Origin of the sequence: Rhizobium oryzihabitans (assembly GCF_010669145.1) — a bacterium.
Lineage (GTDB): Bacteria > Pseudomonadota > Alphaproteobacteria > Rhizobiales > Rhizobiaceae > Agrobacterium > Agrobacterium oryzihabitans.
Genome location: NZ_CP048632.1, coordinates 2,409,800 through 2,465,427, shown reverse-complemented (window position 1 = coordinate 2,465,427; position 55,628 = coordinate 2,409,800). Strand labels below are relative to the sequence as shown.

Annotated in this window: 54 protein-coding genes and 4 pseudogenes (2 of these 58 running past the window's edge); 19 read left to right on the top strand and 39 right to left on the bottom strand. The window is 59.3% G+C overall.

Annotated elements, in window-relative coordinates:
• Positions 1 to 1,027, top strand: partial view of a TraB/GumN family protein gene (locus G3A56_RS12630; RefSeq protein WP_082183036.1) — the 3' portion only. 68 nt of this gene lie to the left of the window's left edge; the window shows 1,027 of its 1,095 coding nt (coding positions 69–1,095); its start codon lies beyond the left edge, outside the window; it ends in the stop codon at positions 1,025 to 1,027.
• A 9-nt stretch (positions 1,028 to 1,036) separates the two neighbouring features.
• Here the strand turns inward: G3A56_RS12630 and G3A56_RS12625 are convergent, their stop codons facing one another.
• The 16 genes and pseudogenes from G3A56_RS12625 to sdhC form a co-directional block, all read right to left on the bottom strand.
• The gene (locus G3A56_RS12625) at positions 1,037 to 1,516 is read right to left on the bottom strand and encodes a DUF2867 domain-containing protein (RefSeq protein WP_082183038.1); all 480 of its coding nucleotides are present in this window, start codon (positions 1,514 to 1,516) and stop codon (positions 1,037 to 1,039) included.
• A gap of 81 nt (positions 1,517 to 1,597) precedes the next feature.
• Positions 1,598 to 2,098 carry a cytochrome b gene (locus tag G3A56_RS12620; RefSeq protein WP_082183041.1) on the bottom strand — a complete coding sequence of 167 codons (501 nt, stop codon included), beginning with the start codon at positions 2,096 to 2,098 and terminating at the stop codon, positions 1,598 to 1,600.
• Between the two features lie 158 nt (positions 2,099 to 2,256).
• Positions 2,257 to 3,663 (bottom strand): dihydrolipoyl dehydrogenase, encoded by a 1,407-nt coding sequence (lpdA, locus tag G3A56_RS12615; protein ID WP_082183043.1) that lies wholly within the window; start codon positions 3,661 to 3,663, stop codon positions 2,257 to 2,259.
• Between the two features lie 64 nt (positions 3,664 to 3,727).
• A pseudogene (locus G3A56_RS12610) lies at positions 3,728 to 4,371 on the bottom strand (LysE family translocator).
• Positions 4,372 to 4,385: 14 nt separating this feature from the next.
• Positions 4,386 to 4,799: an MAPEG family protein gene (locus G3A56_RS12605; RefSeq protein ID WP_082183046.1), complete on the bottom strand. Its 414-nt coding sequence runs from the start codon at positions 4,797 to 4,799 to the stop codon at positions 4,386 to 4,388.
• A 69-nt stretch (positions 4,800 to 4,868) separates the two neighbouring features.
• The gene (odhB, locus tag G3A56_RS12600; RefSeq protein WP_082183049.1) at positions 4,869 to 6,104 is read right to left on the bottom strand and encodes a 2-oxoglutarate dehydrogenase complex dihydrolipoyllysine-residue succinyltransferase; all 1,236 of its coding nucleotides are present in this window, start codon (positions 6,102 to 6,104) and stop codon (positions 4,869 to 4,871) included.
• A gap of 53 nt (positions 6,105 to 6,157) precedes the next feature.
• Positions 6,158 to 9,154 (bottom strand): 2-oxoglutarate dehydrogenase E1 component, encoded by a 2,997-nt coding sequence (locus G3A56_RS12595; RefSeq protein ID WP_082183051.1) that lies wholly within the window; start codon positions 9,152 to 9,154, stop codon positions 6,158 to 6,160.
• A 176-nt stretch (positions 9,155 to 9,330) separates the two neighbouring features.
• The gene (sucD, locus tag G3A56_RS12590) at positions 9,331 to 10,233 is read right to left on the bottom strand and encodes a succinate--CoA ligase subunit alpha (protein ID WP_003492390.1); all 903 of its coding nucleotides are present in this window, start codon (positions 10,231 to 10,233) and stop codon (positions 9,331 to 9,333) included.
• A gap of 17 nt (positions 10,234 to 10,250) precedes the next feature.
• The gene (gene sucC / locus G3A56_RS12585) at positions 10,251 to 11,444 is read right to left on the bottom strand and encodes an ADP-forming succinate--CoA ligase subunit beta (protein ID WP_003492393.1); all 1,194 of its coding nucleotides are present in this window, start codon (positions 11,442 to 11,444) and stop codon (positions 10,251 to 10,253) included.
• Between the two features lie 33 nt (positions 11,445 to 11,477).
• A complete protein-coding gene (gene mdh / locus G3A56_RS12580) occupies positions 11,478 to 12,440 on the bottom strand; it encodes a malate dehydrogenase (RefSeq protein ID WP_035241918.1) in 963 nt (320 codons plus the stop codon).
• Positions 12,441 to 12,618: 178 nt separating this feature from the next.
• Complete coding sequence (zapE, locus tag G3A56_RS12575) at positions 12,619 to 13,782, bottom strand: cell division protein ZapE (RefSeq protein ID WP_082183054.1); 1,164 nt, start codon at positions 13,780 to 13,782, stop codon at positions 12,619 to 12,621.
• 93 nt (positions 13,783 to 13,875) lie between these two features.
• A complete protein-coding gene (locus tag G3A56_RS12570) occupies positions 13,876 to 14,418 on the bottom strand; it encodes a protease inhibitor Inh/omp19 family protein (RefSeq protein ID WP_082183056.1) in 543 nt (180 codons plus the stop codon).
• A gap of 205 nt (positions 14,419 to 14,623) precedes the next feature.
• A complete protein-coding gene (locus G3A56_RS12565) occupies positions 14,624 to 15,403 on the bottom strand; it encodes a succinate dehydrogenase iron-sulfur subunit (protein WP_010972458.1) in 780 nt (259 codons plus the stop codon).
• A 15-nt stretch (positions 15,404 to 15,418) separates the two neighbouring features.
• Positions 15,419 to 17,260: a succinate dehydrogenase flavoprotein subunit gene (gene sdhA / locus G3A56_RS12560; RefSeq protein WP_082183059.1), complete on the bottom strand. Its 1,842-nt coding sequence runs from the start codon at positions 17,258 to 17,260 to the stop codon at positions 15,419 to 15,421.
• 7 nt (positions 17,261 to 17,267) lie between these two features.
• Positions 17,268 to 17,648, bottom strand: coding sequence for a succinate dehydrogenase, hydrophobic membrane anchor protein (gene sdhD / locus G3A56_RS12555; RefSeq protein WP_035221653.1), 381 nt, complete (start codon positions 17,646 to 17,648; stop codon positions 17,268 to 17,270).
• A gap of 11 nt (positions 17,649 to 17,659) precedes the next feature.
• Positions 17,660 to 18,052 carry a succinate dehydrogenase, cytochrome b556 subunit gene (gene sdhC, locus G3A56_RS12550; RefSeq protein WP_046799544.1) on the bottom strand — a complete coding sequence of 131 codons (393 nt, stop codon included), beginning with the start codon at positions 18,050 to 18,052 and terminating at the stop codon, positions 17,660 to 17,662.
• 304 nt (positions 18,053 to 18,356) lie between these two features.
• Between sdhC and G3A56_RS12545 the strand changes: the two genes are divergently transcribed.
• On the top strand, positions 18,357 to 18,725 hold the full coding sequence (locus G3A56_RS12545; protein WP_082183062.1) for a hypothetical protein: 369 nt from the start codon (positions 18,357 to 18,359) through the stop codon (positions 18,723 to 18,725).
• Between the two features lie 12 nt (positions 18,726 to 18,737).
• Here G3A56_RS12545 and G3A56_RS12540 read toward each other — a convergent pair whose 3' ends face one another.
• The 5 genes from G3A56_RS12540 to tsaD all read right to left on the bottom strand — a co-directional run bounded on the left by G3A56_RS12540 (position 18,738) and on the right by tsaD (position 22,300).
• Positions 18,738 to 19,382: a class I SAM-dependent methyltransferase gene (locus G3A56_RS12540; RefSeq protein ID WP_082183064.1), complete on the bottom strand. Its 645-nt coding sequence runs from the start codon at positions 19,380 to 19,382 to the stop codon at positions 18,738 to 18,740.
• 7 nt (positions 19,383 to 19,389) lie between these two features.
• Positions 19,390 to 19,833 (bottom strand): EVE domain-containing protein, encoded by a 444-nt coding sequence (locus G3A56_RS12535; protein ID WP_003492407.1) that lies wholly within the window; start codon positions 19,831 to 19,833, stop codon positions 19,390 to 19,392.
• A gap of 6 nt (positions 19,834 to 19,839) precedes the next feature.
• Positions 19,840 to 20,133 carry a YciI-like protein gene (locus tag G3A56_RS12530; RefSeq protein WP_003492408.1) on the bottom strand — a complete coding sequence of 98 codons (294 nt, stop codon included), beginning with the start codon at positions 20,131 to 20,133 and terminating at the stop codon, positions 19,840 to 19,842.
• A gap of 86 nt (positions 20,134 to 20,219) precedes the next feature.
• Positions 20,220 to 21,203 carry an NAD(P)H-dependent glycerol-3-phosphate dehydrogenase gene (locus G3A56_RS12525; protein WP_082183067.1) on the bottom strand — a complete coding sequence of 328 codons (984 nt, stop codon included), beginning with the start codon at positions 21,201 to 21,203 and terminating at the stop codon, positions 20,220 to 20,222.
• Positions 21,203 to 22,300 carry a tRNA (adenosine(37)-N6)-threonylcarbamoyltransferase complex transferase subunit TsaD gene (gene tsaD, locus G3A56_RS12520; RefSeq protein WP_082183070.1) on the bottom strand — a complete coding sequence of 366 codons (1,098 nt, stop codon included), beginning with the start codon at positions 22,298 to 22,300 and terminating at the stop codon, positions 21,203 to 21,205. The genes G3A56_RS12525 and tsaD overlap by 1 nt, the downstream gene beginning before the upstream one ends.
• Positions 22,301 to 22,373: 73 nt before the next feature.
• On the opposite strand from tsaD, the gene hemC reads away from it, so the two are divergent.
• The 6 genes from hemC to G3A56_RS12490 all read left to right on the top strand — a co-directional run bounded on the left by hemC (position 22,374) and on the right by G3A56_RS12490 (position 28,423).
• A complete protein-coding gene (hemC, locus tag G3A56_RS12515) occupies positions 22,374 to 23,303 on the top strand; it encodes a hydroxymethylbilane synthase (protein ID WP_082183072.1) in 930 nt (309 codons plus the stop codon).
• A gap of 4 nt (positions 23,304 to 23,307) precedes the next feature.
• Positions 23,308 to 24,045 (top strand): uroporphyrinogen-III synthase, encoded by a 738-nt coding sequence (locus G3A56_RS12510; protein ID WP_082183075.1) that lies wholly within the window; start codon positions 23,308 to 23,310, stop codon positions 24,043 to 24,045.
• 73 nt (positions 24,046 to 24,118) lie between these two features.
• On the top strand, positions 24,119 to 25,579 hold the full coding sequence (locus G3A56_RS12505) for a COG4223 family protein (protein WP_082183077.1): 1,461 nt from the start codon (positions 24,119 to 24,121) through the stop codon (positions 25,577 to 25,579).
• Between the two features lie 3 nt (positions 25,580 to 25,582).
• The gene (locus tag G3A56_RS12500; protein ID WP_082183079.1) at positions 25,583 to 27,199 is read left to right on the top strand and encodes a heme biosynthesis protein HemY; all 1,617 of its coding nucleotides are present in this window, start codon (positions 25,583 to 25,585) and stop codon (positions 27,197 to 27,199) included.
• A 14-nt stretch (positions 27,200 to 27,213) separates the two neighbouring features.
• Positions 27,214 to 27,702, top strand: coding sequence for a tellurite resistance TerB family protein (locus G3A56_RS12495; RefSeq protein WP_003492415.1), 489 nt, complete (start codon positions 27,214 to 27,216; stop codon positions 27,700 to 27,702).
• Entirely contained in the window at positions 27,692 to 28,423 is a 732-nt protein-coding gene (locus tag G3A56_RS12490; RefSeq protein ID WP_082183081.1) for a glutamine amidotransferase, read from the top strand. The genes G3A56_RS12495 and G3A56_RS12490 overlap by 11 nt, the downstream gene beginning before the upstream one ends.
• Before the next feature lie 12 nt (positions 28,424 to 28,435).
• Here G3A56_RS12490 and G3A56_RS12485 read toward each other — a convergent pair whose 3' ends face one another.
• Positions 28,436 to 29,668 (bottom strand): MFS transporter, encoded by a 1,233-nt coding sequence (locus G3A56_RS12485; protein WP_082183083.1) that lies wholly within the window; start codon positions 29,666 to 29,668, stop codon positions 28,436 to 28,438.
• 137 nt (positions 29,669 to 29,805) lie between these two features.
• On the opposite strand from G3A56_RS12485, the gene G3A56_RS12480 reads away from it, so the two are divergent.
• On the top strand, positions 29,806 to 30,096 hold the full coding sequence (locus tag G3A56_RS12480) for a YggT family protein (protein WP_003492418.1): 291 nt from the start codon (positions 29,806 to 29,808) through the stop codon (positions 30,094 to 30,096).
• Positions 30,093 to 30,404: a DUF167 domain-containing protein gene (locus tag G3A56_RS12475; protein ID WP_164056401.1), complete on the top strand. Its 312-nt coding sequence runs from the start codon at positions 30,093 to 30,095 to the stop codon at positions 30,402 to 30,404. Before G3A56_RS12480 ends, G3A56_RS12475 begins: the two co-directional genes overlap by 4 nt.
• A gap of 5 nt (positions 30,405 to 30,409) precedes the next feature.
• Here G3A56_RS12475 and ppa read toward each other — a convergent pair whose 3' ends face one another.
• From ppa to G3A56_RS12455, 4 genes are all read right to left on the bottom strand, one after another.
• Positions 30,410 to 30,943, bottom strand: a complete 534-nt coding sequence (gene ppa / locus G3A56_RS12470) for an inorganic diphosphatase (RefSeq protein WP_003492422.1) — start codon at positions 30,941 to 30,943, stop codon at positions 30,410 to 30,412.
• A 167-nt stretch (positions 30,944 to 31,110) separates the two neighbouring features.
• Positions 31,111 to 31,617, bottom strand: a complete 507-nt coding sequence (locus tag G3A56_RS12465) for a GNAT family N-acetyltransferase (RefSeq protein WP_003492423.1) — start codon at positions 31,615 to 31,617, stop codon at positions 31,111 to 31,113.
• Between the two features lie 216 nt (positions 31,618 to 31,833).
• The gene (typA, locus tag G3A56_RS12460; RefSeq protein ID WP_003492424.1) at positions 31,834 to 33,654 is read right to left on the bottom strand and encodes a translational GTPase TypA; all 1,821 of its coding nucleotides are present in this window, start codon (positions 33,652 to 33,654) and stop codon (positions 31,834 to 31,836) included.
• Positions 33,655 to 33,816: 162 nt separating this feature from the next.
• Positions 33,817 to 35,877 (bottom strand): M3 family metallopeptidase, encoded by a 2,061-nt coding sequence (locus G3A56_RS12455; protein ID WP_082183088.1) that lies wholly within the window; start codon positions 35,875 to 35,877, stop codon positions 33,817 to 33,819.
• A gap of 176 nt (positions 35,878 to 36,053) precedes the next feature.
• Here G3A56_RS12455 and G3A56_RS12450 point away from each other — a divergent pair, with 176 nt between their 5' ends.
• The 3 genes and pseudogenes from G3A56_RS12450 (at position 36,054) to G3A56_RS12440 (ending at position 38,271) form a co-directional block, all read left to right on the top strand.
• Positions 36,054 to 36,479 (top strand): hypothetical protein, encoded by a 426-nt coding sequence (locus G3A56_RS12450; protein ID WP_082184530.1) that lies wholly within the window; start codon positions 36,054 to 36,056, stop codon positions 36,477 to 36,479.
• A gap of 132 nt (positions 36,480 to 36,611) precedes the next feature.
• Entirely contained in the window at positions 36,612 to 37,070 is a 459-nt protein-coding gene (locus tag G3A56_RS12445) for a MarR family winged helix-turn-helix transcriptional regulator (RefSeq protein ID WP_082183091.1), read from the top strand.
• Between the two features lie 5 nt (positions 37,071 to 37,075).
• Positions 37,076 to 38,271 (top strand): annotated as a pseudogene (locus G3A56_RS12440) (multidrug effflux MFS transporter).
• 57 nt (positions 38,272 to 38,328) lie between these two features.
• Here the strand turns inward: G3A56_RS12440 and G3A56_RS12435 are convergent.
• Positions 38,329 to 39,552 (bottom strand): argininosuccinate synthase, encoded by a 1,224-nt coding sequence (locus G3A56_RS12435; protein WP_035222091.1) that lies wholly within the window; start codon positions 39,550 to 39,552, stop codon positions 38,329 to 38,331.
• 320 nt (positions 39,553 to 39,872) lie between these two features.
• Here G3A56_RS12435 and G3A56_RS12430 point away from each other — a divergent pair, with 320 nt between their 5' ends.
• Complete coding sequence (locus G3A56_RS12430; protein WP_082183095.1) at positions 39,873 to 40,727, top strand: SDR family NAD(P)-dependent oxidoreductase; 855 nt, start codon at positions 39,873 to 39,875, stop codon at positions 40,725 to 40,727.
• 128 nt (positions 40,728 to 40,855) lie between these two features.
• Entirely contained in the window at positions 40,856 to 41,503 is a 648-nt protein-coding gene (locus G3A56_RS12425) for a LysE family translocator (RefSeq protein ID WP_082184531.1), read from the top strand.
• 41 nt (positions 41,504 to 41,544) lie between these two features.
• Here the strand turns inward: G3A56_RS12425 and G3A56_RS12420 are convergent, their stop codons facing one another.
• From G3A56_RS12420 to G3A56_RS12390, 7 genes and pseudogenes are all read right to left on the bottom strand, one after another.
• On the bottom strand, positions 41,545 to 42,339 hold the full coding sequence (locus G3A56_RS12420; protein WP_082183098.1) for an ABC transporter ATP-binding protein: 795 nt from the start codon (positions 42,337 to 42,339) through the stop codon (positions 41,545 to 41,547).
• Entirely contained in the window at positions 42,251 to 43,216 is a 966-nt protein-coding gene (locus tag G3A56_RS12415) for an ABC transporter permease (protein ID WP_164056400.1), read from the bottom strand. Before G3A56_RS12415 ends, G3A56_RS12420 begins: the two co-directional genes overlap by 89 nt.
• Before the next feature lie 100 nt (positions 43,217 to 43,316).
• Positions 43,317 to 44,270: an ABC transporter substrate-binding protein gene (locus G3A56_RS12410; RefSeq protein WP_082183103.1), complete on the bottom strand. Its 954-nt coding sequence runs from the start codon at positions 44,268 to 44,270 to the stop codon at positions 43,317 to 43,319.
• Positions 44,271 to 44,378: 108 nt separating this feature from the next.
• Entirely contained in the window at positions 44,379 to 45,551 is a 1,173-nt protein-coding gene (rlmN, locus tag G3A56_RS12405) for a dual-specificity RNA methyltransferase RlmN (RefSeq protein WP_080812279.1), read from the bottom strand.
• 266 nt (positions 45,552 to 45,817) lie between these two features.
• Positions 45,818 to 46,321: an invasion associated locus B family protein gene (locus G3A56_RS12400; RefSeq protein WP_035241199.1), complete on the bottom strand. Its 504-nt coding sequence runs from the start codon at positions 46,319 to 46,321 to the stop codon at positions 45,818 to 45,820.
• A 297-nt stretch (positions 46,322 to 46,618) separates the two neighbouring features.
• Positions 46,619 to 46,999, bottom strand: coding sequence for a YkvA family protein (locus G3A56_RS12395; RefSeq protein ID WP_003492451.1), 381 nt, complete (start codon positions 46,997 to 46,999; stop codon positions 46,619 to 46,621).
• A gap of 51 nt (positions 47,000 to 47,050) precedes the next feature.
• Positions 47,051 to 47,355, bottom strand: a pseudogene (locus G3A56_RS12390) (4a-hydroxytetrahydrobiopterin dehydratase).
• An 84-nt stretch (positions 47,356 to 47,439) separates the two neighbouring features.
• Here G3A56_RS12390 and G3A56_RS12385 point away from each other — a divergent pair.
• Entirely contained in the window at positions 47,440 to 47,919 is a 480-nt protein-coding gene (locus G3A56_RS12385) for a low molecular weight protein-tyrosine-phosphatase (RefSeq protein WP_082183105.1), read from the top strand.
• Here the strand turns inward: G3A56_RS12385 and thpR are convergent.
• Complete coding sequence (thpR, locus tag G3A56_RS12380) at positions 47,853 to 48,446, bottom strand: RNA 2',3'-cyclic phosphodiesterase (RefSeq protein WP_082183106.1); 594 nt, start codon at positions 48,444 to 48,446, stop codon at positions 47,853 to 47,855. The genes G3A56_RS12385 and thpR overlap by 67 nt on opposite strands.
• Before the next feature lie 68 nt (positions 48,447 to 48,514).
• Positions 48,515 to 49,165, bottom strand: coding sequence for an arylesterase (locus G3A56_RS12375; RefSeq protein ID WP_082183108.1), 651 nt, complete (start codon positions 49,163 to 49,165; stop codon positions 48,515 to 48,517).
• Between the two features lie 90 nt (positions 49,166 to 49,255).
• Here G3A56_RS12375 and G3A56_RS12370 point away from each other — a divergent pair.
• The 3 genes and pseudogenes from G3A56_RS12370 to G3A56_RS12360 all read left to right on the top strand — a co-directional run bounded on the left by G3A56_RS12370 (position 49,256) and on the right by G3A56_RS12360 (position 53,479).
• Positions 49,256 to 49,965 (top strand): annotated as a pseudogene (locus G3A56_RS12370) (ABC transporter ATP-binding protein).
• Positions 49,962 to 52,523, top strand: coding sequence for an ABC transporter permease (locus tag G3A56_RS12365; protein WP_082183112.1), 2,562 nt, complete (start codon positions 49,962 to 49,964; stop codon positions 52,521 to 52,523). The pseudogene G3A56_RS12370 and the gene G3A56_RS12365 overlap by 4 nt, the downstream one beginning before the upstream one ends.
• Positions 52,524 to 52,741: 218 nt before the next feature.
• Positions 52,742 to 53,479, top strand: coding sequence for a Bax inhibitor-1/YccA family protein (locus G3A56_RS12360; RefSeq protein ID WP_003492462.1), 738 nt, complete (start codon positions 52,742 to 52,744; stop codon positions 53,477 to 53,479).
• A 134-nt stretch (positions 53,480 to 53,613) separates the two neighbouring features.
• Here the strand turns inward: G3A56_RS12360 and G3A56_RS12355 are convergent, their stop codons facing one another.
• The 3 genes from G3A56_RS12355 to acnA form a co-directional block, all read right to left on the bottom strand.
• The gene (locus G3A56_RS12355; RefSeq protein WP_003492464.1) at positions 53,614 to 54,006 is read right to left on the bottom strand and encodes a DUF2794 domain-containing protein; all 393 of its coding nucleotides are present in this window, start codon (positions 54,004 to 54,006) and stop codon (positions 53,614 to 53,616) included.
• 399 nt (positions 54,007 to 54,405) lie between these two features.
• Positions 54,406 to 55,146, bottom strand: coding sequence for a DUF1223 domain-containing protein (locus G3A56_RS12350; RefSeq protein ID WP_003492466.1), 741 nt, complete (start codon positions 55,144 to 55,146; stop codon positions 54,406 to 54,408).
• Between the two features lie 195 nt (positions 55,147 to 55,341).
• Positions 55,342 to 55,628 carry the 3' portion of an aconitate hydratase AcnA gene (gene acnA, locus G3A56_RS12345; RefSeq protein ID WP_035241209.1) on the bottom strand. 2,407 nt of this gene lie beyond the right edge of the window, so the window shows 287 of its 2,694 coding nt (coding positions 2,408–2,694); its start codon lies off the right edge, out of view; the stop codon is at positions 55,342 to 55,344.

Sequence of the window (55,628 nt, the reverse complement as noted above, 5' to 3'; positions counted from 1 at the left end):
CTGGTTGCTCGCAGCCATGCACGTCGCCGCTGTCGCAATCCTGCTCGCGACTTTGCTCTCGCTGGGTGAGGCGCAAGCGGCCGAACAGGAGATGAGCTGCACCGGCAGCGACATTCTCGTGGAGATGCGCAAGAACGATCCGCAGGGCTTTGCGAAAATCGAACAGGAAGCGGCCGCGATCCCGAACGGCAAGGGCAACTTCTGGCGCATCGAAAAAGCCGGAACGGAACCCTCCTTTCTTCTCGGCACCATGCATGTCACCGATCCGCGTGTTCTGGGCATGCCTGCCGCCGCCGCACCTGCCTTCGACAAGGCTGCGACGGTCATCGTGGAATCCGACGAAATCGTTGACGACAAGAAGATTGCCGCGTCGCTGCTGACCCGGCCCGAACTCACCATGTTTCTCGACGGCAAATCGATCACCGACATCCTGTCGCCCGACAATGTTGCCCGCCTTGAAAAGGGCCTCAAGGAGCGCGGCATTCCGCTGAACGCGGTTTCGCGCATGAAGCCATGGATGCTGTCGAGCTTCGTCGCCCTTCCCGCCTGCGAATTTGCCCGCAAGGCCACCGGGCTGTCCTTTCTCGACAAGAAGCTGGCCGAAGACGCGGTGGCTGACGGAAAACGTCTCGTTGGGCTGGAAACCATGGTCGAGCAGCTGACGGCCATGTCAGAGCTACCCATGGAGTTTCATCTTCAGGCGCTCATCGAAACGCTGGAACTGGGCGACCGCATGGACGACATCATGACGACCATGACCGATCTGTATGTCAGCGGCGATATCGGCATGACGATGCCGATGCTGAAAAGCCTCGACACCAAGAAACCGGCAGAGAGCGACCAGGGTTACGCCGCCTTCGAGCAACGCATCATCACCGACCGCAATCACGTCATGGCGGAGCGGGCTTCGCCCGAGCTTGGCAAGGGCAATGTCTTCATGGCCGTTGGCGCCCTGCACCTGCCGGGCGAGGAAGGCGTTGTCGAGCTCCTGCGCTCGCAGGGTTTCAAACTGACGCGGGTCGATTAAAACTCGCGCTCATGTCCTGACGGGCTGGATGTCCCTGCAAAACGGCCGCATCGTCGCGGGCACGATGCGGCGATGAAACGGTCCGACAACCAACAGATAAATACGCCCGAACAACGTCTTGCGCCTGACGATGGTGGTGACTTTCACGATCCGCCGGTCATGGACGATCGGCAGATCAGGCTTCTCCTCCAAATCTACGACGATGCGGAAATCGAGATGGCTGTCGTCGAAACCAAGAACGGTCCGGTCCGGGGTGGTTGACACGATGGGGAACCCTCCCGCCGAGGTTCCGGATGCGTGTTCAACTGTCTTGAGACCAAAAAGCGACACGATACGGTTGCGCAGGGCCATGAGCCTGCCGATCCACGCCGGCGGATGATCGAGAAGAAGTCGGCTCACATCGAGCGAACTCGATGCACCCTGCACCATCTCTCCCTGATAGCTATCCCGCCAGTCAGCACCCGGTAATATTCCTTCGAAATCCGGCATTCGTAACCCCTTTTTGCCGCCCTTCGCGGCAAAGGCACTATCCTCTATTCCTGTTGATGCGAAAACGCGGCAAACCGCCGCTCAGCCGTGCGTCATGCGTTTCAGGACGCCGGTACGCCAATAGAACTGGTGAACCAGAACAGCGACGAGATGGCCGGCGATCAACACCCACATCAGTGCCTTGAACGGGCCCGAATGCAATTGCCCCGCAGCCTGAACACCAAAGTAATAGGCGGCGATGCCGGACAATGGCAGGATGAGGAACAGCGCATAGAAGGTGAAATGGGCCACCTTTGCGGCGATCTGAAAGACACGCGGTTCCTCGGCGGGGTGCGGCGGCACCCCCTGGAAGAACCGCAGACAGAGGCGCAGAACAGCAAGGAACAGAATGGCAAAGCCGACATAGGCGTGAATATTGGCGGACGAAATCTGGTCGGGCGTCAGCGTTTCACCCCGCCGCATCAGCCGATACGCATGGGCCATGCCATCCGGAAACAGGAGATTGAAGAAGATCAGAAGCGCCATCGCCCAATGGATGACGCGCTGTGGAACGGAAAATGAAACTTGAGTGGAAGACGCCATTTTATTGCCTTTTATCAAAAGGTTAGACAGGCTGTGGCGCGAGTATGGAAAACCCCGGCCTGCATGGCAAGCCGGGGTCCAGCAGATGGCTGAAATTTAATATTGGAGCATCAGACTGAAACTGCACAGCAGTTTCATGTTCAGCGCTCCAACGTCGATCACATATGGATCGGCTTGAAGAAAGTCGCCAGTGCCGCTTCCTTCACCGCTTCCGACATGGTCGGATGCGCATGGCAGGTGCGGCCGAGATCTTCCGAAGAACCGCCGAATTCCATCAGCACGGTGATCTCGTGGATCATCTCGCCAGCGCCGAAACCGACAATGTGACCGCCGAGAACCCGGTCGGTTTCCTTGTCGGCGAGGATCTTCACGAAACCATCCGTCACCTGCATGGCGCGGGCGCGGCCATTGGCGGTGAAGGGGAATTTGCCGACCTTGTAGGCGATACCAGCGGCCTTCAGCTCCTCTTCGGTCTTGCCGACGGAAGCGATTTCAGGCTGCGTATAGACCACGGCCGGAATGACATCGTAATTCACATGGCCACGCTGGCCGGCGAGGATTTCCGCAAGCGCAACGCCCTCGTCTTCCGCCTTGTGCGCCAGCATCGGACCCTTCACCACGTCGCCGATCGCATAGATGCCGTCGACATTCGTCTTGTAGTGACCGTCGATTTCGACACGGCCACGGCTGTCCAGCACGACGCCGGCTTCCGCAAGGCCGAGACCTTCGGTGTAGGGCTTGCGGCCGGTGGAGATCAGCACGACGTTCGCTTCCAGCGTCTCAGCAGCACCGCCCTTGACCGGTTCGAACACAACCTTTGCGCCGCCAGCAGTCTTTTCAACAGCCGTCACCTTGGCGCCGAGCTTGAAATCGAGACCCTGCTTGGCCAGCAGACGCTGCGCCTGCTTGGAAACTTCGCCATCCATGCCGCCGAGAATATTGTCGAGATATTCGACGACGGTCACCTTGGCGCCGAGGCGCGACCAGACCGAACCAAGCTCGAGGCCGATGACGCCGCCGCCGACGACGATGAGCTTTTCCGGAACCTTGGAAAGAGCGATCGCGCCAGTGGAGGACACGATGACGTTTTCATCGATATCGACCTTGACGCCTGGAATGCCCGCGACATCAGAACCGGTGGCGATGACGATGTTCTTCGCCTCGATCTCCTGCGTCTCACCCTTGTCATTGGTGACGGAAACCTTGCCGGCGGAAACCACCTTGCCGGTGCCCTGGAAGGCATCGATCTTGTTCTTCTTGAACAGGAAGGAAACGCCGTCGACATTGGCTTTCACCACGCCGTCCTTGTGGCCCATCATCTTTTCAAGGTTCAGCTTCGGAGCGGCAACTTCGATACCGAGCGTATCGACGCCATGGGCGACATGCGCAAAGGTTTCGGACGCATGCAGCAGCGCCTTGGAAGGGATGCAGCCGACATTGAGGCAGGTGCCGCCATAGGTGGCGCGCTTTTCGATGACAGCGACCTTCAGGCCGAGCTGTGCCGCCTTGACCGCGCAAACATAACCGCCGGGACCCGTACCGATTACAACTACATCATATGCCATGTTTCTGTTCCTGATTGATTGCGGGCAGGATTTTGAACCGCCCTGCTTCCGTTTGACCTGAAACTCAGGCCGCTTTTTCCGTTGCGAGTTTTATACCGAGAGCGATGAACACCACACCGCTGGTGCGGTCGATCCATTGGCTGGCGCGCTGAAATGCGGCGCGCATGCGCGGCGTCGTCATGAACAGGCTGACGCCAACGAACCAGAGGATAAGGCAGCTCGCCATGACGAGCCCATATCCGAATTTGATGGTAACCGGCGTATGCGCATGAACCACCGTCGAAAAGATCGACAGGAAGAAAAACACCGGTTTGGGGTTAAGCGCGTTTGCGGCAAAACCGAGTGTGAAGGCCTTCAGCCCGGTCTGTGTGCTTTTGGCTCGAACGCCGCCCTCGCCTTCAGCCGTCGGCAATTCCGTCTTGCCGGCGCGCAGTGCTTTGATGCCGATATAGATCAGATAGGCGACGCCCAGCCACTTGACGATGTTGAAGAGATAGATCGACTGGGAAATGATGAGACCAAGTCCGAGGATCGTATAGGTGACGTGGAACATCAGGGATGTGCCAACACCGAAGCTGGTGATGATGGCCTGCTTGCGCCCATGCACCATCGCCTGACGCATGACCATTGCCAGATCGGCGCCGGGGAAACGATTGCGAAAGCGAAGATCGCCATCAGGGATGCAAGTTCGATCAGATACTGATGCATCGGAAAATCAACCTCTAAAACATCAACACGAAAAGCATCAGCGCAAGGCCGAGCATCGAACCGAGCCAGACCAGCGAGCGGATATAGGGCACACCGGCCAGATAAAGTGGAATATAGACCACCCGGCAGATCAGCCAGATCCACGCGCCGGTGAGTGCCAGCCCGGACGGATCGCCGGCCATGATGACACCAAAGGCGAGCGCGATGAAAGCGGGATAGGTTTCACGGAAATTTTCCGATGCGCGGGCTGCCCGACCGGTAAACCTGCCTTCAGGCTTCCTCTCCGCATCACGCGGGCCGGCATTCCAGTCCATCCCAAATTCCCGCGTCGCCGTCATGGCCTGCAGCATGATATGCACCGCAAGCAGCAGGACGCTGAGACCGATCAGCGGTAAAAAGGGTGAAGCGGCAAGAAATGTCGGCTGCACGTTCGCTCTCCTGATGGAATTTCAGCGGGGCCTCAATTGAAACCCCGCCGAAACGAAAAGCAAGACCGATCAGAGATCGAGAACCAGACGTTCCGGATCTTCGAGGCTTTCCTTGACGCGAACGAGGAAGGTAACGGCTTCCTTGCCGTCAACGATACGGTGATCGTAGGAGAGCGCAAGATACATCATCGGACGGATGACGACCTGACCGCCGATGGCGACCGGACGCTCCTGGATCTTGTGCATGCCGAGGATGCCGGACTGCGGCGCGTTGAGGATCGGCGAAGACATCAGCGAACCGTAGACACCACCGTTGGTGATGGTGAAGGTGCCGCCCTGCATGTCGGCCATGCCGAGCGAACCGTCACGGGCTGCCTTAGCGAGGCGACCCAGTTCCTTTTCGACGCCGGCGATGGAGAGCTGGTCAGCATCGCGGATAACGGGAACAACGAGACCCTTGTCGGTGCCGACAGCCATGCCGACGTGACAATAGTTCTTGTAGATGATGTCGGTACCGTCGATTTCAGCGTTGACAGCGGGCAGTTCCTTCAGCGCGTGGGTCACGGCCTTGGTGAAGAAGCCCATGAAGCCGAGCTTGACGCCGTGCTTCTTCTCGAACACGTCCTTGTAGCGGTTGCGCAGGTCCATGACGGCGCTCATGTCCACCTCATTATAGGTGGTCAGCATGGCGGCGGTGTTCTGCGCATCCTTCAGGCGACGGGCGATCGTCTGGCGCAGGCGGGTCATCTTGACGCGCTCTTCGCGAACCTGATCCTGCTCGGCGGAAACCGGACGGGGAGCAGCAGCAACCGGAGCCGGAGCGGCGGCAGGTGCCGAAACGCCCTTGGCGACAGCAGCGAGAACGTCGCCCTTCAGAACCTGGCCACGCTTGCCGGAACCGTCGACCTGATCGGCAGACAGGTTGTTTTCAGCAAGCAGCTTGCCGGCGGCAGGTGCCGGCGGCATGGCGCTGGCAGCCGGAGCGGCGGCGGCAGGTGCCGGTGCTGCTGCGGCAGCAGCAGGCTTTGCCGGTTCGGCAGCGGGTGCGGAAGTCGCAGCGCCGGCAGCACCTTCGGCGATCTGGCCGAGAAGGGCGTCGAGGCCGACGGTTTCGCCATTCTGCGCGACGATTTCGGTCAACACGCCGGAGGCGGGTGCCGGGACTTCGACGGTAACCTTGTCGGTTTCCAGTTCAACGAGCGGTTCGTCGGCCTTGACGGTATCGCCGACCTTCTTGAACCAGGTGCCGACGGTCGCTTCGCTGACGGATTCGCCGAGGGTTGGTACGCGGATTTCAGTGGCCATGATCTAGTTCCGTTATTCAGGTGTCTTTTTTGCGGGGCGATGCGGGAGAGTTCTCACTCTCCCAGCGCGTCTTCCAGGAACGCAGCAAGCTGCGCCAGATGCTTGGACATCAGGCCGGTCGCCGGAGAGGCGGCAGCCGGACGGCCCGTGTAACGGACCTTCTGGTACTTGGCGTCGATATGCGCCAGAACCCATTCAAGGTAAGGATCGATGAACGACCACGCACCCATGTTCTTCGGCTCTTCCTGGCACCAGACCATCTCCGCATTGCGGAAACGGGAAAGCTCGTTGATGAGAGCCTTGGCCGGGAACGGATAGAGCTGTTCGACGCGCAGCAGGTAGATGTCGTCGATACCGCGCTTTTCACGCTCCTCGAGCAGATCGTAATAGACCTTGCCCGTGCACATGACGACGCGACGGATCTTCGAATCCTTCTGCAGCTTGATGGGGCCGTCCTTGATGACTTCAGCATCGTCCCACAGGAGACGGTGGAAGGAGGACTCACCCGCAAGCTCCGCCAGCGACGAAGTGGCGCGCTTGTGACGCAGCAGCGACTTCGGCGTCATGAGGATCAGCGGCTTGCGGAAGTCACGCTTCATCTGGCGGCGCAGGATGTGGAAGTAGTTGGCCGGCGTCGTGCAGTTGGCAACCTGCATGTTGTCTTCGGCGCACATCTGCAGCCAGCGCTCCAGACGGGCGGACGAGTGCTCCGGACCCTGACCTTCATAACCATGCGGCAGAAGGCAGACGAGACCGGACATGCGCAGCCACTTGCGTTCACCCGAAGAGATGAACTGGTCGAACACCACCTGCGCGCCGTTGGCGAAGTCGCCGAACTGGGCTTCCCAGAGCGTCAGCGCATTCGGACGGGCCAGCGAATAGCCATATTCGAAACCGAGAACCGCTTCTTCCGAAAGCATCGAGTTGATAACTTCGTAACGGGCCTGCGTCGGTGAAAGATTGGCAAGCGGAATGTAACGCTCTTCGGTTTCCTGATCGTAGAGAACCGAGTGGCGCTGCGAGAAGGTGCCGCGTTCGCAATCCTGACCGGAGAGACGGATCTTGTGACCGTCGACGGCGAGCGAACCGAAAGCAAGCGCTTCCGCCATTGCCCAGTCGATGCCCTCACCCGTCTCGATCATCTGCGAGCGGTTTTCCATGAAGCGCTGGATCGTACGGTGTGCGCTGAAACCTTCCGGAATGGTTGACAGCTTCTTGCCGATTTCCTTCAGCTGCTTCATCGGCACGCCGGTCTTGCCACGACGCTGCTCATCGGCATTGTCGGCGGCGCGAAGGCCCGACCACTGACCGTCCAGCCAGTCGGCCTTGTTCGGCTTGTAGGACTGGCCTGCCTCGAACTCCTGCTCGAGATGCGCGCGCCAGTCGGCCTTGATCTTCTCGAAATCGCCTTCAGTGATCAGGCCTTCCGCAATCAGACGGTCGGCATAGATGCGTGCGACGGTCTTGTGGCCACGGATGACCTTGTACATCTTCGGCTGCGTGAACGCGGGCTCGTCGCCTTCGTTATGGCCGAAGCGGCGATAACAGAACATGTCGATGACGACAGGCTTGTGGAACTTCATGCGGTATTCGGTCGCGACCTTCGCCGCATAGGTCACCGCTTCCGGATCGTCGCCGTTGACGTGGAAGATCGGCGCCTCGATCATCTTGGCAACGTCGGACGGATAGGGCGACGAGCGCGAGAAGGCCGGGTTCGTCGTGAAACCGATCTGGTTGTTGATGATGAAGTGCATGGTACCGGCAACGCGGTGACCGCGCAGGCCGGAAAGGCCGAGAATTTCAGCAACCACGCCCTGACCCGCAAAAGCGGCATCGCCGTGCAACAGGAGCGGCAGCACCTTGGCGCGTTCCGACAGCGGAATGATATCGCCGTCCCATGTCTTGGCGAGCTGGTCCTGCTTGGCGCGGGCCTTGCCCATGACGACAGGGTTGACGATTTCAAGGTGCGACGGGTTGGCCGTCAGCGACAGGTGAACCTTGTTGCCGTCGAATTCGCGGTCGGAGGAGGCACCTAGATGGTACTTCACGTCGCCGGAACCTTCGACGTCGTCAGGCTTGAACGAACCGCCCTTGAACTCGTGGAACACGGCGCGGTGCGGCTTGCCCATGACGTTGGTCAGAACGTTAAGGCGGCCGCGGTGGGCCATGCCGAGCACGACTTCTTCCAGACCGTCCTGGCCGCCGCGCTTGATGATCTGCTCAAGTGCCGGGATCAGCGATTCGCCGCCATCGAGGCCGAAACGCTTGGTGCCCTTGAAACGCACGTCGAGGAACTGCTCGTAACCTTCGGCTTCGACCAGTTTGGACAGAATGGCCTTCTTGCCCTCCGGCGTGAAGTCCACGCCCTTGTCCGGGCCTTCGATGCGTTCCTGGATCCAGCCCTTTTCTTCCGGGTTGGACATATGCATGAATTCGACGCCGAGCGTCGAGCAATAGGTGCGCTCAAGAATATCGACCATCTCGCGCACGGTCGCATATTCGAGACCGAGAACGTTATCGATGAAAATCTTGCGGTCGTAATCGCTTTCCTCGAAGCCGTAGGACTTCGGCGAAAGCTCGTTGTAATCTTCAACGGCGCTGGCAATGCCGAGCGGATCGAGCTTGGCATGCAGGTGGCCGCGCATGCGGTAGGCGCGGATCATCATGATGGCGCGAACGCTATCACGGGTCGCCTGAAGCACTTCGGCCGGGCTGACAGCCTTGCCGGTATCGGCGCTCTTCGCCTCGGCTTTCGCCTGAACCTTCTTCTCGATGGCCTTCTCGACCGTGGCCCAGTTGCCGTCCAGCGCGGATACCAGGTCGCCATTTGCCGGGATCGGCCAGTTGGCGCGCTTCCAGGAGGCGCCCTTGGCTGCCTTCTTCACGTCTTCCGGATTGTCGGACAACGCCTTGAAGAAGCTCTGCCACTCCGGCGACACGGAAGAGGGATCCTCTTCGTACCGGGCATAGAGCTGCTCGATATAGGCTGCATTCGCGCCGTCCAGAAACGACGTGATCTGAAACTGCTCGTTCGCTTCTTGCCTTGCCATTGTGTTCTTGCGGACTTGTCAGTCCGCCTCCTCGATGCCGTTAGGGCCGCTTATCGGCCTGCCGCTTGATTATTGCTGTCTGCCGCCGGGGCGGTATGCCGTTCTGTCTGTCGTTCTTGCGGCATCGGGCAGCGCAGCGTTGAAGCCGCGCCGCCCGTTACCGGTCTCATGTGGTCTCAGCCCTTGAGGACTTCAACCAGCGTCTTGCCGAGGCGCGCCGGGGAAGGCGATACCTTGATACCGGCAGCTTCCATTGCTGCAATCTTGGACTCTGCGTCACCCTTGCCGCCGGAAACGACAGCGCCGGCGTGGCCCATGGTGCGGCCCTTCGGAGCCGTACGGCCCGCGATGAAGCCGGCCATCGGCTTCTTGCGGCCCTTCTTGGCTTCGTCGATCAGGAACTGCGCCGCATCTTCTTCAGCCGAGCCGCCGATTTCACCGATCATGATGATCGACTGGGTGGCGTCGTCGGCGAGGAACATTTCCAAGACGTCGATGAACTCGGTGCCCTTGACCGGGTCGCCGCCGATGCCGACAGCCGTGGTCTGGCCGAGGCCTTCGTTGGAGGTCTGGAACACGGCTTCATAGGTCAGCGTGCCCGAACGGGAAACGATACCGACCGAACCCTTGCGGAAGATGGAGCCCGGCATGATGCCGATCTTGCATTCTTCCGGCGTCAGGATACCCGGGCAGTTCGGGCCGAGCAGGCGCGACTTGGAGCGGTCGAGGCGAGCCTTGACGCGAACCATGTCCATGACCGGGATACCTTCGGTGATGCAGGTGATGAACGGAATTTCCGCATCGATGGCTTCGATGATGGCATCGGCTGCACCTGCCGGCGGAACGTAGATCACGGATGCGTCTGCACCGGTCTTTTCCTTGGCTTCTGCAACCGTTGCAAAGATCGGCAGGCTTTCGCCCTTGGAACCGGTCCAGGTTTCGCCACCCTTCTTCGGGTGAATACCGCCGACCATCTGCGTGCCGTAATAAGCAAGCGCCTGTTCGGTGTGGAAGGTGCCGGTCTTGCCGGTCAGACCCTGAACAAGGATCTTCGTGTCTTTATTAACAAGAATAGACATTATTTCCGGTCCCTCAATTAGCCGTTGATCGCCGCGACGATCTTCTTGGCTGCGTCGTCCAGATCGTCAGCAGCCGTAATCGCAAGGCCAGATTCGTTCAGGAGCTTCTTGCCAAGTTCGACGTTGGTGCCTTCGAGGCGAACAACGAGCGGAACCTGCAAACCGACTTCCTTCACCGCGGCAATCACGCCTTCGGCGATGACGTCGCACTTCATGATGCCGCCGAAGATGTTGACGAGGATGCCCTCGACCTTCGGGTCAGCCGTGATGATCTTGAAGGCGGCCGCAACCTTCTCCTTGCCGGCGCCGCCGCCGACGTCGCAGAAGTTAGCCGGCTCTTTGCCGTAAAGCTTGATGATGTCCATCGTCGCCATGGCGAGACCGGCACCGTTGACCATGCAGCCGATGTTGCCGTCGAGAGCAACGTAAGCGAGGTCCCACTTGGAGGCTTCGATTTCCTTGGCGTCTTCTTCGGTTTCGTCGCGCAGCGCCTTGACGTCGTCGTGGCGGAACAGCGCATTGCCGTCGAAGGACATCTTGGCGTCGAGAACGCGCAGATGGCCATTTTCCATGACGATCAGCGGGTTGACCTCGAGGAGAGCCATGTCCTTCTCGTTGAAGGCCTTGTAGAGGATCGGGAACAGCGCCTTGGCGTCTTCGGCAGCAACACCATCAAGCTCGAGAGCCTTGGAGATCGCGGCAACGTCGGCGTCGCTCACACCCTTTTCCGGGTTGATGGCGATGGTGTGGATCTTCTCGGGCGTGTCGTGGGCGACAGCCTCGATGTCCATGCCGCCTTCCGTGGAAACCACGAATGCGACCTGGCCGACGGAACGGTCAACCAGCAGCGAGCAGTAGAGTTCGCGGGCAATGTCGGCACCGTCTTCGATGTAGAGACGGTTGACCTGCTTGCCGGCGTCGCCCGTCTGCGCCGTTACCAGCGTGTTGCCAAGCATGTCCTTGGCGTGGGAAACGACTTCGTCGATCGACTTTGCCAGACGAACGCCGCCCTTGGCGTCAGGGCCGAGTTCCTTGAACTTGCCCTTGCCGCGGCCGCCGGCGTGGATCTGGCTCTTGACGACGTAGAGCGGGCCGGGAAGCTGCTTTGCGGCAGCTTCGGCTTCTTCGACCTTGAGGATGGCGACGCCTTCAGCAACCGGCGCGCCGTAGCCCTTCAGAAGAGCCTTGGCCTGATATTCGTGAATATTCATGGAATAATCCCTGTTTGGAGCCGCTAGAGGCTATTACTTCAGCGACGGAGCGATGTTGACGCAGGCTTCGCAAAGACCGGCGACAGCGCCGACGGACTTGCGGAAGGCTGCTTCTTCTTCCTTGTTCAGCTCGATCTCGATGATGCGCTCGATACCGCCGGCACCGATGATGGTGGGAACGCCGACATACATATCGTCAACGCCATACTGACCCGAAAGATGGGCAGCGGCGGGCAGGACGCGCTTCTTGTCCTTGAGGTAGGATTCAGCCATTTCGATCGCGGAAGCGGCCGGCGCGTAATAAGCCGAACCGGTCTTCAGCAGGCCGACGATTTCCGCACCGCCGTCGCGCGTGCGCTGTACGATCTCTTCGAGACGCTCGGCGGTCAGCCAGCCCATCTTGACGAGGTCGGTCAGCGGAATGCCGGCAACCGTGGAGTAGCGTGCGAGCGGCACCATGGTGTCGCCGTGGCCGCCGAGAACGAAGGCGGTGACGTCTTCAACCGAAACATTGAATTCTTCGGAGAGGAAAAGACGGAAGCGCGCGCTGTCGAGAACGCCGGCCATGCCGACGACCTTGTTCTTCGGCAGGCCGGAGAACTTCTGCAGCGCCCAGACCATGGCGTCGAGCGGGTTGGTGATGCAGATGACGAAAGCATTCGGGGCATATTTCTTGATGCCGGCGCCGACCTGTTCCATGACCTTGAGGTTGATGCCGAGAAGATCGTCGCGGCTCATGCCGGGCTTGCGGGCAACGCCAGCGGTGACGATGCAGACGTCTGCACCTTCGATGGCGGCGTAATCGGAAGCGCCGGTGAGCTTTGCATTGAAGCCTTCAACCGGGCCGGACTGGGCAATATCCAGACCCTTGCCCTGCGGGATGCCGTCGGCAATATCGAAGAGGACGATATCGCCCAGTTCCTTCAGGCTGGCGAGATGCGCCAGCGTGCCGCCGATCATGCCAGAACCAATAAGTGCAATTTTTTTGCGAGCCATCGAATGCTTCCTCTTGAGCTTCAATTCAATTTCACCGCGCCAAACCGGCAGCCAAATTGTCGGACTTCGATTAGCCCCATTGGCCAAAATTGGCAACAGATTCTTTTGTGATGAATATTTTCAATCGTTTAGATCATTATTTTCTTACGTAAACGTAAGAAAATGCGTCACGAAAGTGTCAAACTTTCTGCCGTTTTTCATGGTGAAGAGCCAGATAATCCGCGCTGCGCATCTCAAACAGCCGCGAGGCAGTGCGATCGAACTCGAAACCTTCGGTTCCCTTGCGCTTGCCGAGCAGGTCTTCCGGCATGGCGGCAGCGGAGGCAAAAAGCCGGACGCTGTGGTCGTAAAGCGCATCGATAAGGATGATGAAACGCTTGGTCTCGTTGCGCTTGTCCGCATTCAAGAACGGGATATGGTCGATGAAGACGGTATCGAAGCGGTTGGCGATTGCCAGGAAATCGGAAGCCCCGAGCGGCTTCTCGCAAAGGTCGGAGAAGGAGAAGCGCGCCACACGGCCACTGGCGCGCGGCACCAGAATGGAGCGGCCCTTCATCGGTATTTCCGTCGGCGCGACAAGGTGGCCACCGGTCATATGCCGCCAGGCCATATCCATCGCCTGATCCGCCGAACCGTCGAGCGGCGTGACATAGACCGGCAGGCTTTCCAGCTTTTCCATCCGGTAATCGGTGGGGCTGTCCAGCGTCACGACCTCAACATATTTCTTCAGCAAGTCGACGAAAGGCAGGAACAGGCCGCGATTAAGCCCGTCCTTGTAGAGATTGTCGGGTACGACGTTGGATGTCGTTACCAGAGTGCAGCCATTGGCGAAGAGTTCGCTGAACAGCCGGGCGAGGATCATCGCATCGGCAATATCCGTGACGGTGAACTCGTCGAAGCAAAGGAGCTCCGCTTCCGCCAGAAGTTGGGCCGCGACAGGCGGAATGGGGTCTGCCTGTTTGGTTTCGCCATTCTTCAGCTTCTGCCGATGCGCATGCACGCGATTATGCACATCCGCCATGAACTCGTGAAAATGGCAGCGCCGTTTGGAAGAAACGGGCGCCATCTCATAGAACATGTCCATCAGCATCGTCTTGCCTCGGCCGACGCTGCCATAGACATACAATCCCTTGACGGGCGCAGCTGGACCGGCCTTGCGCGCGAACATCCAGCCGAGCGCGCTTTTTTTCTTGGCGGGCTTGCGTGCCTTCAGATCGGCAAGGATACGGTCGAGGTGAGCCGCCACGCCGAGTTGCGCCGCATCCGCCTGCAAGGTGCCAGCTGCCGTTAATGCGTTGAGCTGTTCAACGACACTATGATTGTAATCGGGCAATGGCTTCATGGAAAAGCGCTCCGGTCGCGGACACTGACAAGCGCCCGCGACGAATGGAATGGCTCAGAACAGGCAAGGCGATCCGGATGCACCGGAAATGCTCTATCGGCTGAGGCTGAGTGGCTGGCCGCTATTGGTCGTGCCGTCAAAGCGCGCATCGGCGCTCTTGTAGACGCGGCCGATCGTATCGCCCGAACGGTTCTTGAAGAGGACCATTTTGCCGGACACTTCCCAGGAGCCCATCGCCGTCAGCTCGCCGGAGCAGCCACGCGTGCCGCCACGCGAACCGCTGCCGAGATTGGTGAGCGTCAGGAACATGTCGCAATTGGCGCCGCCATTGGAAACACGCCAGTTGCCGACCATGGATTCCTTGGTGACATCGAGCGCCGTTGTCGGCGGAGCGGCAGATGCCACATCGGTGCCGCCAGGCGTCGCAGAAGCGGGAGCCGAAGGGAACTGACTGCCCGAAGTACCGCCGGGTGGCGGCAGCGCGCCAGACTGAACGGACGGAACCGGCTGAGCCTGCAGCGGCGGCGTATAACCGGGATTACTGCCGCTATTGTTGTTGTAATCGTAGGAGGTACGTTGGCAACCGGCGAGGCTCATTACAACCACAAGGCCCGTCACCACATATCTGAATTGCATATCAAGCTCCCGATTCTCTCGCTTCCGGAAAGACCATGATCAAACAAGAAGGCTGAATTATTACCAAAGCCTTATCTTGCGCAAGCGATGGCCGGGATAATTACAATTTCGGTCGATTTTTACCGAAATTTCCCGCACCCGGTTGTAAAAAAGGGCCGCAGTCCACACCGCGACCCGATAGATTTTCCGTCCAGGCGAATCGCCTTCAGACGCGACGCTCGACCATCATCTTCTTGATTTCCGCGATCGCCTTGGCCGGGTTCAAGCCCTTCGGGCAAGCCTGCGCGCAGTTCATGATGGTGTGGCAACGATAAAGACGGAACGGGTCCTCGAGATTGTCGAGGCGTTCGCCCGTTGCTTCATCGCGGCTGTCGATCAGCCAGCGATAGGCCTGCAGCAGAACGGCGGGACCGAGGTAACGGTCGCCATTCCACCAATAGCTGGGACAGGAGGTGGAGCAGCAGGCGCAGAGAATGCACTCATAAAGACCGTCCAGCTTCAGGCGGTCCTCGTGGCTTTGTTTCCATTCCTTGGCGGGCGTCGGCGAAACCGTCTTCAGCCACGGCTCGATGGAGCGGTGCTGCGCATAGAAGTTCGACAGATCAGGAACGAGATCCTTCACGACAGGCATATGCGGCAGCGGATAGACCTTCACCGTGCCCTTGATCTCTTCCATGCCCTTGGTGCAGGCGAGCGTATTGGTGCCGTCGATGTTCATGGCGCAGGAACCGCAAATGCCTTCACGGCAGGAGCGGCGCAGCGTCAGCGTCGGGTCGATATTGTTCTTGATGTAGAGAAGCGCATCGAGAACCATCGGCCCGCAATCGTCGACATCGATATAATAGGTATCGATGCGCGGGTTCTGGCCGTCATCCGGGTTCCAGCGATAGATCCGGTATTCGCGAACGTTCTTGGCACCATCCGGCTTCGGCCAGACTTTGCCTTCGCTGATCTGGGAATTCTTGGGGAGAGCGAGTTCAACCATATCCAGTTCCTCAAATCAGTAGACGCGAGCCTTCGGCTCGATCTTTTTGGGATCGATGCCGTCGGCGATCAGGTCGGTATGAACAGGGCGGTAGTCGAGCTTGACGTCACCTTCGGGGCTGACCCAGGCAAGCGTGTGCTTGCGCCAGTTCACATCGTCGCGACCGCCGAACGGACCATCGACGAAATCCTCGCGGGCATGCGAGCCGCGGCTTTCCTTGCGCGCTTCCGCGCCGTAGACCGTGGTGATCGCGTTGGCCATCAGATTGTGCAGCTCGAGCGTCTCCACCAGATCGGAGTTCCAGACCATCGAACGGTCGGTAACCTTGACATCAGGCAGCTCTTTCCAGATGGCGGAAATGCGTTGGCAACCGCTTTCCAGCGATTCCTGCGTACGGAACACGGCCGCATCGTCCTGCATGGCGCGCTGCATCTTGTCGCGCAGCACCGCCGTCGGCGTCGAGCCATTGGCATAACGCAGGCTGTCGAAGCGTTCCATGATCCTGTCGCAGGCAGCGATATCGAGCGCAGGAACCGCCGCATCGCGGTCGATGACCTGAGCGGCGCGGATAGCAGCGGCGCGGCCGAAGACCACAAGGTCGATCAGCGAGTTGGAGCCGAGGCGGTTGGCGCCGTGCACCGAGGCGCAGCCAGCTTCGCCGACAGCCATCAGGCCGGGTGCGATGCGTTCCGGGTTGTTGGCATCAGCATTCAGCACTTCACCCCAATAATTGGTCGGAATACCGCCCATATTGTAGTGAACCGTCGGCAGAACCGGGATCGGCTCACGCGTCACGTCAACGCCAGCGAAAATCTTGGCGCTTTCGGAAATGCCCGGAAGACGCTCATGCAGGATCGCAGGATCGAGGTGATCGAGATGCAGGAAGATGTGGTCCTTGTTCTTGCCGACGCCGCGGCCCTCACGGATTTCCATCGTCATGCAGCGCGACACGACATCACGCGAGGCAAGGTCCTTCGCAGAAGGCGCATAACGCTCCATGAAGCGCTCGCCTTCGGAATTGACGAGATAACCGCCTTCGCCGCGTGCGCCTTCGGTGATCAGGCAACCCGCGCCGTAGATGCCGGTCGGGTGGAACTGCACGAACTCCATATCCTGAAGCGGCAGGCCGGCACGGGCAATCATGCCGCCGCCGTCACCCGTGCAGGTATGGGCCGAGGTTGCCGAGAAATAGGCGCGGCCGTAACCGCCGGTCGCCAGCACCACCATCTTGGCGGAGAAGCGATGGATCGTGCCGTCATCGAGGTTCCACGCCACGACGCCGGTGCAGCGGCCATCTGCCGACATGATGAGGTCGAGCGCGAAATATTCGATGAAGAATTCCGCATTGTTGCGCAGCGACTGGCCATAAAGCGTGTGCAGAATGGCATGGCCGGTACGGTCGGCGGCAGCGCAGGTGCGCTGTACCGGCGGACCTTCGCCGTAGTTCTGCATGTGACCGCCGAACGGGCGCTGGTAGATTTTGCCTTCGGCATTGCGCGAGAAGGGCACGCCATAATGCTCCAGCTCATAGACCGCCTTCGGCGCTTCCATGGCGAGATATTGCATCGCGTCAACGTCACCCAGCCAGTCGGAGCCCTTTACGGTGTCGTAAAGGTGCCACTGCCAACAGTCGGGCGTCATATTGGTGAGCGATGCAGCGATGCCGCCCTGCGCCGCGACCGTGTGCGAGCGCGTCGGGAAAACCTTGGTGATGCAGGCCGTGCGGAAACCCTGTTCCGCCATGCCGAGCGTTGCGCGCAGACCCGCGCCGCCGGCGCCCACCACGATCACGTCATAGGAGTGATCGACATAGGTGTAAGCCTTGCCATTCTGGGAAGGTGAACTGATCGATGCCATGGCGGAATTATCCTGCGAATGCGATTTTCAGAATGGCGAAGATGCAAAGACCGCCAATGAGAACCGCGAAAAACGTATTGAGCATCAGAAGAACGAGCTTCGAAACCTCGGCGTGAATATAGTCTTCAATGATGACCTGCATGCCGAGCTTCATGTGGATGAGGCCGGAAACCAGCACCAGACCCATGATGACAGCGACAAGCGGGTTCGACAGCGCGGCGACAACTTCCTGATAGGGCGCGCCGGCATACTGGATGAGGAAGACCACGAAGAAGATCAGCAGCGGAACGTTGGCAACCGCCGTCAGGCGCTGACGCCAGAAATGGTCGGTGCCTTCCTTGGCGGAGCCGAGGCCGCGAACCTTTCCGAGAGGGGTACGCATATCCATGATAAATCTCCTCAGCGCACGATCAGGGCGACGACCCAGATCAGCGCGGTCAGACAGATCGACACCACCCATGAAGCCTTTGCCAGCTTGGTGGTGAAATGCTTTTCGAAGCCGTATCCCAGATCCCACATGAAGTGACGAAGACCACCCACCAGGTGATGGACGAGAGCCCATGTATAACCGATCAGGATAAGCCTGCCGATGATCGTGCCCATCGCCCAGTTGACCCAGTCGTAATAGGCCGGGCCCGAGGCAAGCGCGATCAGCCACCAGGCAACCAGCAGCGTTCCGAAATAAAGTGCGCCGCCCGTGATGCGGTGCACGATGGATGAGACCATCGTCGGAATCAGCTTGTAAACTTGAAGATGCGGCGACAGAGGCCGGTTATTTGTCAGATTCGCCATCAGAACCTCGCGGCGTTTTCCCGTGCGCCCATAGATAAGGCGCCCCCAAGCAACAGCACATGACGAAAGAATGTGCATTGCACCAACCGCGACGTTTAATCACATGGAAGCATCACGACAAGCACATTTCATGACCGATTCCAATTTAATCGATTGGTTCACGAATTTTTTTTGGAATTTTTTTGCTCGAAAATAAAAAATCGAGCGTTTCCAAGATTTACACCCTCAAAATATTTACCTTTACGTAAGTCATAAATCGTGTAATTTACTATTCGTTAACTGAAAAATCCGGAGAATGAGGCTCATGTTACAGCGTCGAATCGCCACTCTGGTCATGCTGTCAACAGGCGTCGTTTTCACCGCCGTGCCTGCTGCAACGGCAGAGGATTTTAACGGACACCACCATTATCAGCAACGGCAGTCGCAGGTCAGTTTCTCCACGGACGGCCTGCCTTCAACCCTCCCCGGCGGCACCTATGTGGGTGCGATATCGGCCTTGAGGGTTCGCGGAAACGGAAATTATTTCGCGATCGGCGGCGGTCTTTCAAGAAGAGTTGGAGCCACCACGACGGCAACGCCGCTGGCACCCAAGGCAAAGATCATCAATGTCCGTGCCGCGACCGCCGGCAACGCCTGCGCCTATGAGCACGGTGTCTGCGTTATCCGGCCCTAAATCAAAATGTAATCAGACGAAGCGCCAGACGGTGGTCCTTTTGACTTCACTGTCCTCAAGAGCCCGCGTCACCGGCACCTGATAGGTCGCCTCGGCGAAAAGGCGCTGTTTGGGTAGATAGGCGCGGCCCGGATCGCCGATGAGCACGCTCACGCCCTTCTCCGTTAGCTCCAGAAACCATGGCACGAGAAGATCGGCAAAAGCGCGGTCATAAAACACGTCGCCCGCCAGCAGAACATCTGCCTCAACCGGCTTCCCAACCAGGTTGAGCCCGGTAAAATCGACAGCCACGCCATTAAGCGCTGCATTCAGCCGAATGGCCGTCTCCGTCCAGGGATCGATATCGGCCGCCAGAACCGCACTGGCACCCGCTTTTGCCGCAGCGATGGCAACGAGACCGGAGCCACTGGCAAAATCCAGCACGCGCTTGCCGCAAACACTTTCGGGATGGTCGAGAACATAACGGGCAAGCCCCTGCCCACCCGCCCAGGCAAAGGCCCAGAAGGGCGGCGGCAGGCCGATCTCCTGCAACTCCTCCTCCGTCTTCAGCCACAGCTCATGGGCTTCGGTGGCAAGATGAAGGCGCAGCTCCGGCACATGCGGCGGATGCATGATGGCAGCGTTGTCGAGGATGAAGCGCTCGGGGTCTGTCCTCACCGGAGGATCAGTCCGGTGACTTTGGCGGATTGGCGAGGCCGCCCATACGGCAGACCTCGAGATATTCCTCTTCCGTCACCGGCTGCACGGAAAGCCGCATCGAGGTGACGAGAGACATCTTCTCCAGTTTCGGATTGGCCTTCACATCCTTCAGCGAAACCGGCTGCGGCATGTCGCATACGGCGCGGATATCCACGCAATCCCACTTCAGGTCGCCCTCTGCGGTCGAATCCGGATGCGAAAGGGCGCAGACTTCGACGATGCCGACGACATCCAGCCCCTCATTGGAGTGGTAGAAGAAACCCTTGTCGCCGATTTTCATGGCGCGCATGTTGTTGCGGGCCTGATAGTTGCGCACGCCGGTCCATTCTTCGCCGGCCTCGCCCTTGGCCTTCTGCATTTCCCAGGACCATTTGAACGGCTCGGACTTGTAAAGCCAGTAATTCGCCATGACCCGTCACGCTCCCGGATTGTTGAAGACCCAGTTATAGGGCTTCACATCCACGCTTTCGAACAGGCCGGCCTTGGCGTAGGGGTCGGCATCGGCAAGCGCCTTCGCGGCCTCGATATCGGCAGCTTCCACGATGACGAGGCTGCCATTCGGCTTGCCTTCGGCGTCCAGAAACGGGCCGGCGATCTTCAGCGTGCCCTCGGCATTCAGCTTGTTCAGGTGCTCCAGATGGGCCGGGCGCGTGTCCATGCGCACGTTCAGATGGCCGGGCTTGTCCTTGCAGATAAAGGCAAACAGCATTTTTTTCTCCTCGCTGGCGCATGTCCTATAAAAGTGTCAGCGGTTTTGGGACCAGGACATGCGTAAAAACTATTCAGAGGCCACACTCATTCCGTGGTGATGGGCCGTGTCATCAATTGTTGCATGGCGCTCGCCACATCCAGATTACCGTCTATGATGGCCGCCACCGCCTCGGTGACGGGCATGTCGACAGCGTGATGCTCGCCAAGCCGGGCGGCAACGGCTGCTGCAAAAGCGCCCTCCACCAGCCCGCCGGACATGTCCTTGCCCTCACCCCGGCCAAGCGCGATGCCGAAGCGCAGGTTGCGCGACTGGTGGCTCGTCGCTGTCAGCACGAGATCCCCGAGACCGGACAGACCGCGGACCGTATCGGCCTTGCCGCCCATGGCGACGACCAGCCGCGACATTTCGGCGAGACCGCGCGAAATCAGCGCTGCCCGGGCGGAATCACCGAGACCCGCGCCTTCAACGATACCAGCGGCAATGGCGAGCACATTCTTCAACGCGCCGCCAAGCTGCACACCAATGCGATCGGTGGAGGCATAAAGCCTGAAGGTTCTGCCGGAAATCGTGGTCGCCAGCCGCTCGGCGATGACAGCATTTTCCGCCGCGATCGCCATCGCGGTCGGCAGTCCGCGTGCAATATCGGCGGCGAAACCCGGACCGGAGAGAACGGCGATTGGATGATGCGGCAGTTCTGCTTCCAGAAGCTCGGTCAGCAGACGCCCGGAAACCCGGTCTATGCCCTTGGCGCAGGTAACGATGATACAATCTTTAGCCAGATAGGGACCGTAATGGCGGGCCGCATCCGCATGGGCCTGCGAGGGCATGGCGAATAGGACAATGCCTGCATCGGCCAGGACATCCGGCTCGACGGAAAACGCAAGCGCATCCGGGAGGTCGACACCCGGCAGGACAGCCTCGTGAATACGATCAACCTTCAGATCAGCCATCAGGGACGCATCGCGGCCGAGCAGGGTCACATCATGCCGGTTCTCCAGCGCGATGACGACGGCGAGCGCGGTTCCGAAGGCGCCAGCACCGATGACGACGATTTTTTCCCGCTGCATCAGGCCTTGGCTCCCCTTTTGCCGAAACCGATCAATGTCTCCGCACTACCATCGAGAGGCCAGCGCGAGCGCGGCGGTATCTCAAGGGGATCGGCTTTTTTGCCCTCAGCCATCCGCTCCAGCCCCGCCCAGGCGATCATCGCGGCATTGTCGGTACAGAGCCGGTGCGGCGGTGCGACAAAACGGAAGCCATGGGCATCGCAAAGTGCCTGAAGCGTCTGGCGGATTTCCTGATTGGCGGCGACGCCGCCGGCCACGACCAGAGCAGGCTCCGTCTCCAGATGCGGAAATTCCTCTTTAAAGCGCGCAAGGCCACGGCCAATGCGGTCTTTCAGGGTGCGTGAAACCGCCTTCTGGAAGGAAGCGCAGATATCGGCAATATCCTGCTCAGAGAGCGGGGCAATGGCGGTCGCCGCCTGCCGCACCGCCGTCTTGAGGCCGGAGAAGGAAAAATCGAGCCTCACCTCACCGACCATCGGACGCGGCAGCGCAAAACGGTCCGGATTGCCTTTCGCCGCTGCCTTTTCAACGGCAGGTCCGCCGGGATAGGGCAACCCCAGAAGCTTCGCGGTCTTGTCGAAGGCCTCCCCCAGCGCATCATCGATGGTGGTGCCCCAGCGCTCGTATTCACCGACGCCGCGCACCAGCACCAGCTGGGTGTGGCCGCCGGACACCAGCAGCATCAGATAGGGGAAAGACAGACCATCGGTCAGACGCGCCGTCAGCGCATGGCCTTCCAGATGGTTGATGGCGTAAAGCGGTTTGTCTGCTGCCATGGCAATCGCCTTGCCCGTCATCAGGCCCACCAGCAGGCCGCCGATAAGGCCCGGACCGGATGTGGCCGCAATGGCGTCGACATCGGCAAGGGTGACACCCGCCTGCTCCAGCGCTTCTTCCACCAGCGTGTCCAGCGCCTCGACATGGGCGCGGGCGGCGATTTCAGGCACCACGCCGCCATAGGCGCTGTGTTCCTCAAGCTGCGACAAAACGACGTCGGAGACGATCTCGCCATGGCCGTCCGCATGCCGAACCACAATGGATGCAGCGGTTTCGTCACAGCTTGTCTCTATGCCGAGGATACGAAGAAAGGGGGTCATCAATTCTGTTCGTTCATTGCGATCATGCGCTGAGTTGGTCTAAGACAACTCCGGTAACAATGGATAGACGCGGATGCAAACAAAACCTTTCCGAATCGGCACGCGCGGCAGCCCTCTGGCGCTCGCACAGGCTTACGAGACGCGTGACCGGCTGATGGCGGCACATGATCTGCCGGAAGAGATGTTCGAAATCGTCGTGCTGTCCACCAAGGGTGACCGGATAACCGACCGCGCTCTGTCGGAGATCGGCGGCAAGGGCCTGTTTACGGAGGAACTGGAGAGCCAGCTTCTGTCCGGCGAGCTTGATATTGCCGTCCATTCCTCCAAGGACATGCCGACCGTTCTGCCCAGGGGCCTCCATCTTTCCGCCTTCCTGCCGCGCGAGGACATGCGCGACGCCTTCATCGGCCGCACCGCACCGAAACTTCTGGAACTGCCGCAGGGCGCCGTGGTCGGTTCGGCCTCCTTGCGCCGCCAGGCGCTGATCCGGCGATTGCGGCCGGACCTGAACGTCATCATCTTCCGCGGCCAGGTGGAAACCCGCCTGCGCAAACTGGAAGAAGGGCAGGCGGACGCCACGCTTCTCGCCTTTGCCGGCTTGAAGAGGCTGGGCATGGATAGCGTCCCGACGGAAATCCTCGACCCGAAGGATTTTCCGCCTGCCCCCGCGCAGGGCGCGATCTGCGTCGAGAGCCGTATCGGTGACACACGCATGGACGATTTGCTGTTATCCATCAATGACATGCCCACCTATGATGCCGTGACCTGCGAACGCGCCTTTCTGGCAGCCCTCGATGGCTCCTGTCGCACCCCGATTGCAGGCTACGCCACCTGTGACAGTGAGGAACTGCATTTCTACGGCCTGATCCTCACCCCGGATGGACAGACGAGCCACGGCGTCGAGATTTCCGGGGCCCGCAAGGATGCCGAAGCTTTGGGCCGCAAGGCCGGCGAAGACGTGCGCGCCCGGGCGGGCAGCAACTTTTTCGACGGCTGGAGCTGAGCCGATGCGGATCGTCGTCACCCGGCCGCATCGTTCGGGCGAAAAGACGGCCGCAAAGCTTGAAGCCCTCGGCCACCAGCCAGTGCTTCTTCCGCTGTTTCATCCCGTCCACTACGGCGAGCACGCCATCCCGGCGCTATCGGACCCGCTATCGGCTATCGCCGTCACCAGCGCCGAGGCCCTGCGGTCGCTGGAGACCCTGCGCGACCGACTTGCACCCCATCTGTCAAAACCGCTCTTCGCCGTCGGCGAGGCGACGGCGGAGGCGGCAGAAAAAATCGGCTTCAGCAATATCTTCACAGCCTCTGGCGATGCGGCGGCTCTCGCTGCGCTCGTCGCGGAGCATCGCTCCCTTCTGAAGAACGAGCCCCTGCTCTATCTCGCCGGCACGCCACGAGGCGCCGTCTTCGAGGATGGTCTTGCCGCCGCCGGGATCCCATTCCGGACAGTCGATTGTTACGAAATGCAGCTATCAGATATTTCAGAAGATATGCTCGAAACGGCGCTTCTGAAGAGAGCTGCCGATGTGGTGCTGCTCTATTCATCGGAAGCGGCAAAGGCATTTTTCCGTCACGCGTCTGCGGAAAAATATGTGGCGGCGCTGGCCTCTACACAATTCGTCTGCATCAGCCGCAATGTGCTTTCGCTGGTTCCGGAAATCTTCCGCAAGAACGCTGCCGCCGCCGAAAGCGCGAACGAGGCGGCGATGTTTGAACTTCTTCACCGCAACTCGGGAACCTAATTCAGGCTCGCCTCTTTCCTTTGCCGCCGTCACTGACTAGGTTTAGACTATTGCAGGCAGAAATGAGGTTGTCATGGTATCGGGAAAGCCGCCACGCCACTCCAAGTCCAAAGCCGAACCGGTCACCATCGACCTGGACGCAAAAGACGTGAAAGCAATTTCCGCCGACGTGGACGCTGCCAAGACTGATGATAGGACCAGCGAGAAGGCACAGGCCACAGCTGCAGAACCAAGCGTTCCGGACCAGAAGCCCTCGGTAGCCGAAACGGCCAACCCTGCGCCGGTTTGGGACCAGCCGCGCAAGACCCCAATCGAGCCCGAGCCGAACGTCCACAAGGCAGAGCCCGCAGCCGACAGGCCGCAGGGAGAGAAGCCGACGGACAAACAGACAGAGGCCGTTTCGCCGACGCCTGTTCCGCCAAAAACCGATGCGAAACCCGCCACGGGCACCATCGGAACAAGCGCCGCTGCCGCAGCCAGCGCAAAGCCTGCGACTTCTGCTTCCACTTCATCGGCCTCTGCCGCATCCGGAAGCGCGACTGCCACTGCAAGACCCTCGACCAGCGCCCCGTCGTCGGGACCGGCCAGGCCCTCCACGACGCAGCAACCCGAGCGCAAACAGGCAGCAACCTCCGGCCTGATCGCGGCGGGCATCGTCGGCGGCCTCGTGGCCCTCGCAGCTGCCGGCAGCATGCAATATGCCGGCATCCTGCCCTCATTTAATGCGGGCAAGGCCGGAAGCGATGAGATCGCCGCATTGAGAACCGATCTGGGGAGCCTGCGTCAGCAGCTCGCCAATGTTCCGGCCAGCACCGGAGACACCTCGGCTCTGGAACAACGCATCGCCACCCTCGAGAGCACAAAGGGCGAGGCGCCACAGGTGGATGCGCTTTCGGAAAAAATAGCCGCGCTGGAATCCACGCTCCAGTCGGAGCGATCCGCACAGGCTTCAGCAACTGCGGACCTGACGCGTCGCCTTACTGACGCGGAAGCCAAGATCAACGAGCCGCGTGACGATATCGAAGTCGCCCGCGCCATCGCGTCTGCCGGGCTGAAGGCAGCGATCGATCGCGGCGGGCCGTTCCTGACCGAACTCGATACGCTCTCGAAAGTGATCACCGACGATCCCGCCATTGCATCGCTGCAATCCTTTGCTGCGACCGGTGTGCCGTCGCGCTCGGAACTGATGCAGAAGTTCCCTGATGTCGCCAATGCGATGCTGTCCGCCATCAACCAGCCTGATCCCAATCAGGGCGTCATTGAGCGCCTGACGGAAAGCGCCTTTTCGCTGGTGAAGGTGCGCCCGGTCGGAAATATCGAAGGCGAGACCCCCGACGCCATGATCGCGCGCATGGAAAACAAGCTGCGCAACGGTGATCTGCAGGGTGCGGCGCTTGAATGGAACGGGCTTCCGGAGGCCGCCAGGACAGCATCCGCCGACTATAAAAAGTCCCTCGATGCCCGCATCGAGGTTGAAAACCTGGTGGGAGGCACCTTGAACCGCGCCATCACCAGCACCGGTAGGCAGGGGTAAGGCATGACCAGAATTCTGACTTTCGCCCTTATCGTTCTGGCGCTCGGTTTCGGTTTTTCCTGGCTGGCGGACAGGCCCGGTGTCCTTTCCATCGTCTGGCAGGGCCAGTTGATCGAAATGAGCCTGATGGTCGCCGCCTCCATAGTTGCGGCACTGGTTGCCGCCGTGATGCTGGTCTGGTGGATCGTCAACGCCGTATGGACATCGCCGAACGCCGCCCGGCGCTATTTTCGTGCCCGCAAGCGCGACCGCGGTTATCAGGCGCTTTCCACCGGCCTCATCGCCGCCGGTGCCGGCAACGCCATTCTCGCCCGCAAGATGACGGCCCGCACGCAGGGGCTGCTCAGCGCCGATCAGGAGCCGCTGATCCATCTGCTGGATGCGCAGGCCGATCTCATCGAAGGCAAATATGACGAGGCGCGACGCAAATTCGAGGCTATGGCCCGCGATCCGGAAACCCGCGAACTTGGTCTTCGCGGCCTCTATATCGAGGCCCGCCGTCAGGGAGCCTATGAGGCGGCCCAGCAATATGCCGAGGACGCGGCGGAAAAAGCCCCTTACCTGCCATGGGCAGCGCAGGCGACGCTGGAAAACCGCTGCCGTAATGGACAATGGGACGACGCGATCCGCCTCCTCGACCAGCAGAAGGCGGCAGGCGTCATCGAACGCGGTGAGGCGGAACGGCTGAAAGCGGTGCTGCTGACGGCAAAGGCCGGCGAGAAGCTGGAAAGCGATCCGGTGGGTGCGCGCGAGGATGCAAAACATGCTCTCAAGCTCGCGAAAAGCCTTGTGCCGGCAGCGTTGATCGCGGCAAAATCCTATCTGCGCGAAGACAATCTGCGCAAGGCAGCAACGGTTCTGGAGCCGGTCTGGAAAACCGATCCGCATCCGCAGATCGCTGAGCTTTATGTGCGGGCGCGCAGCGGCGATACGGCCATTGACCGCCTGAAACGCGCCGAACGGCTTGAAAGCCTGAAGCCCAACAACATCGAATCCCTGTTTGCCGTGGCACAGGCTGCACTCGACGCCAAGGAATTTGCCAAGGCGCGAGCCAAGGCGGAGGCCGCCGCGCGGATCGAGCCACGCGAAAGCATCTTCCTGCTGATGGCCGATATCGAGGAGGCCGAAACCGGCGATCAGGGACGGGTCCGCTACTGGATGGCGCAGGCGCTGCGCGCACCGCGAGATCCGGCCTGGGTGGCCGATAACATCGTTTCGGAAAAATGGCTGCCCGTCTCGCCGGTCACCGGCCGCCTCGACGCCTTTGAATGGAAAGCGCCTTTCGGCCAGCTGGAAGGTCCCGTCGAAGACATGACAATCGACAATGCGATTGCCGCCGCACCAGCGAGGGCCGAACCAGCCCCCGCAACGATCGTTGTCCCGGCCGCGCCTGAGGCGCGTGTGGAGCCGAAACCCGCACCTGCCGAGCCGATTGAGGTCAAGCCGGTCGTATCGGCCCCCAAGGAGAACAGGCCGGTAACGATCGAGGCGCCGGAAGAAGCGGATGCAGCGGATGTGAAGGCGGAACCCGTGCCGTTTTTCGGCGGGGCGCCGGATGACCCGGGCGTCAAGAAGCCCGGCGCTGAAACCGAACCAAAGACCCGCTTGAAACTCTTCTGACGAACAGGCTATCGATGTTCAACCAAATCCAGTCGTTTATTCAGAACCTCGTTGGCCAGCACACGGATGAATTCAGCCCGGATGATCTGAGGGTGGCGGTCGCCGCCCTCTGCTTTCAGGTGATGGAAGCCGATGGCACCGTCTCGAAAAGCGAGCGTGACCGCCTTCGGGAAATCCTCCAGGACTATTACAGTCTCGACGCCGGCAAGCTGGACGCGCTTCTTGCCGCAGGCCAGGAGGCCGGCAAGGAAGCCGTCGACTATTACCGCTTCACCACCGATATCCGCCGCCATCTCGATGAAGATCAGCGTGTGGAGCTTATTGGCATCCTCTGGGATATTGTTTACGCTGACGGCGAACGAAGCGAAATGGAAGACCATGTGATCTGGCGTGTGGCCGATCTGCTCGGTGTTTCCGTGCGCGACAGGGTTCTGCAACGCCAGCAGGCCGCCACGAGGTCCGGGCCCGCTGAAGAAAGCGAAAACGAAGACGATGCTGTTTGACCCTTCCAGGCAACAGGGAAAACAACCTTCACTGCTCATCGTCCTGCATCAGGAACGCTCCACGCCCGGCCGCGTCGGCCAGATGCTGGTGGAAAAGGGCTACAGGCTGGATATAAGGCGCCCCGCGCTCGGCGATGACCTGCCGCAAACGCTGGAGAAACATGCGGGCGCCATCATCTTCGGCGGCCCGATGAGCGCCAATGACTCGCATGATTATGTCAAAGCCGAAATTGACTGGCTGAAGGTGCCGCTGAAGGAAAACAAGCCCTTTCTCGGCATCTGTCTCGGCGCGCAGATGCTGTCCAAACATCTGGGCGGCAAGGTGGAGGCTGACAGGGAAGGCAAGGTGGAGATCGGCTGGTATCCGCTTCACGCCACCGAACACGGGCGGCTGCTGATGCCGCATTGGCCGAAGATGGTCTACCATTTTCACCGCGAGGGCTTCGAGCTTCCGCGAGGGGCCGAGCTGCTGGCGTCGGGCGAAACCTATCCCAATCAGGCTTATAGATACGGAAAGAACGCCTGGGGCCTGCAATTTCATGCCGAATTGACCCGCGCCATGATGCACAGCTGGGTGGTGCGCGGCGCGCAGCGTTTCGGCATGCCCAATGCACAGGTGGGCAGCCAGCATCTCGAAGGACGCATGTTGTTCGACACGCCGCTCCGTTCCTGGCTCGGCAATTTCCTTGATCTGGTTTTCGAAGGCAAGGCGCAGCGCTGAGGCAATCCGCCGTCAGTTCGGCGCATCCAGATTGTCGATCCTGCGCAGCTTTGAAAAGCCGAGCGCCCAGATGACCGCGACCGCAAGCGTGCCCGCCCCGCCGATGACGACGGCGGGCACGGCTCCAACCACATGCGCCATGGTGCCGGCGCGGAATTCTCCCAGCTCGTTGGAGGCTCCGACGAAGACCATGTTCACCGCATTCACGCGCCCGCGCACCTCATCCGGCGTCCAGAGTGCAATCAGCGTTTCCCGCACATAAACGGACACCATGTCCGATGCACCCATCACCACCAATGCGGCAATCGACACCCATGCGGTTTCGGAAAGTCCGAACACTACCGTGGAAATACCGAAAAACCCGACACCAACAAACATCAGCAGACCGGCATGGTGGCGGATGGGCCTGAATGCCAAAATGACCGCAACTGTAATTGCGCCGATACCGGGTGCCGCACGCAGAAGCCCGAGACCCCATGGTCCGAGTGTCAGCACTTCCTTGGCAAAAATCGGCATCAAAGCGACAGCGCCGCCCAGCAGGACGGCAAAAAGATCGAGCGAAATGGCGCCGAGAACGACTTTTTCCTGCGAGATGAATTTGAATCCTGCCAGCATGGTCTCGAGGCTGATGGCTTTTGCCGGACCGCGCTGCTCAGGCTTCCGGATCGTCACGGCGAGCGTCGCGGACACGATGAAGAGCACGAAGGCCACGCTATAGGCAACGGATGCGCCGAGCCCATAAAGCAGACCGCCGGCAACGGGGCCGAGAATGGATGCCATTTGCCAGGACGAGGAATTCCAGGCAATGGCATTCGGCAAATCCTCGACCGGCACGAGATTGGGTGCAAGCGACTGCACAGCCGGCCCCATGAATGCCCGCTCTATGCCGAACACAACCAGAATGGCGAAGACCGGCCAGGGCGAAAAGCTGTGCGTTATCGTCAAGCCAAGCAGCGCCACAGCGCAGCCGGCCGCGATCACGAGGCAGATGGCCATGATACGCCGGCGATTATGCCTGTCGGCGACTGTTCCCGTGACGAGGATCAAAAGCAATGACGGCAGAAACTGGAAAAGACCGATCAGACCGAGATAAAATGCATTGCCGGTGACCTCATACATCTGCCAGCCGACGGAAACGCTGACGATCTGAATGGCGAAGGCCGAGAAAAACCGGGCGCTGAAAAAACGGCGATAGGAACTGTGCCGGAATGCACCGAAGCGGTTTTCGGCAGAAGGCAGGGACATCGGCTGGGTGCTCGCAAGACAATATGAGACGTTTGCAATAGAGCGATACGACAAGAATCGCCAGCCCTCCTGGCGCAACACTTGCCGGTTCACGAGCGAATGTCTAAATGTCTAGCAACCAAGATACGGAGATATTGATGCTTGCCCTGTTTCAGACCATCGATCTGGCCTTGAACCTCTATACGTGGGTGCTGATTGCCAGCGCCATTTTTTCCTGGCTTTACGCCTTCAACGTCATCAATTCCCGCAACCAGTTCGTGAATGCCATTGGGAGTTTCCTGGTCAATGTCACGGAACCGGCCCTGCGCCCCATCCGCCGCATTCTGCCCAATCTCGGCGGCATCGACATTTCGCCGATCATCCTGCTGCTGATCATCTTCTTCATCCGCTCCTTCATGTGGAACACGCTTTATCCGATGACCGTTTGAGTGGCCTCTGGCAAAAGCACGATGGTCATGTCCGCCTGTCGGTTCGCCTCACGCCGAACGGCGGGCGGGATGCGATTGACGGCGTGGAACAGGATGCCGACGGAAACGCGCATCTGAAAGTCCGCGTCAGCGCCGTGCCGGAAGGCGGCAAGGCGAACAGGGCCCTGATTGTTTTGCTGGCAAAAAAACTCGGCCTGCCCAAATCTACGATCACCGTCATTTCAGGCGAAACAGCGCGTAAAAAAATCCTCCGGATCGATACCAACCCGGAGGATTTCGAAAAGCTTTTTAATAGGCTGACAGGTTAAGCCAATCAGCCCTGCGCCTTGTAGCGCTCAATGGCTTCGACGATCAGCTTCTTGGCGACGTCGACATCCTGCCAGCCGCCCATCTTCACCCACTTGCCGGGCTCCAGATCCTTGTAGTGCTCGAAGAAATGCTCGATCTGCTTCAGCGTGATTTCCGGCAGGTCGGTGTAGTTGTGGACCTTGTCGTAACGGCGCGTCAGCTTGGGAGCCGGCACAGCGAGGATCTTCTCGTCCTTGCCGCCGTCATCTTCCATGATCATCACGCCGATGGGACGAACGTTGATCACGCAGCCGGGAACCAGCGGACGGGTGTTGCAGATGAGAACATCAATCGGGTCGCCATCGTCGGACAGCGTGTGCGGCACGAAGCCATAGTTACCCGGATAGGTCATCGGCGTGTAGAGGAAACGATCGACGATCAGCGCACCGGCGTCCTTGTCCATTTCATACTTGATCGGATGGCCACCGACCGGCACCTCAACGATAACATTCACGTCATCCGGTGGGTTCTTGCCTATGGAAATTGCATCGATACGCATTCGCTTCCCTCAATTCGACGGGTTGGATTTGGTTTTCGATACTGGGAAAGTCGCCGCATTGCAACATGGCTTTGGGCGGATAAGGCAGAATGCAAGATTTGAGGGTATCGCGATTGCGCATGGCCGGCAGGAAAAACGAAACCGGGCGGCATCCACCGGCACTTTTATCAGTTCCAGACGAAGCCGACTTTGCGCAGTGACTTGCCGTCGAAGTCTTCCATGCCCTCGGCGATATCCCGGCCGCCATGCGAGCGGAAAAACCGATTGGCGACGTCACTGTCTTCAAGGCACCACACAACGATGCCGTTGCATCCGAGCGATCTCAGCAGCCGTCGCGCTTCGGTGAATAGCAACGAGCCGAGCCCGATGCCCTGATATTCCGGCCGCAGATAAAGTTCATAAATCTCGCCGTCATGCGGCAGCCCGCGCGCACGGCTGAGGCCCAGCGTCGCATATCCGGCAACCACACCGGCCACTTCCACCACCAGCATGGTAGCGGAGCCTTTGGTCGCCTTCTTCCACCAGACTTCGCCACGGCGCTCCAGCATCTGCGTCAACGGCCTGTGCGGGATAAGCCCCGCATAGGCCTGTTGCCACGACAGACGGTGCGCCTCGGAGATGGCGCGCGCATCATGCGGTTCGGCCCGGCGAACATCGATGGATAACGTTTTCATAACGCGATTCTGGCCCCGGCCACGGAAACTTACCAGTCATAAAGGTTAACGCCGGCAAGCTTACCCACAGCCTATTCATGTGGACGACCGATAAAAATTAACGCATCCTTAACCTTTGGCACAAGCATCTTTCGACTCATGCACAAATAAAAACATGGGCATAAAAAAACCCGGCTCGAAGCCGGGTTTTTCCAAATTCGTGACGACAAGCCGCAATCAGACAGCGAGCTTTGCCTTTTCGAAACGCTTGCGGTCGTTGGCGTCCAGGAACATCTTGCGCAGACGGATGGACTTCGGCGTCACTTCCATCAGTTCGTCTTCCTGGATCCAGGAAAGGGCGCGATCGAGCGTCATGCGGATCGGCGGCGTCAGCTTCACGGCTTCATCCTTGCCGGCGGCGCGGATGTTGGTCAGCTGCTTGCCCTTCAGCACGTTCACCTCAAGATCGTTGTCGCGCGTGTGAATGCCGATGATCATACCGGCGTAAACCTTCTCACCCGGCTCGATGATCATCGGGCCGCGATCTTCCAGGTTGAACATGGCGTAAGCGACTGCCTCGCCCGAACCGTTCGACAGGAGAACGCCGTTGACGCGACCGGCGATCTGGCCCTTGAAGGGCTGATAGTCGTGGAACAGACGGTTCATGATTGCCGTGCCGCGCGTGTCGGTCAAAAGCTCCGACTGGTAGCCGATCAGGCCGCGGGTCGGGGCATAGAACTTCAGACGAACGCGATTGCCGCCGGAAGGACGAAGCTCGGCCATTTCAGCCTTGCGCTCGGACATCTTCTGAACGACGACGCCGGAATGTTCTTCATCGACGTCGATCACGACTTCTTCGATCGGCTCCAGCAGGGTGCCGTTCTCATCCTTGTGCATGACGACGCGCGGACGCGAAACGGCGAGCTCGAAACCTTCGCGACGCATGGTTTCGATCAGAACCGCCAGCTGCAATTCGCCACGGCCGGACACGAAGAACGAATCCTTGCCTTCGGCCTCTTCGATCTTCAGCGCGACGTTGCCTTCGGCTTCCTTGAACAGACGGTCGCGGATGACGCGCGACGTTACCTTGTCGCCTTCAGTGCCGGCGAGCGGGCTGTCGTTGACGATGAAGGACATGGTGACGGTCGGCGGATCGATCGGCTGTGCGGTCATCGCCTCAGTGACCGAGGGGTCACAGAAGGTGTCGGCGACAGTACCCTTGGACAAACCGGCAATGGCAACGATGTCGCCCGCGTGGGCTTCGTCAATCGCGGTGCGCTCGATGCCGCGGAAGGCGAGGATCTTGGAAATACGACCGGTTTCGATCGTCTTGCCGTCCTGGCCAAGCACCTTCACGGCCTGGTTCGGCTTGATCGAACCGGAAGCGATGCGGCCGGTGATAATACGGCCGAGGAAGGGGTTGGCTTCAAGGATCGTGCCGATCAGACGGAACGGACCTTCTTCAACCGTGGGCTCCGGAACATGTTCGAGAACCAGATCGAGCAGCGGCGCAAGACCCTGATCCTTCGGACCTTCCGGGTTGACGTTCATCCAGCCGTCACGGCCGGAACCGTAAAGGATGGGGAAGTCGAGCTGCTCATCGGTGGCATCGAGATTTGCGAAGAGGTCGAAGACTTCGTTGATGACTTCTTCATGGCGGCCATCCGGACGGTCGATCTTGTTGATCGCAACGATCGGGCGAAGACCGACCTTCAGCGCCTTGCTGACCACGAACTTGGTCTGCGGCATCGGGCCTTCCGAGCTATCGACCAGAACAATCGCGCCGTCCACCATCGACAGGATACGCTCGACTTCACCGCCGAAGTCGGCGTGGCCGGGGGTGTCGACGATATTGATGCGAACACCCTTCCACTCCACCGAGGTCGCCTTGGCGAGAATGGTGATGCCACGTTCCTTTTCGAGATCGTTGCTATCCATCACGCGCTCGGCGACACGCTGGTTGTCGCGGAACGAGCCGGACTGCTTCAGAAGCTCGTCCACGAGCGTCGTTTTTCCATGGTCAACGTGCGCGATGATCGCGATGTTGCGAAGTGCCATTGTTCAAAATCTCTGAGGTTGGGCGCTACTATCAGGAGATACGCCAATTTAGTTTGGCGCGCTCATAACCTTTTTTTTGCAAATGCGAAAGGGGGGGCCTTGTCATAAGGCCCCTGCGCTCAGGTTCTAGCTCAGAAATATGACAGTCTTTATACCGGGCTGTTATACGAGGCCGCGCTTCAAAAGCATGGCGTCCGGGCTCGGCATCTTGCCCCGAAAAGCAAGATAGGCCTCCTCCGGATCGATGGAGCCGCCAACCGAGTAGATATTATCCTTCAGCTTGCGCGCCATCTCGCCGTCGAAGGGATTGCCGGTCTCCTCGAAGGCTGAAAAGGCGTCAGCATCCAGCACTTCCGACCACATGTAAGAATAATAACCGGCAGAATAGCCATCGCCGGAAAACACGTGCTGGAAATGCGGCGTCGCGTGCCGCATGACGATGGACTTCGGCATGTTGAGGGCGGACAGCACCTCGCCTTGCACGACCATGGGGTCGCTCACGCTTTCCCGGGTGTGGAACGCCATGTCGACGATTGCCGAAGAAGTAAACTCGACCGTGCTGAAACCGGCATTGAAGGTCTGGGCGGCCAGAACCTTGTCCAGTAAGGCCTTCGGCATCGGCGCACCGGTTTCGTAATGCAGCGCGTATTTTTCCAGAATTTCCGGAACCGTCAGCCAATGCTCGTAAAGCTGCGAAGGCAATTCGACGAAATCGCGCGAGACACCCGTTCCTGAGACGGAAGGATAGGTGACATTGGACAGCATGCCGTGCAGGGCGTGACCGAATTCGTGAAACAGCGTGCGCGCATCGTCCAGCGACAGCAGCGCCGGTTTTCCCTCGGCCGGTTTCGCGAAATTGCAGACATTGTAGATGATCGGTATTTCGCCGACCGTGCCGTTCTTCAAAGGCAGCTTGTGCTGCGACTGGAACGAACTCATCCATGCGCCGGAACGCTTGGAGGGACGGGCGAAATAATCGCCAAGGAACATGGCTTTCAGATCGCCATTGTTGTCTCGGATTTCGAAAACCCGCACATCCGGGTGATAGGCAGCGACATCCTTGACCTCGACAGCCCGAATTCCGAAGAGCCGGTTGGCCACATCGAAACAGGCCTCGATGATCTTTTCCAGCTGCAGATAGGGCTTCAACTCAGCCTCTGAGAAGCTGAATTTCTGCGCCCGCAGTTTTTCGGCATAGTGACGCCAGTCCCAGGGCATGACCTCGTGGTTCTTGCCCTCCTGCGTGATGATGGCGGCAAGCTCCGCCTCTTCTTCACCCGCGCGCATCACGGCCTTTTCCCAGACCTGCCCCAGAAGGCCGTTCACCGCATCCGGCGTTTTCGCCATCGTGTCATCAAGCTTGTAGGCCGCGAAATTCTCATAGCCGAGAAGCTTCGCTTTTTCCTCGCGCAGTTCCAGCGTGCGGTGGACGATATCGCGATTGTCGGTTTCGCCACCGTTTTCACCACGCGCCACCCATGCCTTGAAGGCCTGTTCGCGCAAATCACGACGCTCGGAAAAGGTAAGGAAAGGTTCGATGATGGAGCGGGAAAGGGTGACAGCAAATTTGCCGTCCTCACCATGCTCGCGGGCGGCACCCGCCATCGCATCACGCAGGAAACCGGGAATGCCGGCAAGGTCCTCTTCCGTGGAAAGCAGAAGCTTCCAGCTCTTTTCATCCGCCAGCACATTCTGTCCGAATTTCGCACCGAGGCCGGCAAGTTCTTCGTTGATCGCGGCGAGCCGCTCCTGGCGGTCCTTCTGCAACTTGGCACCGGAGCGCACGAAGCCCTTCCAATGCCGTTCGAGAACGCGTTTTTCCTCATTTGTCAGGGCAAGCGACTCGCGCTTTTCCCACAGCGCATCGATGCGTTTGAACAGCGCCTCGTTCATGCCGATCTTGGAATAGTGCCGTGACATTTTCGGCGCGATTTCCCGCTCCAGCGCCTGGATGTTGCCATTGGTGTGAGCGCCCGCCTTGTTCCAGAACAGGGCCGAGATGCGCGAAAGCTCATCACCTGCGATTTCGAGCGCCGTCACGGTGTTTTCAAAGGCCGGTGCTTGCGGATTGCCGGCAATCGCATCGATTTCCTGCTCGTGAGACAGAAGTGCTGCGTCGAAGGCCGGGCCGAAATCCTCATCCTTGACCGCTTCGAATTTTGGCAGACCGTTGTAACCGTTCCAGGTAACGAGTGCGGGATAGGGCGCGGTCTTGGATGGCATTTCATCTTCCTTGTACAATTCCGGTTTAAGCCCATATGGGCACGCCTCCACTGTCAATTCAATATGCCGGATTTTGGTGTGGAATACCCAGATGCCGTCGCCGCCAAGTATTGACCGGCCGGGCAACGGCATGGTCTGATTCATCGCAATAATATCCCATGATGGAGATATGTATTATGGAGATTTATTCTTTAAGGGCCTCTAATAATTTCCTTTTCAGAGACAATTCCAGAAACGCCAGACCTGTAGACAGCATCGATTTCGGCAAGGCAGCCCAGTCCGACACAGCCACCGGCTTCGAAGAGACGATCAATCGCATCGACTTCACCCGTGTCAGCCCCCGGGAATTGCGGGAAATCGCTCGGGAGTATTACGACGCGGGGAAAATAAGCCATGAGACCTGGCTTGAGCTTTCGTCAGAACTGCCCGCTCAGACACTGAACGCCAATGGCGACGTGATCGATATAACCGACGTGACGGACGACACGGATTTCGACTTTCAGACCTATTTTTCCCACAAGGTGGAGATTGCCCGGTCCATCGGCACTGCGGATGACATAGAGAAAATGCAGGATGTGCTGTCTTTTTTAACTTCGACGTGATGATTATCGCAGTGGTACGGCACATGCTGCACCCTAATTGACAAATACTTTACTCGATTTTCGACAATATGATTTGCGTACCATTGCTTATCGCCCGGAATTTAGTAAGGCTGACTTACGAAAAGGCAAAGCATGGGCACGAAACGCGAAAAAGACTCACTGGCATTTTTGCTGAACAGCGGCGCGCGGCTGCTGAACAGTGCTTTTGAGCGCCGTATTTCTGAAGCCGGACTGGGCCTGACCCCCGGCGAGGCGAGAGCCTTGCTGACGGTTGCCGTTGTCGATGGCAGCAAGCAATCGGACATCGCTGCCCGCCTCGGGATCGAACCCATGACGATCTGCGCCTATCTCGACAAGTTGCAATCTCTCGATCTCATCGAGCGTCAGCAGGACCCGCAGGACAGACGTTCCAAGCGCATCGTGCTGACGAAGGCTTCTACCGACATGCTGGAAGCCGTGCGGCAGGAAATCGACCAGCTCGTTCTTCATGCCACACAGGGGCTGAACGAAGAGGAAGTTGCGCTCTTCCGCAGCTTCCTGCAGACGTTGCGCAACAATCTGCAGCCAGAACAGCCTGGCCAGAACTGCTGATCGCAATGTCGTCAAAAACGATCATGTCCACAAAGCGCACGGCAATGCTTGGAGCTTTGCTGACGGCGCTTGCGCCCATTTCCATGGCGATCTACACGCCGGCCATGCCGGAGCTGACACGGGTTTTCGCAACAACAGAGTCCTCCGTAAAACTCAGTCTCTCCCTCTATTTCGCCGGTTTCGCCATCGCGCAGTTGCTTGCCGGGCCAGCATCCGACGCCTTCGGACGGCGCAAGGCGAGCCTCGTCTTCCTGTCGATCTTTCTCGGCGGCGGCTTGCTCGCCATCCTTGCCCCGACGATTGAAGTGCTGCTCTTCGCCCGGCTTGTCCAGGGCATCGGCGCCTCCGTCGGCATGACGGTGGCGCGCGCCGTAGTACGCGACCAGTTCACCGGCGCGGAAGCCTCCAGCATCATGAACCTCATCGGCATCATGCTGGCCGTCGGTCCCGCCATGGGCCCGACAATCGGCGGCCTCTCGCTTGCGGCTTTCGGCTGGCAATCGGTATTTTTCCTGATGGCCGGCCTTGGAGCTATCGCCATCCTGTCCGTGGTGTTTTTCCTGCGCGAAACGACGAGGCCGGATAAAAACCTGATCCGCCCTCGCCACCTCCTGTCAGCCTATGGCGCATTGCTGGCGCAACCGCGTTTTCTTCTGGCCGCGCTCGTGCTCGGCGGCTCCATCGGCGCGCTTTATGCGCAGGCGACCATGCTGACTTTCATTCTTATCAACGAAGTCGGCATGTCCCCACAGCCTTCGGCATTGGCATGCTGATGCAGACCGGCGCTTATTTCTTCGGCTCCATCGCCCTGCGTTATATCGCACCGCGGCTGGGCGACCGCCGTTCGGTCATGCTCGGCCTCTGTTTTTCCGGCACGGGTGGCCTTCTCATCATGCTGTCGGTGTTCCTGGTGCCGCCGTCCTTCCTTTCCATCATGGGCCCCGTGGCAGTGGCGACAGTCGGCATCGCCTTGCTGACGCCCTCGATGGTGACGGCCGCCCTTGCGCCCTTTCCGCACATTGCCGGTTCGGCATCGGCCATGATGGGTTTCATCCAGATGGGATCGGGTTTTGCGGGCGGGGCCGCGGCCTCGCTGGTCGGCTCGCCTCTCACCGGCTTCGGCATCATCATCCCGGTGATGGAGTTTACGGCAGTCGCAAGCTACATCGGCTTCAGGATCGTCTCCAAAAGACAGACGTGAAAAAACCCGCAGGGCGTTCCCGCCTGCGGGTTTTTCTTATCCGTACCTCAGTGAAAATTACTTGCTGAGGTTACGCTTGGCCAGGGTGCGCAGGCGCAGCGCATTGAGCTTGATGAAGCCTGCCGCATCCTTCTGGTCGTAAGCGCCGTGGTCGTCTTCGAAGGTTACCAGCGCGTCGGAATAAAGCGACTTGGCGCTCTCGCGGCCGGTTACCATGACGTTGCCCTTGTAGAGCTTCAGCGTCACTTCGCCTTCCACATGTTCCTGGCTCTTGTCGATCAGGGCCTGAAGCATTTCACGCTCGGGCGAGAACCAGAAACCGTAATAGATCAGTTCGGCGTAACGCGGCATCAACTCGTCCTTGAGGTGGGCTGCACCCCGGTCAAGCGTGATGGATTCGATGGCGCGATGCGCGGCCAACAGGATGGTACCGCCGGGCGTCTCGTAAACGCCGCGCGACTTCATGCCGACGAAACGGTTCTCGACAAGATCGAGGCGACCGATGCCGTTTTCACGACCGTAATTGTTGAGCGTTGCAAGAAGCGTGGCCGGCGACATTTCAACGCCGTTGATGGAGCAGGCATCGCCCTTGCGGAAACCGACCTTGATGACGGTTGCCTTGTCCGGGGCCGCTTCCGGCGAGATGGTGCGCATATGCACGTATTCCGGAGCTTCCAGTGCCGGGTCTTCCAGAACCTTGCCCTCGGATGAGGAATGCAGAAGGTTGGCGTCAACCGAGAAAGGCGCTTCGCCCTTCTTGTCCTTGGCAACAGGAATCTGGTGCTGTTCGGCAAAGTTCAGGAGGTCGGTACGGCTCTTGAACGTCCAGTCGCGCCAGGGGGCGATGATCTTGATATCCGGGTTCAGCGCATAGGCCGAAAGCTCGAAACGGACCTGGTCGTTACCCTTGCCGGTGGCGCCATGCGCAATGGCGTCGGCACCGGTCTTCTTGGCGATCTCGATCAGGTGCTTGGAAATCAGCGGACGGGCAATGGAGGTGCCGAGCAGATAGACGCCTTCATAAACGGCGTTGGCGCGGAACATCGGGAAAACGAAATCACGTACGAACTCTTCGCGGACGTCCTCGATGAAGATTTCCTTGATGCCCAGCATCTCGGCCTTCTTGCGCGCCGGCTCAAGCTCTTCGCCCTGGCCGAGATCGGCGGTGAAGGTCACAACCTCAGCGCCGAGTTCCGTCTGAAGCCACTTCAGGATGATCGAGGTGTCGAGGCCGCCGGAATAGGCGAGAACGACTTTCTTAACGTCTTTCGGGAGTGCCATAATGATGTCCATCTGCATGAAGACGGCATCGAGACACCGCCATTTCCTTGGGATTTCGGCACTTTTACAGTGCAACCCCAAAACTGTGAAGCGATTTTCCGAAAAGATGCGCGACAAAACATCGAATGGCGCGAATGGCCAAATGCAAGCGACCGGCTCTTCATGACTGGAACGAAGGGATTGTCACATGCATTATGGAATTTCGCGCTTTAACATGGGAGCGTCTCGATCGACTTGAAGACCGTGAATGAAGCCACTCAGGGTTCAGGCAACGTTGCAAACGGCTGGAAACAGCACAAAACGACGCGAAGGAGAAACCTATGACGACCATCCACCCCGCATTCAAGGAAGATAATGTCGCCGTCATCACCGGTGCGGCATCCGGCATCGGACTTGCCGCCGCGCGCAAATTCGCCGATTTCGGCATGAGCGTCGTGCTCGCCGATCTCGATGGCGACAGGCTCGCCGCAGCACACGCGGATATTCTGGCCGTCGCAAAGGACGGCGAGGCGCAGATCGTCGCAATCCCCACCGACGTATCGAAACTCGATGAGCTGGAAGCGCTGGAGCGCGCCGTCATCCAGCGCTTCGGACGGGTTCACGTGCTGATGAACAATGCCGGCATCCAACCGGGAAGCGCCATTTTCGGCCCGCAGGCCAATTGGGAAAAAGTCATCGCCGTCAATCTTATGGGCGTGGTGAACGGCAGCCGCGTCTTCGGGCAGGGCATGATCGCCCATGGCGAGGCCTCGCTCATCATCAATACAGGCTCGAAACAGGGCATCACCACCCCGCCCGGCGATCCCGCCTATAATGTCTCGAAGGCGGGCGTCAAAGCCTTCACGGAAGCGCTTCAGCATGAGCTGCGCAATATTCCGAACGGCGCAGTTTCCGCCCATCTCCTGATCCCTGGCTTCGTCTTTACGGGCCTGACGGCGCATGGCAGGACGGAAAAGCCGGCAGGGGCGTGGACCGGCGAACAGACCGTCGACTTCATGGTCGACAGTATCGGCAAGGGCGATTTCTACATCCTTTGCCCCGATGGCGAAGTGGATCGCCCGACGGACGAGAAGCGTATTCTCTGGGCCGCTCAGGATATCGTGCAGAACCGTCCGCCGCTGTCGCGCTGGCACACGGAATATTCCGCCGCCTTCACCAGCTTCCTGAAAAACTGAGCATTCTGAGCCGTCGCGATTTTGATATTGCGGCGGCTTTCACACCAATACACCACCGCGCAAAAACATTGGCAGAAACGCGAAATCGCGTTAAGCAACGGCAATCTCCAGATTTCATGGGTGCCGCGATGGATTTCGTTCCAAGCCTGCCAACACTTGCCGCCTTCACCATTGCCATCCTGCTCCTGGCGGTAACGCCGGGACCCGACATGACGCTGTGGATCAGCCGGTCCCTGCGCGAAGGCCGCACGGCTGGTTTCATGACGCTTCTCGGAACCAATATCGGCATTACCGTGCACACGATGCTCGTCGCTTTCGGCGTTGCCGCCCTCATCGTCGCCTCACCGACCGCCTTCATGGTCCTCAAGACCGGCGGAGCCGCCTATCTGGTCTGGCTCGCCATTCAGGCGATCCGCAAGGGTTCGGATTTCGTGATGGTCAAGACCACCGGCGAGAAAACGCAGGCCTCCCTGAAATCCGCCCTGCTGAACGGCATCTGGGTCAATCTCCTGAACCCAAAGATCATCATCTTCTTCATGACCTTCCTGCCGCAATTCGTCAGCGCCTCCGATCCGCACGTCACCGGCAAGCTGATTTTCCTTGGGCTCTGGTCCATAATAGTGGCGTTGCCGATCGGCATCGGCATCGTTATCGCCGCCGATGTGCTCTCCGCCTGGCTGCAACGCAACAGGAAGGTGCTGCGCGGGCTGGACTATACGATCGCCGGCGTCTTTTCGATTTTCGCCTTCAAGATTTTCTTCACCCAGGCGCGCTGACGGCAAACAAAAAAGGCGCCCGAAGGCGCCTTTTGAAACGATCAGCCGATCAACAACTCGTCGTCATCTAGCGTCTGGCCGCGTATCTTGCGGAACATGTCGATCAGATCCTCGACCTCTAGCCCCTTGCGGCTTTCACCGGATACGTCGAGCACGATTTCACCGGCATGCAGCATGATGGTGCGGTCGCCATAATCCAGCGCCTGGCGCATGGAGTGGGTGACCATCAGCGTTGTCAGCTTGCGCTCGGAGACCACCTTGCGGGTCAGTTCCATCACGAACTCCGCCATACCAGGGTCAAGCGCTGCCGTATGTTCATCGAGCAGCAGCACATCCGAGCCGGAAAGCGTCGCCATGACAAGCGAGACCGCCTGTCTTTGTCCCCCGGACAACAGGTCCATACGGTCCTTCAGGCGATTTTCCAGGCCGAGATTGAGCGAAGCGATCCGCTCCTTGAAGAAATCCCGCCTGCCGCGCCCAAGCGCCGGCAACAAACCGCGACGCTCTCCGCGTGATGCCGCAAGCGCCAGATTTTCCTCGATGGTGAGCGCCCCGCAGCTACCCGCCAATGGGTCCTGAAACACACGCGCCACGCGTCCAGCCCGGCTCGCGGTCGGCTTGCGGGTGACATCGGCGCCGCCGATCGTCACCTTTCCGGCCGTCGGCGGGACGTCGCCAGCCAGAACGCCGAGCAGCGTGGATTTTCCAGCCCCGTTCGAGCCGATGACCGTCACGAAAGAACCGGTGTCAATGGTAAGATCGATCTTGGCCAGCGCCTGCTTTTGCAGCGGCGTTCCGCGCCCGAAGACGACCTGGATATCGGAAAGGGAAATCACGATGTTGCTCCCCCGCGGCGCAGTCGGGCAGGATCAATGCGATGGCCACCAATACCGCCGTTACGAAATTGAGATCGGATGCCTTGAGACCCAGCACATCGCTCGACAAAGCAAGCTGGATGGCAAGGCGATAGGCGATGGAGCCGAAAACACAGCCGATCAGCGCAATCAGAATGCCCCGTGCCCCGAACAGCGTTTCACCGATGATGACGGCCGCAAGCCCGACGACGATGGTGCCGACACCCGAGGTCACATCCGCAAAACCGTTGGTCTGCGCAAACAGCGCGCCGCCGAGCGCCACCAGCGCATTGGAAAGCGCCATGCCGAGATAGATCTGGTTGCCGGTCTTCACACCCTGCGCCCGCGCCATGCGCGCATTGGCGCCCGTTGCCCGCATGGCAAGGCCGGCATCGCTTTCAAGGAAACGCCAGACGAGAATGACCGCAATCACCACCAGCGCGCCGACAAAGAGCGGCCGCACGAGATATTCTGAAAGGCCAAGACCATAGAATGGCGAGATCATCGTATCCTGATTGAGCAGCGCCACATTCGGTTTCCCCATCACACGGAGATTGACCGAAAACAGCGCGATCATCGTCAGGATCGACGCAAGCAGGTTGAGTATCTTGAAGCGGACGTTCAGCGTGGCCGTAACGACGCCGGCGGCAGCGCCCGCAACCATCGCAACCGCCGTCGCGACCCAGGCATTGAGACCGTAAATGATCAGAACGGCCGCCACGGCGGCGCCGAGCGGAAACGAACCGTCAACGGTCAGATCAGGAAAATCAAGCACGCGGAAAGCGAGATAGACGCCGATCGCCACGAAAGCGAAGACCAGTCCCAGCTCCACGGCACCCCAGAAGGCGATTTGGCTCACGGTAATGTCCTTGTTATTGCCGCCACGTCGGCGGATGCGGGCATTGTTTTCGTGCCGCGCAAAGCGGGCGGCGGGTTTGCCGCCGCCCGAAGTTCGGTTGTTAGTCGATGACCTTGGTGGCGCGCTTGGTCACGCTTTCCGGGAAGGTGACGCCGGCTTTTTCAGCGGCCTTCTTGTTGATCACCAGATCCGTGCCGACAGCAATGGTTGCCGGAATGTCGCCCGGCTTTTCACCCTTGAGGATGCGGACAACCACGGCGCCGGTCTGCTTGCCAACGTCGAAATAGTTGAAGCCGAGGGCAGCAACCGCACCGCGCGCGACGGAATCCGTATCGGCGGCATAAAGCGGTATCTTGGCTTCCGCTGCAACTCCTGCTGCCGCCTCGAAAGCGGAAACGATGGTGTTGTCGGTCGGAACGTAGATCACATCGGCCTTGCCGACCAGCGCGCGTGTTGCGCCCTGGACTTCGGCGGATTTGGTGGCGACGGATTCGACGACCTTCAGGCCTGCCTTTTCGGCTTCAGCCTTCAGCGTCGCAAGCGTCGAGACCGAATTGGCCTCGGCGGAATTGTAAAGGAAGCCGATGGACTTGGCGTTCGGCGAAATTTCCTTGATGAGCGCGAGATGCTCGCCGACCGGCAGCATGTCGGAAAGGCCGGTTACGTTGCGGCCGGGCTTTTCCATGTCCTTGACGAGCTGTGCGCCGACCGGATCGGAAACGGCCGTGAAGACGACCGGAATATCGCGCGTCGCCGCAACGATAGCCTGTGCCGACGGCGTGGAGATCGGCACGATGACGTTGGGTGCTTCGCCCACGAACTGGCGCGCGATCTGCGCTGCTGTGCCGGGATTGCCCTGCGCGGACTCGTAGAGGAACTTGAGGTTCTCGCCTTCCTTGTAACCGGCCTCAGCAAGAGCTGCCTTGACGCCATCACGTGCGGCGTCAAGCGCCGGGTGTTCGACAATGGCGGTGACGGCAACGGTGACGTTTTCAGCCTTCGCCGGCAGAACGAGGGCGCTCGCAGCTGCGAGCGCCAGAATGAATGCGCGCATGGGTATCCTCCAGTTGGTTTCTTATTGCCGTCTTATTAGAAACAAGACAGCTCGAAATCAATCGTAGAACCGCCACAAGCCAAGCTTTCTGGCGCAGTTGTGACTTATTCAGTCGTCCGCGCCGTGATTGGCGATCATCATCGCCTCGAAAGCCAGCCGCTCCGTCTTGCGCATGCGCTCCGATTCCGACTTCAGCTGGCCGCAGGCGGCGAGAATGTCGCGGCCGCGCGGTGTACGGATCGGCGAGGCATAACCCGCCTGATTGATAAAATCTGCGAACTTTTCTATCTGCGCCCACTCCGAGCACTGGTAGTTCGTGCCCGGCCATGGATTGAACGGAATGAGGTTGATCTTGGCCGGAACGCCTTTCAGAAGCTGAACCAGCATCTTGGCGTCTTCCAGGCTGTCATTCACATCCTTCAGCATCACATATTCGAAGGTGATGCGGCGGGCATTGGAAAGGCCGGGATAGTTGCGGCAGGCCTCGATCAGTTCTTTCAGCGGATATTTCTTGTTGATCGGCACCAGCATGTCGCGCAGATCGTCACGCACCGCATGCAGAGAAATCGCCAGCATGACGCCGATTTCGTCGCCGGTGCGGAAGATTTCCGGCACGACGCCGGAGGTGGACAGGGTGACGCGACGCTTGGAAAGCGACAGGCCATCACCATCGGTCGCAATCAGCAGGGCCGTCTTCACATGTTCGAAATTATAGAGCGGTTCGCCCATCCCCATCATCACGATGTTGGAGACCTTGCGGCCTTCGCTCGGCACATAGGCGCCAACCGGTGTCGAACCATCGGGAAAATCGCCGAGCCGATCGCGGGCCAGCAGAAGCTGGGAGAGGATTTCCTCAGCCGTCAGATTGCGCACCAGGCGCTGGGTGCCGGTGTGACAGAAGGAACAGGTCAGCGAACAGCCCACCTGGCTGGAAATGCACAGCGTGCCGCGACCTTCTTCGGGAATATAGACAGTCTCGATCTCGACAGGACGTCCCGCACCGCGCGGCGGAAAACGCATCAGCCATTTGCGGGTGCCGTCGTTGGAGATCTGCTCCTCGACGATTTCCGGACGGGCGATGGTGAAGGCCGCCTTCAGCTTCTCGCGAAGCTCCTTGGCGACATTGGTCATATTGTCGAAATCCGAGACGCCGCGCACATAAAGCCAGTTCCACAACTGGCTGACGCGCATCTTCACCTGCTTCTGCGGCACACCGATTTCGGCCAGCGCCTCGCCCATTTCCTCACGCGTCAAGCCGATCAGCGACGGCTTGCCGGACATGAGATCGCTATTGGCGATCAGCGGGGTTTTGACTGCCAGACCGGCAGGGGCTTGCATTACGGACATCACGCTATCCCATCATCCAATGCATCGCACGACCGGCCTGTCGGATAGGCGGAAAATCGTCTGCATGTCGAGAAAATCAAAGGCGGAGCACTTTTCGCGCATCCGCCTGTCAATGTTGCCGCGCCTTTAGCATCAAATTGTCAAAAACGCAAATGGCCGGTCAATGACCGGCCATCACAAAACGCAGTAAAGCGTCTGAGTTACTTGCAGCTCTCGATCTGCTTGAGAGCAGCTGAAATGCCCGAGAGAGAATAGGAATAGGACGTCGCGGTACCGCGGCCGGAGGTGGCCTTGACGGTCATCGACTTGCCGCCCTTCATGGCAGCCACGAGAGCCGGCTCTTCTGCAGCGTTTTCAACCCAGGCAGCCTTGTCCTTGGTGAACATGACGAAGTTCTTGTTGTCGATCGTCACATTGACCTTGGAACCCTGCTTCAGCGGGTAACCCACCATGGCCTGCGGCTCATAGGAGATGTTCTGGCCCGGACGCTGCGACACGATGAAGAAGATATCGCCGTGATCGACGCTTGCCGGTTCCTTGGCGGTCGGAATGGAAAGAACGTAGCAGACGGTGCTGTTGCCCGATTTGTACGAATAGGCACCCCATGCATTGAACTGCTGGATGCGCGTGGGCGACTGTGCAGATGCTACGCCGACGCTGGTCAGCAAAATGGCCACTGCGGTTGCTACACTTCTTACAAACATAGAATTTCCTGCCGGGTTATTGTCTTCCATTGGCCCGAAGCAGCGGCGGGCTCCATTTTATGGATCGGCCACGTTCAGGTGCGGATCGTCTTTTCTCATTGTGGTCAGGAAGCGGTTACCAAACCGTCAACAACACGCATAAAATGCCGAAAACGTCTTGCAGTGTTACAGATCGGCGACTCCCAGCACCCTGAGGAGAAGGGCGAGGCACGTCCTTCCGTCATGTGTATGACACACAAATTCAGGCAAGAATTTGTCACCTGCCGGGCTCTGCCGGTGCGCCACATCACAGAGGCGTTACTCAGCTTCCTGCTGTCGTTTCAGCATGGCGTCGGCCGCGTCGTAATGTTCCATCTTGATATGGGCGCGGATCATCGCCAAAGCGGCGGTGATAACCGCGATGTCATCGGTAAAACCGATGACCGCCAGCACGTCCGGCACGGCATCCATCGGCATGATGAAATAGGCAAGAGCGGCCAGAATGATGCCCTTGGCGCGCAGCGGTGTGTCACGGTCGATCGCGCAATAATAGGCAGCCGCCGCGTCGCGCGCAAACGGCACCTTCGTCATCACGCGCTTCAGCTTCGGCCAGAATTTGGCACGCACGACGCTCTCGCGCTCTTCCTGCCTGTCGTTTTCGCCTGGCAGAAGAATTTCACCGATTTTCACATCATCCATGATCGACGGTCCTCCGGTCACGGCTATTATATGGGACTTATGGCCCGCCGTTCAATTCCCCCGGCCCGCAGCGGCCTTCTGCATGGCCCGGCCAGAAGAAAATCCCGCTCGGTCACACCCTGCGAATCATGGGTGGTGAGGCAGACCTTCACCCGTGAATAGACATTGGACCATTCCGGGTGATGGTTGAGCCTTTCAGCCGCAAGAGCGGACTCCGCCATGAAACCGAAGGCCTCCGCAAAACTCGAAAACTTGAACGACCTGACGATCGCCGCGCCATCTTCCCGCAACGACCAGCCTTCCAGTTTTAAAAGCTCCTCCCGGATGGCGTCCTGCTCAAGTCTGGGATATTTCATGATTATTACCTCCGCGTGAAAGGGCGCCCGCCGTACCTGCACAACCATGACACGCTTGAACTGCCGGAGCGACCCATAATCCTCATGACGCGCACATCCGTTCTATTCGTCTGCATGGGCAACATATGCCGCTCACCCCTTGCCGAAGGCGTTTTTATCCATCTTGCCGAAATGAAAGGTGTCGCAGAGCGGCTCACCGTCGATTCTGCCGGAACGGGCGGCTGGCACACGGGAAACGCCCCGGACCGCAGATCCGTCGCGGTCGCCCGCAAGCATGGCATCGATATTTCCCGGCAGCGCGCAAGGCAGGTCAGTCAGGCCGATTTCGAAAACTTCGATCTGATCCTTGCAATGGATACGGGCAACCTGGCGAAACTGCTCCAAAAGGCGCCGGAAAACCAGAAGCACAAAATCCACCTGTTTATGGACTATGCTTCGGGACGCCGCGACAGCGTCCCCGATCCATACTTCGGCGGTGAAGACGGCTTTCAGGCCGTCTACAACATGCTTTTGGCGGGATGCAGCTCGTTGCTCGAAAAGATGGAGTTGGATCGCGCCTCGTGAAGCGGGAACGCCTCTTCAACGATATAGGGCCCGCCGCCCACCGATTCCTTCGACGACATCAGCACGAAACGGCCGACCGTGAAGGGCGAGGTGCGGAAGTTGCCGCGTCCGGAAAGATAATGCACCACATCGTCCAGACGCGAGGAGCGCAGCCGCGCCAGCGTCACATGTGGCATGAATTTGCGCGGATCGGGTGGGAGACCGATCCTCTGACAAATTCTCTCGACCTCGGCCTGCAGCGCATGCATTTCCGGTGAGGGGGAAACCCCTGCCCAGATGGAATGCGGTTTCTTGGAACCGAAGGAACCCATGCCGGTGAGATTGAGCTGGAATTCCGGCCTTTCGATCCGATCCAGCCGGTCAACGACCTCATCGGCGGTCCGCCCGTCGATATCACCGATAAAACGCAGGGTTATGTGATAATTCTCCACATCGATCCACCGGGCTCCCGGCAGACCACCGCGCAACAATGAGAGGCTCATAGCCGCATTGCGCGGAATTTCGAGGGCGGTAAACAGTCTCGGCATGGCGAGCTCCCCGAATCTCTTGGCAGAACAAGCATAGCGAATCACGCAATGCAGGCGGGCGCAAGTGCTTATTTTTTTTGCGCACCGATTGTCTTGATGAAGCTTTCAACAGCCGGCAAAGATTTCTCGACCATCATGGCAACTCCTTGCGTATTGGGGTGCATCTTGTCATCCAGCTTCAGCTTGTCATCTGTCACCACGCCATCCAGAAAGAAGGGATAAAGCGGCAGGTTGTATTTTTCCGCAAGCTGAGGATAGAGCGGATTGAAGCGCTTGGCATAATCTTCGCCCATGTTCGGCGGCGCCATAATGCCGACCAGCAAGACGGCTATATTGCGCTTCTGAAAACCGGAAATGATGGCGTCGAGGTTCTTTTCGGTCTGTTCCGGCGCAATACCACGCAGCGCATCATTGGCTCCGAGTTCCAGAATGACCCCGTCCGTACCATCAGGAACGGACCATTCCGCCCGCGCCAGACCGCCGGACGAGGTATCTCCGGACACACCGGCATTGGTGACGGTGACATTGATGCCCTTGGCTTTTAATGCAGCTTCAAGCTGTGCGGTGTAGCTGTCGTTAGGAGGCAGCTGATACCCGGCCATCAGGCTGTCGCCGAGGCCGACCAATTGCAATGTCCGCTCCTGAGCCATGGCCACAGAGGCAGAAAAGGCGGCGGCGAAAATGACGATGAAGTGAAACAGGGCAGCTTTAAATCTCATCACGGCTTTCCTAACTTGGTTCACATTGTCTGAAATACCGACTGCATCGACACCGCCAGACTGTTTTCATCATATATAGGAACGAGAATTGTGACGAAAAGCATCATAGAGCTGAAGAAAGCCGACCTCACGCTCGGCAACGCCGCCGCCTCCGTTCACGTTCTCAAGAACATCGATCTCGCCATCGGCGAAAGCGAGGCAGTTGGCATTGTCGGTCCGTCCGGCTCGGGAAAATCGACCCTTCTGATGGTGCTTGCCGGCCTCGAGAGGCTGGATAGCGGCGAGATCGTCATTGCGGACACGGAGTTGCACAAGCTCGGCGAAGATGCGCTCGCAGATTTTCGCGGCAAGAATATCGGCATCGTTTTCCAGTCCTTCCACCTGATCGCAAACATGACAGCGCTGGAGAACGTCGCCGTTCCGCTGGAACTCGCCAACGCCCCGAACCCCTTCGAGATCGCCAAACGGGAACTCGTCGCCGTCGGTCTCGGTGAACGCCTCAACCATTATCCCGGCCAGCTCTCCGGTGGCGAGCAGCAGCGCGTCGCCATCGCCCGTGCGCTTGCGCCCTCCCCGCCGTCCTGATCGCCGACGAACCGACCGGCAACCTCGATACCGACACCGGCAAGCAGATCGCCGATCTTCTTTTTGCAAAACAGGCCGAGCGCGGCATGACCATGGTTCTCGTCACCCATGACCCCTCGCTGGCCGCCCGCTGCTCACGGCAGATCAAGGTGCGCTCCGGCGAAATAGAGGGTGACAGCGCCAAGGCCCAGATGGCGCGGGCGGTTTCGGCATGATCGGCTCCTTTCTCCCGTCTTTTGCCAATATCAGGAACGCCGCAAGGCTCGCGCGGCGGGAAATTCGCGGCGGCCTGCGCGGTTTTTACATTTTCCTCGCCTGCATCGCGCTCGGGACCGGCGCCATTGCAGCCGTCAATTCCGTGTCACGCGCCGTCACCAGCGCCATTGCCACGGAAGGCCAGTCCATACTGGCGGGCGATGTGCGTTTCGAATTGCGCAACAGGGAGGCGACCGCAGAGGAAAGGGCCTATCTCGACGGCCTCGGCAAGATCGCCGTTTCCACCGGGCTGCGTTCCATGGCACGCCTTGCCGACGGTTCCGAACAGACCCTGACGGAAGTGAAAGCCATCGATGACGCCTATCCGCTCTACGGTAGCTTCGTGGCGGATCCCAATCGGCCGCTGAGCGAGCTTCTGGCAGAGACCGGCGACACCTATGGCGCAATCGCTGCGCCGCTTTTGCTCGAACGGCTCGGCATCAAGGTCGGCGATGAAGTCCTGCTTGGCAATGTGAAGCTTAAACTGACCGGCACCGTCGTCGACGAGCCGGACGCGTTGTCCGATGGCTTCGGCTTTGCGCCAAGGCTGATGGTCAGCCGCGATGCGCTTTTCGCCTCGGGTCTCGTTCAGAACGGAAGTCTGGTCGAACATGCCTACAAGATCCGCCTGGACAATCCTGCAGCGCGGTCAACGATGACCGATGCGGCCAACAAGGCGTTTCCCGATGCCGGCTGGTCCATCCGTACCAGCGACCGGGCAGCGCCCTCGCTCACCGAAAACGTCAATCGCTTCTCGCAATTCCTGACGCTGGTGGGGCTTACCGCCCTCATCGTCGGCGGTGTCGGCGTCGCCAACGCCGTTCGTGCCTTTCTCGATTCCAAGCGCACGACGATCGCCTCGCTGAAATGCCTGGGCGCACCGGCCTCCGTGGTCACCATGACCTATCTCTTCCAGATCGCCTTCATTGCCGTTGTCGGCATCGTCATCGGCCTTGCGGTGGGCGCCATCGCGCCACTGGTCGCCATGCGCTTTCTGGAAGGCGTGCTTCCGGTGCCGGAAGAACTCGCCTTCTACCCCGGCGCACTCGGTCTCGCCGCGCTGTTCGGCCTCTTGACGACGCTTGCCTTCGCCATCGTGCCTCTCGGTCAGGCACGCGAGGTCCCGGCGACGGCGCTCTTCCGCGAACAGGGTTTCGAAGAGGGCAGCTGGCCGTCCTGGCCCTATCTGGCCACCACCGGCCTGCTGCTGGCAGCGCTCGCAGCACTTGCCATATTTTCGGCGGAAGACCGTTTCATCGCCTCGGTCTTCCTCGCCGCCATCGCCTTCGCTTTCGTGGTCCTGCGGCTCGTGGCATCTGGCGTGAAGGCCATCGCCAAACGCAGCCCACGCGTTCATTCCGCCGCCCTTCGCCTGGCGATTGGCAATATTCACCGGCCGGGTGCGCTCACACCCTCGGTCGTGCTCTCCCTCGGCCTCGGCCTGACCCTGCTCGTGACCCTGACGCTGATCGACGGCAATCTGCGCCGCGAACTGACGGACAGCCTGCCGGACCGCGCGCCGAATTTCTTCTTCGTGGATATTCAGGGCAGCGAGCTGCAGGGCTTCCGCGATCTCCTGAAGCGGGAAGCGCCGGAAGGCACGCTGACCGAGGTGCCGATGCTGCGCGGGCGGATCCTCGCGCTCAACGGCGAAGATGTGACAAAAATGGATGTGCCGCCGGCCGGTCGATGGGTGCTGCGCGGCGATCGGGGCATTACCTATTCGCAGGATATTCCCAAAAACGCGACACTGACGGAAGGAACGTGGTGGGGACAGGACTATAGCGGCGAACCGCTGGTCTCTTTTGCGGCGGAAGAGGCGCGGGAACTGGGCCTCAAGATCGGCGACAGCGTCACCGTCAACGTGCTCGGCCGCAGCATCACGGCGAAGATCGCCAATCTGCGCAATGTCGAATGGGAATCCCTGTCGATCAATTTCGTCATGGTGTTTTCGCCAAACACGTTCCGCGGCGCACCGCATGCCTGGCTTGCGACACTCGCTGACCCTTCCGCATCCGCAAGTGATGAAGGCCAGATATTGCGCGCCGTCACCAACGCCTACCCGACGATCACCAGCGTGCGCGTGAAGGACGCCCTCGATGTCGTCAACCGGTTGGTCGGTCAGCTTGCCACTGCCATTCGTGCCGCAGCGGCCGTCGCCCTGATAGCATCCGTCCTCGTTCTCGCCGGCGCTCTTGCCGCCGGAAACCGCGCCCGCACCCATGACGCGGTTATCCTGAAAACGCTGGGCGGCACGCGAAACTTGCTCATCCGCGCCTTCTCCTACGAATACATGATGCTCGGTCTCGCCACCGCCGTTTTCGCACTTTTCGCCGGTGGCGTCTCGGCATGGTTCGTAATTGCCCGCATCATGAAACTGCCCTCCACCTTCCTGCCGGATGTGGCGATAGGCACGCTCGTCGTCGCCCTCGTCATGACGGTGGGTATCGGCCTCATCGGTACCTGGCGAATTCTCGGACAGAAAGCCGCTCCGGTTTTGCGGCAGGCGGGTGAATAATCATCGGTTGTGCGCCGCTTAACTTTAACGATTAATTCTTTGTAATGATCGCCGAAACGTGAGCGCTTTTCGCGCATATGGTGTCTTTTCGACCGGAAAAGGCCTTGTATCGGACACGTTCTGCCATCATATTCTTGGGCAGGCTTGCTGAAGCTCCGCAGCGGCGCCCGGGAGGTATCCCGACACCGTAGCAATTACGGAGCTCAAAAGAGGAAACAATGGCTGACTTCAATAACTACCAGAACCGCATGGCGCAGACCCGTGCACAGACTGGTGCGATGATCGATGAAGGTCTTCGCGCCTATATGCTCAAGGTTTACAACCTGATGGCGCTGGCTCTGGTCATCACCGGCATTGCGGCGTTCGCTACCTTCACGCTCGCGACCACCAATCCGGCTTTCGCACAGTTGCTCTATGCGTCGCCGCTGCGCTGGGTCGTCATGCTCGCACCGCTCGGACTGGTGTTCTTCCTTAGCTTCCGTATCCAGAACATGAGCGTTTCCGCCGCCCAGATGACCTTCTGGGTCTATGCGGCGCTGATGGGTGTGTCTCTGTCCTCGATCTTTCTGGTCTATACCGGCCAGAGCGTCGTACAGACGTTCTTCGTGACCGCTGCCTCGTTCGGCGCGCTCTCGCTTTACGGTTACACGACGAAAAAAGACCTTTCAGGCATGGGTTCGTTCCTGATCATGGGTCTGTTCGGCCTCATCATCGCGTCCATCGTCAACATCTTCCTCGCTTCCTCTGCGCTTCAGTTCGCGATTTCCGCGATCGGCGTGCTGATCTTCGCAGGCCTCACCGCCTATGACACGCAGAAGATCAAGGAAATGTACTTCGATGGCGACGAAGTTGCCGTGGCTGGCCGCAAGGCAATCATGGGTGCGCTGACGCTTTATCTCGACTTCATCAACCTGTTCATGTTCCTCCTGCAGTTCATGGGCAACCGTGACAAGTAAGGGTAGGAACCCAACTGGCAAACATGCGAAAGGCGGCCCATCGGCCGCCTTTTTATTTACCCGCATCGAAAGCTGAAGGCCCTCGGCCTGTTTGCCCGCGTCCCGCAATGAGCATGGTGCGCCCCCTCAAAAGCTCACTCGATGAGCTTCAGGACCTTGTCGAAAACCTTGAGAACCTGCGGAAGCTCATGGCCGCGTTTGAGAATGCGGCCATCTGTATTGACCACGCTATAGGCCCCCTGTTTCGTTGCCAGCTTGGGGTTTTTCTCGATCCTGTAGAGAGGCATTTCGCCCGAACGCTTGAAGACGGAAAATACCGCCTTTTCCCGCAAGTGGTCGATGGCATAATCGCGCCACTCGCCCTCTCCCACCATGCGGCCGTAAATGCGCAGGATCGCATCCAGCTCGCGCCGGTGGAAAGTGACCGGCAAAGGGTCCTTGTTCTTCTTGTATTCACGGAGATCGATAACGGTGGAATTGTCGCGTGAAGCGGTCTGCACCTGCTGCACATCCGGTTGATCGGTCATCCAATACCTCCGATTCCACCCAAATCATCCACTCAATGTGAGCCCGTGAAGGCGAAATTGCAAGCCTCGCCCGCGCCGTAAGACACAGCATAGGCAATGATCTGAAGGCATTTTACAATCTTGGAACGACACCAAAATCGAGAGGCGGCTATATAAAATAGCTCCCACCAAAGCCACCAGAGAGGGTGCCTGCCGCAAACGCAGGGGTAAAAAATGGTAACCATTTAGGCAGCCATTTTAGCATGGCCTGCCGTATTTCGGTCAAACCATGGCCCGAATTGGATGGAATAGTCCTATTGTCAATTGATGCCTAGGCACCAAGATGACCCGGTCCGGTGCATTGACCCTTTACCCCCAGCCCCAATGCCCGGACCGGATCTTCCATCGCCCGACAGGCGATTAGGGGGTTTCATTTCCCAAAAGAATGCTCGCGCCGACGATCGCCGCTGGATCGCCGCTGGCATTAGCCGTCTGCAGCAGGACGGCGCAGCCGCCCTTTTTCACCTTTGCCACAACACTCGCCGGAAGTTTCACCGTCATCGGCGAACCGTCCCACATGCCGACCGTCTGCACATCATAGACGCTGTGCCAGTAGGACATTTTTTTCCCCTGGTTCTCGCCCTTCTGCACATCCACCGTCTGCTCGCGCGTGAAATAGGCAACCACGACATCGGCCTTGCCGCTGCCGGCGCCAATATCGATCTCCACCTCGTCCCCGGCAAATTTTGACGACACCGGCACGTTCAGCCCCTGCCCCTCGCGCTTGAATGCATCAAGCCGATCATAAATGCCGCGGACATCGGCGCCCTTGACATGATCGCGACCATTCAGAATGGCCTGCGGCGTATAGACGCCGTTGCGGCCAAGCGCGCGCATATAGCCATATTGCCGTTCGGTATTTTCCTTCGATGCAAGCGAATCCGCCCAGCCGAGATAATTCCAGTAGTCGACATGATAAGAGAGACCGACGACATCGCCCTTCTGGATCATCTTGCGCAAAGCCTCGTCCGCCGGCGGGCAAGACGAGCATCCCTGCGATGTGAACAATTCAACGACGCCCTTCACTGCCTCCTGCGCATGCGCGGATGTGACGAGGAACGTGCCGAGAAGACATATCGACAGGGGGAATTTCAGTGGCATTACAAAAACCTTTGTCCGGCAAGATATCCAGACGAATTGATGCGATCAATCCCGCCGGGATGCAAACCGGAAAATAACGTCTATTCCCCTCAATAGAAAGTCACGAAGGGGTGAGCGGCAATCACAAAAAAACAGACGAAGAAACAGGAAAGACGCCGGGATTTCTCGCGGCGCCTTTTATTGGTCTATGCTTGATCAGGCCGCCAGATCGCGAAGAACGGTCTGCAGAATGCCGCCATTGTTCATGTAGATCACTTCGTCCAGCGTATCGATGCGGCAAAGAAGCGGAACTTCCTTAACCGAACCGTCGCTGTAGGTGATCTTGGCGATCTTCTTTTCACGCGGCTTGATCTCACCTTCGAGACCGTCGATCTCGACGATTTCGTCACCCTTGAGATCGAGGCTCGCCCAGGTCGTGCCTTCCTCGAAGACGAAGGGAACGACGCCCATGCCCACGAGGTTCGAACGGTGAATACGCTCGA

Excerpts from the sequence above, each read along its gene's own strand:
- G3A56_RS12625 (WP_082183038.1), bottom strand. The coding sequence starts at position 1,516 with ATGCCGGATTTCGAAGGAATATTACCGGGTGCTGACTGGCGGGATAGC.
- G3A56_RS12620 (WP_082183041.1), bottom strand. The coding sequence starts at position 2,098 with ATGGCGTCTTCCACTCAAGTTTCATTTTCCGTTCCACAGCGCGTCATC.
- lpdA (WP_082183043.1), bottom strand. The coding sequence starts at position 3,663 with ATGGCATATGATGTAGTTGTAATCGGTACGGGTCCCGGCGGTTATGTT.
- odhB (WP_082183049.1), bottom strand. The coding sequence starts at position 6,104 with ATGGCCACTGAAATCCGCGTACCAACCCTCGGCGAATCCGTCAGCGAA.
- G3A56_RS12595 (WP_082183051.1), bottom strand. The coding sequence starts at position 9,154 with ATGGCAAGGCAAGAAGCGAACGAGCAGTTTCAGATCACGTCGTTTCTG.
- sucD (WP_003492390.1), bottom strand. The coding sequence starts at position 10,233 with ATGTCTATTCTTGTTAATAAAGACACGAAGATCCTTGTTCAGGGTCTG.
- sucC (WP_003492393.1), bottom strand. The coding sequence starts at position 11,444 with ATGAATATTCACGAATATCAGGCCAAGGCTCTTCTGAAGGGCTACGGC.
- mdh (WP_035241918.1), bottom strand. The coding sequence starts at position 12,440 with ATGGCTCGCAAAAAAATTGCACTTATTGGTTCTGGCATGATCGGCGGC.
- zapE (WP_082183054.1), bottom strand. The coding sequence starts at position 13,782 with ATGAAGCCATTGCCCGATTACAATCATAGTGTCGTTGAACAGCTCAAC.
- G3A56_RS12570 (WP_082183056.1), bottom strand. The coding sequence starts at position 14,418 with ATGCAATTCAGATATGTGGTGACGGGCCTTGTGGTTGTAATGAGCCTC.
- G3A56_RS12565 (WP_010972458.1), bottom strand. The coding sequence starts at position 15,403 with ATGGTTGAACTCGCTCTCCCCAAGAATTCCCAGATCAGCGAAGGCAAA.
- sdhA (WP_082183059.1), bottom strand. The coding sequence starts at position 17,260 with ATGGCATCGATCAGTTCACCTTCCCAGAATGGCAAGGCTTACACCTAT.
- sdhD (WP_035221653.1), bottom strand. The coding sequence starts at position 17,648 with ATGGATATGCGTACCCCTCTCGGAAAGGTTCGCGGCCTCGGCTCCGCC.
- sdhC (WP_046799544.1), bottom strand. The coding sequence starts at position 18,052 with ATGGCGAATCTGACAAATAACCGGCCTCTGTCGCCGCATCTTCAAGTT.
- G3A56_RS12545 (WP_082183062.1), top strand. The coding sequence starts at position 18,357 with ATGTTACAGCGTCGAATCGCCACTCTGGTCATGCTGTCAACAGGCGTC.
- G3A56_RS12535 (WP_003492407.1), bottom strand. The coding sequence starts at position 19,833 with ATGGCGAATTACTGGCTTTACAAGTCCGAGCCGTTCAAATGGTCCTGG.
- G3A56_RS12530 (WP_003492408.1), bottom strand. The coding sequence starts at position 20,133 with ATGCTGTTTGCCTTTATCTGCAAGGACAAGCCCGGCCATCTGAACGTG.
- G3A56_RS12525 (WP_082183067.1), bottom strand. The coding sequence starts at position 21,203 with ATGCAGCGGGAAAAAATCGTCGTCATCGGTGCTGGCGCCTTCGGAACC.
- tsaD (WP_082183070.1), bottom strand. The coding sequence starts at position 22,300 with ATGACCCCCTTTCTTCGTATCCTCGGCATAGAGACAAGCTGTGACGAA.
- hemC (WP_082183072.1), top strand. The coding sequence starts at position 22,374 with ATGCAAACAAAACCTTTCCGAATCGGCACGCGCGGCAGCCCTCTGGCG.
- G3A56_RS12510 (WP_082183075.1), top strand. The coding sequence starts at position 23,308 with ATGCGGATCGTCGTCACCCGGCCGCATCGTTCGGGCGAAAAGACGGCC.
- G3A56_RS12505 (WP_082183077.1), top strand. The coding sequence starts at position 24,119 with ATGGTATCGGGAAAGCCGCCACGCCACTCCAAGTCCAAAGCCGAACCG.
- G3A56_RS12500 (WP_082183079.1), top strand. The coding sequence starts at position 25,583 with ATGACCAGAATTCTGACTTTCGCCCTTATCGTTCTGGCGCTCGGTTTC.
- G3A56_RS12495 (WP_003492415.1), top strand. The coding sequence starts at position 27,214 with ATGTTCAACCAAATCCAGTCGTTTATTCAGAACCTCGTTGGCCAGCAC.
- G3A56_RS12490 (WP_082183081.1), top strand. The coding sequence starts at position 27,692 with ATGCTGTTTGACCCTTCCAGGCAACAGGGAAAACAACCTTCACTGCTC.
- G3A56_RS12485 (WP_082183083.1), bottom strand. The coding sequence starts at position 29,668 with ATGTCCCTGCCTTCTGCCGAAAACCGCTTCGGTGCATTCCGGCACAGT.
- G3A56_RS12480 (WP_003492418.1), top strand. The coding sequence starts at position 29,806 with ATGCTTGCCCTGTTTCAGACCATCGATCTGGCCTTGAACCTCTATACG.
- ppa (WP_003492422.1), bottom strand. The coding sequence starts at position 30,943 with ATGCGTATCGATGCAATTTCCATAGGCAAGAACCCACCGGATGACGTG.
- G3A56_RS12465 (WP_003492423.1), bottom strand. The coding sequence starts at position 31,617 with ATGAAAACGTTATCCATCGATGTTCGCCGGGCCGAACCGCATGATGCG.
- typA (WP_003492424.1), bottom strand. The coding sequence starts at position 33,654 with ATGGCACTTCGCAACATCGCGATCATCGCGCACGTTGACCATGGAAAA.
- G3A56_RS12455 (WP_082183088.1), bottom strand. The coding sequence starts at position 35,877 with ATGCCATCCAAGACCGCGCCCTATCCCGCACTCGTTACCTGGAACGGT.
- G3A56_RS12450 (WP_082184530.1), top strand. The coding sequence starts at position 36,054 with ATGGAGATTTATTCTTTAAGGGCCTCTAATAATTTCCTTTTCAGAGAC.
- G3A56_RS12445 (WP_082183091.1), top strand. The coding sequence starts at position 36,612 with ATGGGCACGAAACGCGAAAAAGACTCACTGGCATTTTTGCTGAACAGC.
- G3A56_RS12435 (WP_035222091.1), bottom strand. The coding sequence starts at position 39,552 with ATGGCACTCCCGAAAGACGTTAAGAAAGTCGTTCTCGCCTATTCCGGC.
- G3A56_RS12430 (WP_082183095.1), top strand. The coding sequence starts at position 39,873 with ATGACGACCATCCACCCCGCATTCAAGGAAGATAATGTCGCCGTCATC.
- G3A56_RS12425 (WP_082184531.1), top strand. The coding sequence starts at position 40,856 with ATGGATTTCGTTCCAAGCCTGCCAACACTTGCCGCCTTCACCATTGCC.
- G3A56_RS12410 (WP_082183103.1), bottom strand. The coding sequence starts at position 44,270 with ATGCGCGCATTCATTCTGGCGCTCGCAGCTGCGAGCGCCCTCGTTCTG.
- rlmN (WP_080812279.1), bottom strand. The coding sequence starts at position 45,551 with ATGTCCGGCAAGCCGTCGCTGATCGGCTTGACGCGTGAGGAAATGGGC.
- G3A56_RS12400 (WP_035241199.1), bottom strand. The coding sequence starts at position 46,321 with ATGTTTGTAAGAAGTGTAGCAACCGCAGTGGCCATTTTGCTGACCAGC.
- G3A56_RS12395 (WP_003492451.1), bottom strand. The coding sequence starts at position 46,999 with ATGGATGATGTGAAAATCGGTGAAATTCTTCTGCCAGGCGAAAACGAC.
- G3A56_RS12385 (WP_082183105.1), top strand. The coding sequence starts at position 47,440 with ATGACGCGCACATCCGTTCTATTCGTCTGCATGGGCAACATATGCCGC.
- thpR (WP_082183106.1), bottom strand. The coding sequence starts at position 48,446 with ATGCCGAGACTGTTTACCGCCCTCGAAATTCCGCGCAATGCGGCTATG.
- G3A56_RS12375 (WP_082183108.1), bottom strand. The coding sequence starts at position 49,165 with ATGAGATTTAAAGCTGCCCTGTTTCACTTCATCGTCATTTTCGCCGCC.
- G3A56_RS12365 (WP_082183112.1), top strand. The coding sequence starts at position 49,962 with ATGATCGGCTCCTTTCTCCCGTCTTTTGCCAATATCAGGAACGCCGCA.
- G3A56_RS12360 (WP_003492462.1), top strand. The coding sequence starts at position 52,742 with ATGGCTGACTTCAATAACTACCAGAACCGCATGGCGCAGACCCGTGCA.
- G3A56_RS12355 (WP_003492464.1), bottom strand. The coding sequence starts at position 54,006 with ATGACCGATCAACCGGATGTGCAGCAGGTGCAGACCGCTTCACGCGAC.
- G3A56_RS12350 (WP_003492466.1), bottom strand. The coding sequence starts at position 55,146 with ATGCCACTGAAATTCCCCCTGTCGATATGTCTTCTCGGCACGTTCCTC.